The sequence below is a fragment of the Pseudomonas sp. R19M genome, from assembly GCF_050312585.1.
GTDB classification, from domain to species: Bacteria; Pseudomonadota; Gammaproteobacteria; order Pseudomonadales; family Pseudomonadaceae; genus Aquipseudomonas; species Aquipseudomonas palleroniana.
The window spans coordinates 1-54531 of record NZ_JBNPJV010000021.1 but is presented as its reverse complement, the minus strand read 5'-3'; the positions used below and the strand labels follow the sequence as shown (position 1 = coordinate 54531).

Annotated in this window: 65 protein-coding genes (1 of these 65 only partly in view); 51 read left to right on the top strand and 14 right to left on the bottom strand. The window is 58.8% G+C overall.

Annotation, left to right across the window (positions count from 1 at the left end):
* A protein-coding gene (gene metG / locus ACQRBT_RS03470; protein ID WP_060753957.1) for a methionine--tRNA ligase crosses the window boundary here: on the bottom strand, positions 1 to 964 show its start. The gene continues 1088 nt to the left of window position 1, outside the view; only the first 964 of its 2052 coding nucleotides appear in the window; it begins with the start codon at positions 962 to 964; the stop codon falls past the left edge of the window.
* A 172-nt stretch (positions 965 to 1136) separates the two neighbouring features.
* On the opposite strand from metG, the gene apbC reads away from it, so the two are divergent.
* Complete coding sequence (gene apbC, locus ACQRBT_RS03465; RefSeq protein WP_412046698.1) at positions 1137 to 2231, top strand: iron-sulfur cluster carrier protein ApbC; 1095 nt, start codon at positions 1137 to 1139, stop codon at positions 2229 to 2231.
* A gap of 503 nt (positions 2232 to 2734) precedes the next feature.
* Here apbC and fdxA read toward each other — a convergent pair.
* Together fdxA and mutS are read right to left on the bottom strand one after the other, a co-directional pair.
* Complete coding sequence (fdxA, locus tag ACQRBT_RS03460; protein WP_003208688.1) at positions 2735 to 3058, bottom strand: ferredoxin FdxA; 324 nt, start codon at positions 3056 to 3058, stop codon at positions 2735 to 2737.
* Positions 3059 to 3200: 142 nt separating this feature from the next.
* Positions 3201 to 5792 (bottom strand): DNA mismatch repair protein MutS, encoded by a 2592-nt coding sequence (gene mutS, locus ACQRBT_RS03455; RefSeq protein WP_412046697.1) that lies wholly within the window; start codon positions 5790 to 5792, stop codon positions 3201 to 3203.
* Positions 5793 to 5981: 189 nt separating this feature from the next.
* Between mutS and ACQRBT_RS03450 the strand changes: the two genes are divergently transcribed.
* The 42 genes from ACQRBT_RS03450 to recX all read left to right on the top strand — a co-directional run bounded on the left by ACQRBT_RS03450 (position 5982) and on the right by recX (position 36600).
* A complete protein-coding gene (locus ACQRBT_RS03450; RefSeq protein WP_174554046.1) occupies positions 5982 to 6725 on the top strand; it encodes a LexA family transcriptional regulator in 744 nt (247 codons plus the stop codon).
* 608 nt (positions 6726 to 7333) lie between these two features.
* Positions 7334 to 7672, top strand: a complete 339-nt coding sequence (locus tag ACQRBT_RS03445) for a phage holin family protein (protein ID WP_090366475.1) — start codon at positions 7334 to 7336, stop codon at positions 7670 to 7672.
* Between the two features lie 22 nt (positions 7673 to 7694).
* Complete coding sequence (locus ACQRBT_RS03440) at positions 7695 to 8210, top strand: hypothetical protein (RefSeq protein WP_412046696.1); 516 nt, start codon at positions 7695 to 7697, stop codon at positions 8208 to 8210.
* Positions 8211 to 8213: 3 nt separating this feature from the next.
* Positions 8214 to 8822 carry a phage baseplate assembly protein V gene (locus ACQRBT_RS03435; RefSeq protein ID WP_412046695.1) on the top strand — a complete coding sequence of 203 codons (609 nt, stop codon included), beginning with the start codon at positions 8214 to 8216 and terminating at the stop codon, positions 8820 to 8822.
* 12 nt (positions 8823 to 8834) lie between these two features.
* On the top strand, positions 8835 to 9167 hold the full coding sequence (locus ACQRBT_RS03430) for a hypothetical protein (protein WP_060753964.1): 333 nt from the start codon (positions 8835 to 8837) through the stop codon (positions 9165 to 9167).
* A complete protein-coding gene (locus ACQRBT_RS03425) occupies positions 9164 to 10159 on the top strand; it encodes a baseplate J/gp47 family protein (RefSeq protein WP_060753965.1) in 996 nt (331 codons plus the stop codon). The genes ACQRBT_RS03430 and ACQRBT_RS03425 overlap by 4 nt, the downstream gene beginning before the upstream one ends.
* On the top strand, positions 10156 to 10797 hold the full coding sequence (locus ACQRBT_RS03420) for a phage tail protein I (RefSeq protein WP_161549900.1): 642 nt from the start codon (positions 10156 to 10158) through the stop codon (positions 10795 to 10797). The genes ACQRBT_RS03425 and ACQRBT_RS03420 overlap by 4 nt, the downstream gene beginning before the upstream one ends.
* Positions 10794 to 11324: a hypothetical protein gene (locus ACQRBT_RS03415; protein WP_104995651.1), complete on the top strand. Its 531-nt coding sequence runs from the start codon at positions 10794 to 10796 to the stop codon at positions 11322 to 11324. Before ACQRBT_RS03420 ends, ACQRBT_RS03415 begins: the two co-directional genes overlap by 4 nt.
* A 49-nt stretch (positions 11325 to 11373) precedes the next feature.
* Positions 11374 to 12156: a phage tail protein gene (locus ACQRBT_RS03410; RefSeq protein ID WP_104995652.1), complete on the top strand. Its 783-nt coding sequence runs from the start codon at positions 11374 to 11376 to the stop codon at positions 12154 to 12156.
* 2 nt (positions 12157 to 12158) lie between these two features.
* Positions 12159 to 12461: a hypothetical protein gene (locus tag ACQRBT_RS03405; protein ID WP_104995653.1), complete on the top strand. Its 303-nt coding sequence runs from the start codon at positions 12159 to 12161 to the stop codon at positions 12459 to 12461.
* Positions 12462 to 12547: 86 nt separating this feature from the next.
* Entirely contained in the window at positions 12548 to 12721 is a 174-nt protein-coding gene (locus ACQRBT_RS03400; protein ID WP_162843515.1) for a hypothetical protein, read from the top strand.
* A 2-nt stretch (positions 12722 to 12723) separates the two neighbouring features.
* Positions 12724 to 13890 carry a hypothetical protein gene (locus tag ACQRBT_RS03395; RefSeq protein WP_060753969.1) on the top strand — a complete coding sequence of 389 codons (1167 nt, stop codon included), beginning with the start codon at positions 12724 to 12726 and terminating at the stop codon, positions 13888 to 13890.
* A complete protein-coding gene (locus ACQRBT_RS03390) occupies positions 13890 to 14396 on the top strand; it encodes a phage major tail tube protein (protein ID WP_060753970.1) in 507 nt (168 codons plus the stop codon). Before ACQRBT_RS03395 ends, ACQRBT_RS03390 begins: the two co-directional genes overlap by 1 nt.
* A gap of 50 nt (positions 14397 to 14446) precedes the next feature.
* The gene (locus ACQRBT_RS03385; RefSeq protein ID WP_412046694.1) at positions 14447 to 15019 is read left to right on the top strand and encodes a phage tail assembly protein; all 573 of its coding nucleotides are present in this window, start codon (positions 14447 to 14449) and stop codon (positions 15017 to 15019) included.
* The gene (locus ACQRBT_RS03380; RefSeq protein ID WP_017844653.1) at positions 15016 to 15141 is read left to right on the top strand and encodes a hypothetical protein; all 126 of its coding nucleotides are present in this window, start codon (positions 15016 to 15018) and stop codon (positions 15139 to 15141) included. The genes ACQRBT_RS03385 and ACQRBT_RS03380 overlap by 4 nt, the downstream gene beginning before the upstream one ends.
* Before the next feature lie 5 nt (positions 15142 to 15146).
* Positions 15147 to 16811, top strand: a complete 1665-nt coding sequence (locus tag ACQRBT_RS03375) for a tail tape measure protein (protein ID WP_412046693.1) — start codon at positions 15147 to 15149, stop codon at positions 16809 to 16811.
* Entirely contained in the window at positions 16811 to 17194 is a 384-nt protein-coding gene (locus ACQRBT_RS03370) for a phage tail protein (RefSeq protein WP_104995655.1), read from the top strand. Before ACQRBT_RS03375 ends, ACQRBT_RS03370 begins: the two co-directional genes overlap by 1 nt.
* Positions 17187 to 17399, top strand: coding sequence for a tail protein X (locus ACQRBT_RS03365; RefSeq protein ID WP_104995656.1), 213 nt, complete (start codon positions 17187 to 17189; stop codon positions 17397 to 17399). The genes ACQRBT_RS03370 and ACQRBT_RS03365 overlap by 8 nt, the downstream gene beginning before the upstream one ends.
* Before the next feature lie 10 nt (positions 17400 to 17409).
* Positions 17410 to 18423 (top strand): phage late control D family protein, encoded by a 1014-nt coding sequence (locus tag ACQRBT_RS03360; RefSeq protein ID WP_412046692.1) that lies wholly within the window; start codon positions 17410 to 17412, stop codon positions 18421 to 18423.
* Positions 18424 to 18503: 80 nt separating this feature from the next.
* The gene (locus ACQRBT_RS03355; protein WP_104996212.1) at positions 18504 to 18695 is read left to right on the top strand and encodes a hypothetical protein; all 192 of its coding nucleotides are present in this window, start codon (positions 18504 to 18506) and stop codon (positions 18693 to 18695) included.
* 83 nt (positions 18696 to 18778) lie between these two features.
* Entirely contained in the window at positions 18779 to 19270 is a 492-nt protein-coding gene (locus ACQRBT_RS03350; RefSeq protein ID WP_104995658.1) for a phage tail tube protein, read from the top strand.
* Between the two features lie 8 nt (positions 19271 to 19278).
* Positions 19279 to 19629, top strand: coding sequence for a phage tail assembly chaperone family protein, TAC (locus tag ACQRBT_RS03345; RefSeq protein WP_104995659.1), 351 nt, complete (start codon positions 19279 to 19281; stop codon positions 19627 to 19629).
* Between the two features lie 29 nt (positions 19630 to 19658).
* Positions 19659 to 19913 carry a hypothetical protein gene (locus tag ACQRBT_RS03340; RefSeq protein WP_104995660.1) on the top strand — a complete coding sequence of 85 codons (255 nt, stop codon included), beginning with the start codon at positions 19659 to 19661 and terminating at the stop codon, positions 19911 to 19913.
* A gap of 62 nt (positions 19914 to 19975) precedes the next feature.
* Positions 19976 to 21181: a phage tail tape measure protein gene (locus ACQRBT_RS03335; RefSeq protein ID WP_412046691.1), complete on the top strand. Its 1206-nt coding sequence runs from the start codon at positions 19976 to 19978 to the stop codon at positions 21179 to 21181.
* A 28-nt stretch (positions 21182 to 21209) separates the two neighbouring features.
* Complete coding sequence (locus tag ACQRBT_RS03330; RefSeq protein ID WP_104995662.1) at positions 21210 to 21548, top strand: phage tail protein; 339 nt, start codon at positions 21210 to 21212, stop codon at positions 21546 to 21548.
* A gap of 60 nt (positions 21549 to 21608) precedes the next feature.
* The gene (locus ACQRBT_RS03325) at positions 21609 to 22292 is read left to right on the top strand and encodes a phage minor tail protein L (protein WP_104995663.1); all 684 of its coding nucleotides are present in this window, start codon (positions 21609 to 21611) and stop codon (positions 22290 to 22292) included.
* A 2-nt stretch (positions 22293 to 22294) separates the two neighbouring features.
* Positions 22295 to 23068 carry a C40 family peptidase gene (locus ACQRBT_RS03320; RefSeq protein ID WP_161549893.1) on the top strand — a complete coding sequence of 258 codons (774 nt, stop codon included), beginning with the start codon at positions 22295 to 22297 and terminating at the stop codon, positions 23066 to 23068.
* Positions 23069 to 23101: 33 nt separating this feature from the next.
* Positions 23102 to 23734 (top strand): tail assembly protein, encoded by a 633-nt coding sequence (locus ACQRBT_RS03315; protein WP_412046690.1) that lies wholly within the window; start codon positions 23102 to 23104, stop codon positions 23732 to 23734.
* Between the two features lie 14 nt (positions 23735 to 23748).
* Entirely contained in the window at positions 23749 to 24357 is a 609-nt protein-coding gene (locus ACQRBT_RS03310; protein WP_104995666.1) for a tail assembly protein, read from the top strand.
* A 60-nt stretch (positions 24358 to 24417) separates the two neighbouring features.
* Positions 24418 to 28272: a phage tail protein gene (locus ACQRBT_RS03305; RefSeq protein WP_412046689.1), complete on the top strand. Its 3855-nt coding sequence runs from the start codon at positions 24418 to 24420 to the stop codon at positions 28270 to 28272.
* Positions 28273 to 28607: 335 nt separating this feature from the next.
* Complete coding sequence (locus tag ACQRBT_RS03300) at positions 28608 to 29315, top strand: hypothetical protein (protein WP_412046688.1); 708 nt, start codon at positions 28608 to 28610, stop codon at positions 29313 to 29315.
* 816 nt (positions 29316 to 30131) lie between these two features.
* Entirely contained in the window at positions 30132 to 31127 is a 996-nt protein-coding gene (locus ACQRBT_RS03295; protein ID WP_412046687.1) for a pyocin knob domain-containing protein, read from the top strand.
* Positions 31124 to 31480, top strand: a complete 357-nt coding sequence (locus ACQRBT_RS03290; protein WP_412046686.1) for a hypothetical protein — start codon at positions 31124 to 31126, stop codon at positions 31478 to 31480. Before ACQRBT_RS03295 ends, ACQRBT_RS03290 begins: the two co-directional genes overlap by 4 nt.
* Positions 31473 to 31685, top strand: coding sequence for a hypothetical protein (locus tag ACQRBT_RS03285; RefSeq protein WP_104995672.1), 213 nt, complete (start codon positions 31473 to 31475; stop codon positions 31683 to 31685). Before ACQRBT_RS03290 ends, ACQRBT_RS03285 begins: the two co-directional genes overlap by 8 nt.
* 152 nt (positions 31686 to 31837) lie before the next feature.
* Positions 31838 to 32845 (top strand): hypothetical protein, encoded by a 1008-nt coding sequence (locus ACQRBT_RS03280; protein ID WP_412046685.1) that lies wholly within the window; start codon positions 31838 to 31840, stop codon positions 32843 to 32845.
* Positions 32842 to 33195: a hypothetical protein gene (locus ACQRBT_RS03275; RefSeq protein ID WP_412046684.1), complete on the top strand. Its 354-nt coding sequence runs from the start codon at positions 32842 to 32844 to the stop codon at positions 33193 to 33195. The genes ACQRBT_RS03280 and ACQRBT_RS03275 overlap by 4 nt, the downstream gene beginning before the upstream one ends.
* Positions 33188 to 33379: a hypothetical protein gene (locus tag ACQRBT_RS03270; protein WP_104995675.1), complete on the top strand. Its 192-nt coding sequence runs from the start codon at positions 33188 to 33190 to the stop codon at positions 33377 to 33379. Before ACQRBT_RS03275 ends, ACQRBT_RS03270 begins: the two co-directional genes overlap by 8 nt.
* On the top strand, positions 33376 to 33927 hold the full coding sequence (locus ACQRBT_RS03265) for a glycoside hydrolase family 19 protein (protein WP_412046683.1): 552 nt from the start codon (positions 33376 to 33378) through the stop codon (positions 33925 to 33927). The genes ACQRBT_RS03270 and ACQRBT_RS03265 overlap by 4 nt, the downstream gene beginning before the upstream one ends.
* Positions 33915 to 34394, top strand: coding sequence for a lysis system i-spanin subunit Rz (locus tag ACQRBT_RS03260; RefSeq protein WP_412046682.1), 480 nt, complete (start codon positions 33915 to 33917; stop codon positions 34392 to 34394). Before ACQRBT_RS03265 ends, ACQRBT_RS03260 begins: the two co-directional genes overlap by 13 nt.
* Positions 34395 to 34475: 81 nt before the next feature.
* The gene (locus tag ACQRBT_RS03255; protein ID WP_060753978.1) at positions 34476 to 34976 is read left to right on the top strand and encodes a CinA family protein; all 501 of its coding nucleotides are present in this window, start codon (positions 34476 to 34478) and stop codon (positions 34974 to 34976) included.
* 83 nt (positions 34977 to 35059) lie between these two features.
* Entirely contained in the window at positions 35060 to 36118 is a 1059-nt protein-coding gene (recA, locus tag ACQRBT_RS03250; protein ID WP_123714828.1) for a recombinase RecA, read from the top strand.
* An 8-nt stretch (positions 36119 to 36126) separates the two neighbouring features.
* Positions 36127 to 36600 carry a recombination regulator RecX gene (gene recX / locus ACQRBT_RS03245; protein ID WP_412046681.1) on the top strand — a complete coding sequence of 158 codons (474 nt, stop codon included), beginning with the start codon at positions 36127 to 36129 and terminating at the stop codon, positions 36598 to 36600.
* 245 nt (positions 36601 to 36845) lie between these two features.
* On the opposite strand, the gene ACQRBT_RS03240 is transcribed toward recX, so the two are convergent.
* Positions 36846 to 37958 (bottom strand): TIGR00730 family Rossman fold protein, encoded by a 1113-nt coding sequence (locus ACQRBT_RS03240; RefSeq protein WP_104995678.1) that lies wholly within the window; start codon positions 37956 to 37958, stop codon positions 36846 to 36848.
* Between the two features lie 298 nt (positions 37959 to 38256).
* A complete protein-coding gene (locus tag ACQRBT_RS03235; RefSeq protein WP_090366453.1) occupies positions 38257 to 38697 on the bottom strand; it encodes a PA3611 family quorum-sensing-regulated virulence factor in 441 nt (146 codons plus the stop codon).
* A 178-nt stretch (positions 38698 to 38875) separates the two neighbouring features.
* Between ACQRBT_RS03235 and ACQRBT_RS03230 the strand changes: the two genes are divergently transcribed.
* The 3 genes from ACQRBT_RS03230 to ACQRBT_RS03220 all read left to right on the top strand — a co-directional run bounded on the left by ACQRBT_RS03230 (position 38876) and on the right by ACQRBT_RS03220 (position 40772).
* Positions 38876 to 39625, top strand: a complete 750-nt coding sequence (locus tag ACQRBT_RS03230; protein ID WP_244697736.1) for a tRNA-uridine aminocarboxypropyltransferase — start codon at positions 38876 to 38878, stop codon at positions 39623 to 39625.
* Positions 39626 to 39683: 58 nt separating this feature from the next.
* Complete coding sequence (gene erdR / locus ACQRBT_RS03225; RefSeq protein WP_060753984.1) at positions 39684 to 40334, top strand: response regulator transcription factor ErdR; 651 nt, start codon at positions 39684 to 39686, stop codon at positions 40332 to 40334.
* A gap of 69 nt (positions 40335 to 40403) precedes the next feature.
* Positions 40404 to 40772 (top strand): diacylglycerol kinase, encoded by a 369-nt coding sequence (locus ACQRBT_RS03220; RefSeq protein WP_174554045.1) that lies wholly within the window; start codon positions 40404 to 40406, stop codon positions 40770 to 40772.
* A 3-nt stretch (positions 40773 to 40775) separates the two neighbouring features.
* Here ACQRBT_RS03220 and ACQRBT_RS03215 read toward each other — a convergent pair whose 3' ends face one another.
* Positions 40776 to 41702: a LysR family transcriptional regulator gene (locus ACQRBT_RS03215; protein ID WP_060753986.1), complete on the bottom strand. Its 927-nt coding sequence runs from the start codon at positions 41700 to 41702 to the stop codon at positions 40776 to 40778.
* A gap of 125 nt (positions 41703 to 41827) precedes the next feature.
* Here ACQRBT_RS03215 and fpr point away from each other — a divergent pair, with 125 nt between their 5' ends.
* Positions 41828 to 42607, top strand: coding sequence for a ferredoxin-NADP reductase (fpr, locus tag ACQRBT_RS03210; RefSeq protein ID WP_017529767.1), 780 nt, complete (start codon positions 41828 to 41830; stop codon positions 42605 to 42607).
* A gap of 54 nt (positions 42608 to 42661) precedes the next feature.
* Here fpr and tsaA read toward each other — a convergent pair whose 3' ends face one another.
* From tsaA to ACQRBT_RS03175, 7 genes are all read right to left on the bottom strand, one after another.
* On the bottom strand, positions 42662 to 43357 hold the full coding sequence (gene tsaA, locus ACQRBT_RS03205; RefSeq protein ID WP_412046680.1) for a tRNA (N6-threonylcarbamoyladenosine(37)-N6)-methyltransferase TrmO: 696 nt from the start codon (positions 43355 to 43357) through the stop codon (positions 42662 to 42664).
* A 3-nt stretch (positions 43358 to 43360) separates the two neighbouring features.
* Positions 43361 to 43822, bottom strand: coding sequence for a DUF1456 family protein (locus ACQRBT_RS03200; protein WP_060753988.1), 462 nt, complete (start codon positions 43820 to 43822; stop codon positions 43361 to 43363).
* Between the two features lie 71 nt (positions 43823 to 43893).
* Positions 43894 to 44604, bottom strand: coding sequence for an rRNA pseudouridine synthase (locus ACQRBT_RS03195; RefSeq protein ID WP_060753989.1), 711 nt, complete (start codon positions 44602 to 44604; stop codon positions 43894 to 43896).
* A 71-nt stretch (positions 44605 to 44675) separates the two neighbouring features.
* On the bottom strand, positions 44676 to 45149 hold the full coding sequence (locus ACQRBT_RS03190; protein ID WP_060753990.1) for a GNAT family N-acetyltransferase: 474 nt from the start codon (positions 45147 to 45149) through the stop codon (positions 44676 to 44678).
* A gap of 110 nt (positions 45150 to 45259) precedes the next feature.
* Entirely contained in the window at positions 45260 to 46600 is a 1341-nt protein-coding gene (gene rimO, locus ACQRBT_RS03185; protein WP_060753991.1) for a 30S ribosomal protein S12 methylthiotransferase RimO, read from the bottom strand.
* Positions 46601 to 46781: 181 nt separating this feature from the next.
* A complete protein-coding gene (locus ACQRBT_RS03180; RefSeq protein ID WP_090366443.1) occupies positions 46782 to 47117 on the bottom strand; it encodes an addiction module antidote protein in 336 nt (111 codons plus the stop codon).
* Entirely contained in the window at positions 47114 to 47437 is a 324-nt protein-coding gene (locus ACQRBT_RS03175; protein WP_244697743.1) for a type II toxin-antitoxin system RelE/ParE family toxin, read from the bottom strand. Before ACQRBT_RS03175 ends, ACQRBT_RS03180 begins: the two co-directional genes overlap by 4 nt.
* A gap of 415 nt (positions 47438 to 47852) precedes the next feature.
* Between ACQRBT_RS03175 and ACQRBT_RS03170 the strand changes: the two genes are divergently transcribed.
* The 3 genes from ACQRBT_RS03170 (at position 47853) to ACQRBT_RS03160 (ending at position 51652) form a co-directional block, all read left to right on the top strand.
* Complete coding sequence (locus tag ACQRBT_RS03170) at positions 47853 to 49754, top strand: potassium transporter Kup (protein ID WP_060753992.1); 1902 nt, start codon at positions 47853 to 47855, stop codon at positions 49752 to 49754.
* Positions 49755 to 49979: 225 nt separating this feature from the next.
* Positions 49980 to 51086, top strand: a complete 1107-nt coding sequence (locus ACQRBT_RS03165) for an NADH:flavin oxidoreductase/NADH oxidase (protein WP_060753993.1) — start codon at positions 49980 to 49982, stop codon at positions 51084 to 51086.
* A gap of 380 nt (positions 51087 to 51466) precedes the next feature.
* On the top strand, positions 51467 to 51652 hold the full coding sequence (locus ACQRBT_RS03160; protein WP_060753994.1) for a hypothetical protein: 186 nt from the start codon (positions 51467 to 51469) through the stop codon (positions 51650 to 51652).
* A gap of 60 nt (positions 51653 to 51712) precedes the next feature.
* Here ACQRBT_RS03160 and ACQRBT_RS03155 read toward each other — a convergent pair whose 3' ends face one another.
* Positions 51713 to 53338, bottom strand: a complete 1626-nt coding sequence (locus ACQRBT_RS03155; RefSeq protein WP_060753995.1) for a glucan biosynthesis protein D — start codon at positions 53336 to 53338, stop codon at positions 51713 to 51715.
* Positions 53339 to 53663: 325 nt separating this feature from the next.
* Between ACQRBT_RS03155 and ACQRBT_RS03150 the strand changes: the two genes are divergently transcribed.
* Positions 53664 to 54371, top strand: coding sequence for a tellurite resistance TerB family protein (locus tag ACQRBT_RS03150; protein WP_412046679.1), 708 nt, complete (start codon positions 53664 to 53666; stop codon positions 54369 to 54371).
* The last annotated feature ends 160 nt before the right edge of the window (positions 54372 to 54531 follow it).

Here is a 54531-nt window from a genome sequence, read left to right as displayed (position 1 = left end):
GTACGGCAATGCCGGTCGGCTTGCGGTAGCCCGAACCTTCAAGCATCGCCGGCCAGAACAGTGCGTGGAAGTTGACGATGTCCTTGCCGATGAAGTGATACAGCTCGGCGGTGGAGTCCTTGCCCCAGAACGCGTCGAAGTCCAGCGCCGGGGTGCGGTCGCACAGGTTCTTGAAGCTGGCCATGTAGCCGATCGGCGCATCCAGCCATACATAGAAGTACTTGCCAGGTTCGCCCGGGATCTCGAAACCGAAGTACGGCGCATCGCGGGAGATGTCCCACTGTTGCAGGCCGCTGTCGAGCCACTCGGACAGTTTGTTGGCCACGGCGTCCTGCAGGGTGCCGCTGCGGGTCCAGGCTTGCAGCATCTGCTGGAAATCCGGGAGCTTGAAGAAGAAGTGCTGGGAGTCCTTCAGTACCGGGGTGGCGCCGGAGATGGCCGACTTCGGATCTTTCAGGTCGGTGGGTGCGTAGGTGGCACCGCATTTCTCACAGTTGTCGCCGTATTGGTCTTCGGAGCCGCATTTAGGGCAGGTGCCCTTGATGAAGCGGTCGGCCAGGAACATTTTCTTTTCCGGGTCGAAATACTGGGTGACCGAACGCTGGTCGATGTGCCCGGCATCCTTGAGCCGCAGGTAGATCTGGCTCGACAGCTCGCGGTTTTCTTCGGAGTGGGTCGAGTGGAAGTTGTCGAAATCCACCAGGAACTCGGCAAAGTCGGCGCTGTGTTCAGCCTGCACATTGGCGATCAGTTGTTCTGGCGTGATCCCTTCTTTTTCGGCGCGCAACATGATGGCCGAACCGTGGGCGTCGTCCGCGCAGACATAAATGCATTGATTGCCGCGATGCTTCTGGAAGCGCACCCACATATCGGTCTGGATGTACTCAAGCATATGGCCGAGATGGATGGAACCATTGGCATAGGGCAGGGCGCTGGTGACGAGGATCTTGCGTGGCTCGGACATGGGGCTCGGCTACTTGATGAAACGGAGGTCGGCCACTATAAAGCGCCGGGAAATATATTTCACCCCGTGGCGTTGTTTCAAAATCATCCCGGCGTTCGAAACGCATGCCGTTGGGCGACGGGAACGGTTAGGATAGCCGCCTGTTTCAGTCAGTCTTTTTCGGGAGTAGCCCATGAGCGCCGTCAATCGCGCAGCGGTGGAAGCCGTTCTTCGCCAGTACACCGACCCCTATTTGAACCAGGACCCGGTCAGTGCCGGTTGTGTGCGGGCCATCGAGGTTCAGGGCGACCAGGTGTCGGTCCAGCTGGAGTTGGGCTATGCCGCCGGCCTGTTCAAAAGCGGCTGGGCGCAGATGTTGCAAATGGCCATCGAGGGCCTCGACGGCGTCGGTTCCGCCAAGGTCGACATCCAGTGCGTGATTGCCCCGCACAAGGCCCAGGCACAAATTCCGGGGCTGGCCAACGTCAAGAACGTGGTGGCGGTGGCCTCCGGCAAGGGCGGCGTGGGTAAATCGACCACGGCGGCCAACCTGGCCCTGGCCCTGGCCCGCGAAGGCGCGCGGGTGGGCATTCTCGATGCGGATATCTACGGCCCGAGCCAGGGTGTGATGTTCGGTATCGCCGAAGGTACGCGCCCCAAAGTGAAGGATCAGAAGTGGTTTGTGCCTATCGAGTCCTTGGGCGTGGAAGTGATGTCCATGGCTTTTCTCACCGATGACAACACGCCGATGGTCTGGCGCGGGCCGATGGTGTCCGGTGCGCTGCTGCAATTGGTCACCCAGACCGCCTGGGGCGACCTGGATTACCTGGTGATCGACATGCCGCCGGGTACCGGTGACATCCAGCTGACCCTGGCGCAGAAGGTCCCGGTGGCCGGCTCGGTGATCGTGACCACGCCCCAGGACCTGGCGCTGCTCGACGCGAAGAAAGGTGTGGAGATGTTCCGCAAGGTCAACATCCCGGTACTCGGTGTCGTGGAAAACATGGCGGTGCACATCTGTTCCAACTGCGGGCATGCCGAGCACCTGTTTGGTGAAGGCGGAGGCGAGAAGCTGGCGACCCAGTACGGTGTCGAATTGCTGGCCTCGTTGCCCCTGTCGATGCTGATTCGTGAGCAGGCCGATGGTGGCAAGCCTACTGTGATGGCTGAGCCGGACAGCCAGATCGCCATGATCTATCAAGAGCTGGCGCGCCATGTGGGCGCACGGATTGTCTTGCAGGAGGCCGTCGCGCCAGCAATGCCGACGATTACCGTCAGCGAAGACTGAGCGGGTAGCAGGGAAAGAAGCCTCGACACTGTCGGGGCTTTTTCTTGCCTGCGAGATAGACAATGAGGCGCGCTCGCGCTTTTACGCAATTGCGGGTGTAAGCATTCGCTTACTTTTTCGTAAGTGTTTGGTTTTTTTGCCCTGCACGGGCGCCTCGAATCGTCGAGAGATTTTTCTAATTGTTTGAAATATAAGAATTATTTATCGAGTTTTGGTGGTGGTCGTTGGCGCAGTGGCTGGACGCATCCCGTTGAACTTCCTTTGGAACTCTCTAACATCAGCCCCGTGTCCACGGATTGACACGGCCATCAAGGAACGATGGTTTAAAGGAACGTCGCAGGATGCGATTCATCAGGATGATGAAAAGGAATACAGGGACTAGGGAAAAAATGTGGGCGGGTCAAACCGCCCCTTTTTTTTGCCTGTAGAAAAGCAACGGCTCACCCAGAAACGCAAAAAGGCCCGCAAGGGGCCTTTTTGGGTGGGGCGACGCGACGACGCTATCAGCGTTCGAGGTCTGCAATCTTGCCTTTTTTACCATCCCACTCCGCTGCATCCGGCATCGGGTCTTTGCGTTCGGTGATGTTCGGCCAGATTTCCGCCAGCTCGACGTTCAGCTGAATGAATTCCTGCATCTCTGCCGGGACTTCGTCCTCGGAGAAAATCGCGACGGCCGGGCATTCCGGTTCACACAGGGCGCAGTCGATGCACTCATCCGGGTGGATGACCAGGAAGTTCGGGCCTTCGTAAAAGCAGTCCACCGGACACACTTCTACGCAGTCGGTGTACTTGCACTTGATGCAGTTGTCGGTGACGACGAAGGTCATTTCTAATTTTCTCCTCAGGCGGCGGCAGCGAAACCCTTTGTGGCAGGGCTCGCGAGGTTCGGGAGCGATAGTCTGCAGGCCAGGCTAAGAGCCTGCAGCATCCCAAACCGCGCGAGAGTCTACCAGCTTGCAAGCGTCTGCGTTATATCCGAGTCTTCAGTGCATATAACATTTCGAGCGCTTTTCGCGGCGTCAAGTCGTCCACATCAAGTTTAGCCAACTCATCCAGCACCGGATGAGGCAGGCTGGCGAACATATCGCTCTGATGCGGCGCACTGGGCTTGCGGGGCGCCTTGGCCGGGTTTGCTACCACGGTTTCGTGGGGCAGGGCCGTGGTTTCAAGGCGGCTGAGGTGTTCACGGGCGCGGGTGATCACATCGTTGGGCACGCCAGCCAACTGGGCCACAGCCAGGCCGTAACTCTGGCTGGCCGGGCCTGGCAGCACATGGTGCAGGAACACGATGCGCTCGTTGTGCTCAGTGGCGTTGAGGTGCACGTTGGCGACCAGCGGCTCGCTTTCCGGCAATACGGTCAGTTCGAAGTAGTGGGTGGCGAACAGCGTATAGGCACGCAGGTGCGCCAGGCGTTCAGCCGCCGCCCACGCCAGGGACAGGCCGTCGAAAGTGCTGGTGCCGCGACCGACTTCGTCCATCAGCACCAGGCTGCGCTCGGTGGCGTTGTGCAGAATATTGGCGGTTTCGCTCATTTCCACCATAAAGGTCGAGCGGCCACCGGCCAGGTCGTCGCTGGAACCGATCCGCGTGAAAATGCGGTCCACCAGCGACAGCTCGCAACTGGCTGCCGGTACAAAACTGCCGATGTGCGCCAGCAACACAATCAATGCGGTCTGGCGCATGTAGGTGGATTTACCGCCCATGTTCGGACCGGTGATCACCAGCATGCGGGTATTGTCGTCCAGCGACAGGTCATTGGCCACGAACGGGGTGGTCAACACTTGTTCCACCACCGGGTGACGTCCCTGGACGATCCGCATGCACGGCTCGCTGACGAAGCGCGGGCAATTCAGGTCAAGGTTCAGTGCGCGTTCGGCCAGGTTGCTCAACACATCCAGTTCGGCCAGGGCGGCGGCGGTGTCTTGCAGCGGTGCCAGACGGCTGATCAGGTCTTCGAGCAAGGCTTCATAGAGCATCTTTTCCCGAGCCAGGGCACGGCTTTTGGCCGACAGGGCCTTGTCTTCAAACTCTTTGAGCTCCGGCGTGATAAAGCGCTCGGCACCCTTGAGGGTCTGGCGCCGCTGATAGTCGATCGGGGCCGACTCGGCCTGCTTGCTCGGCAGCTCGATAAAGTAGCCGTGCACGCGGTTGTAGCCGACCTTCAGGTTGGCCAGGCCCGTACGGGCTTTTTCACGGGCTTCCAGATCAATCAGGAACTGCCCGGCGTTCTCGCTCAGCGACTGCAGCTCGTCCAGCTCTGTGTCGTAACCGGTTTTGAGCACGCCGCCGTCACGGATGATCGCCGGCGGATTATCGATAATGGCTTTTTCCAGCAGGGCCGCGAGATCCGGATAAGTGCCTGCGGTGACGGCAAGTTGTTGCAGATGCGGCGTGTCCAGTTCGGTCATCGCCACTTGCAGTTGCGGCAACGCGCCGAGGGCATCGCGCAGGCGCGCGAGGTCACGGGGCCGCGCGTTGCGCAGGCCGATGCGCGCCAGGATGCGCTCGATATCGCCGATTTCCTTCAGTTGCGGCTGCAGCTTTTCAAAGCGATAGCCATCCAGCAGGCAAGTAATGGAGGACTGACGGGCTTGCAGCACGCCGAGGTCGCGCAGCGGACGGTTCAACCAGCGCGTCAGCAAACGGCTGCCCATCGCGGTCTGGCAACGGTCCACGACTGATTGCAACGTGTTGTCGCGCCCACCGGCCAGGTTGGTATCCAGCTCCAGGTTTCGACGGCTGGCGCCATCCAGCACCACGGTGTCGTCCAGGCGCTCATGACGCAGGCTGCGCAAATGGGGCAGGGCGGTGCGCTGGGTTTCCTTGGCATAGCTGAGCAAGCAACCGGCGGCGCCGATCGCCAGGGTCAGGGTCTCGCAGCCGAAGCCTTTGAGGTCTTGCACCGAGAACTGCTGGCACAGACTTTTCAGCGCCGAATCGCGTTCGAAATCCCACGGCGCACGACGTTTGGTCCCACGGCGTTTTTCTGCAGGCAAATCCTTCGGCCAATCATCCGGGATCAACAGCTCCACCGGATTGATGCGCTCCAACTCCGCCAGCAGGTTTTCCCAACCCTTGATCTCCTGCACGCTGAAGTTGCCGCTGGTGATATCCAAAACGGAAAGACCGAACAAGCGCTCATCGCCCAGCACCGCCGCGATCAGGTTGTCGCGCCGCTCATCCAGCAACGCCTCATCACTCACCGTTCCCGGCGTGATGATCCGCACCACTTGGCGCTCGACTGGGCCTTTGCTGGTCGCCGGATCGCCGATCTGCTCACAGATCACCACCGATTCGCCCAGCTTCACCAATTTGACCAGGTAACCTTCCAACGAATGGTAAGGAATCCCACACATCGGAATCGACTGCCCCGCCGACTGCCCGCGTGCGGTCAGGGTGATGTCCAGCAGCTTGGCGGCCTTCTTTGCGTCTTCATAGAAGATCTCGTAGAAGTCGCCCATGCGATAGAACATCAACTGATCAGGGTGCTGGTTCTTCAGGCGCCAGTACTGCTGCATCATCGGGGTGTGGGAGGACAGATCGGAAGTGTTCTTACTCATCAGATAGTTGGCAAATTCGTTGAAAGTGGTGGGGCAAAGATGGGGCACTGGCCCGGCTGATTTTGCAATGGCCGCAAGGTTAACACGCGAGGTTGGCGCTTCGCAGGTCATAAGTGGGCAGACAAAAGGCATGGCAAATGCATAAAATATGCAAATTAGCATTTGCCAACCCTCAAAACTCCCGTCAATATCCGCGCTATGCAAAAACGCAACGTTTCTATCGTCTTAAGAGAGCTGCTGGACCGCGACCGGATCTCCCCCACGGAGCTTCACCGGCGTACCGGCGTGCCTCAATCCACGTTGTCTCGGATCCTCAGCGGCAAGATCGTTGACCCGTCTGACAAGCACATTTCCCGCATCGCCGAGTACTTTCGCGTGGGCACCGATTACCTGCGCGGGCGCGCGGCAGTGGGTGCGCAGCGGGATGAAGGGCGCGACCCGATGCATTCGGAACTCAAGGACATAAGCCTGTGGGATGACGACACGCCCGTTAATGATGACGAGGTGTCGATCCCCTTTCTGCGCGAGGTTGAATTGGCTGCTGGATCAGGAAGATTCGTCATCGAGGAAAGCGAGAAGGCCAGCCTGCGTTTCGGCAAGCGCAGCCTGCGACATAACGGTGTGCAGTTCGACCAGGCCAAGTGTGTGACGGTGCGTGGCAACAGCATGTTGCCGGTGCTGCGCGACGGCGCCACGGTAGGGGTGAATGCGGGCAAGAGCGGCATTGGCGATATCGTCGATGGCGATCTGTATGCCATCAATCACAATGGCCAGTTGCGCGTGAAGCAGCTCTACCGCCTGCCTTCCGGAATTCGCCTGCGCAGTTTCAACCGTGATGAGCACCCGGACGAGGACTACAGCTTCCAGGATATCCAGGATGAGCAGATCAGCATCCTCGGCCATGTGTTCTGGTGGGGCATGTACGCCCGTTAACCCTCATGCGTAAGACACAGCCCGCCATTGTGCGGGCTTTTTTTCGCCCATAGAAAATCGCCAAACCCTTTGTCCACAAGGCCGAAAATGCACATGCGCATTTCCAGTGCAAAAATAAATGCATTTACGCATTGACTGTATATGCATACATGCATATTCTTTATCTCAAGCCAGCCAACAAGGCTTGGTGGAGGCAGCAAGGATGCTGCCAGGGAAGACAAGGAAGGCACGCAACATCGGCAAGGACGCCATCGAAGCGATGGCAGGGATGCCAGGCAACACCGGCAAGGATGCCGACGCTCTTTAGTTTCAACCGGCTTTCTTGACAGGAAGCACAAAACAGGCAGCGATGAACCGGCCTAATAACGGTTCAGAGGGTTGGCAACTGACCCGGGTGTGCAGCGTAAAGCACCAAAAGCAGTTATCCGGCAGACAGGGATCGTGGTCGGAAAAACATTGAGGAAAGAACCGTACCGCGCCAGTAGCGCCGAAAGTTCGAGGACATCATTACTGAAAAGCCCGGGCGACCGGGCTTTTTGGAATGCCTACCTATCGAAGCATGTGTAAATGAAAAACGGACTATCTAGTGCTCAGCCAGGAGGCGTGACATGACAAATGAACAGCAAGCGTTAGCGGAAATGCCTATCTGGCTGGTCATCGTATTGGCAGTGATCGGCGGGGTATCCGGCGAAATGTGGCGTGCAGACAAGGAGGGCGCCCGTGGTTGGTCGCTGATCCGCCGGCTCGCCCTGCGCTCTGGAGCCTGCATGGTGTGCGGGGTTTCGGCGCTGATGCTGTGCTACGCCGCCGGCATGTCGATCTGGACCGCCGGCGCCATTGGGTGCTTGACCGCCATGGCCGGTGCCGATGTTGCCATCGGCCTTTATGAACGGTGGGCAGCCAAGCGCATCGGGGTCAATGAAAGTTCTCGCCAGGACCCGCAGTAACCGCTGCAAGGACGCTACTTAAATGACGCTTATTGAAAAGCCATCTCAACTGCCCCAGGCCATCGGCGAGGCGCTGCACGCTGCGTTCCCGAATTTGAAGGTCGGCAGTCATCAGGACTTCCAGGGCACAGGGGGCGAAACCGGCGTGATGATCACGGTCGAGGGCAACGGCCCGGGCATCCGCTCCCGCGAAGGGCGCAAGGCGCACGCCTTGGCGATTTCGCTCAAGACCATGGTCGCGCCAGGCGCCTTGCCGTTTGACGCCTGCGACCTTGCCAGCCAGCTCATGGATTTGGTGCTGGATAACCGCTGGAACCTGCCCCAACCACAGTGTGATCTGCCGACGACTATCGTCGCTGCTCCCACGTTGCGGGCTGGCGCAGGGATGGACTATGACACCTGGACGGTTTCTTTCACCCAAACCCTCTATATCGGGCCTGTGTTGCTCAACGATCCCACAGGCCAGCCGCTGTTTGCCTGCACCTGGGACGTCACGAACATTGACGACCCCGCTCAATACAAACCCCTGTCGGAGTAGCCCATGTTCGACGCGCTGTTACGCATGCAACTGGGGCCGATTGTCGAGCGCCTGGCGGAAATGGAAGCCCAGCTCGAAGACCTTTATCGTCGCGCCGAAAGCTTCTGTCGCATCGGCGTGTGCCAGGAGGTCGACGCTGCCAGTCATACCTGCAAGGTCAGCCACGGTGAGTTGCTCACTCCGGCGATCCGCTTTTTCAACCCCAGTGCCGGCGCGCAGACCGAGACCCGCATCCCGTCCGTGGGCGAACAATGCCTGTTGTTCAACTATGGCGGCGGTGAAGGTGGCGGGCAGTCCGTGGCCTTGTTCGGTTTGAACAGTGATCGCTTCCCGCCGGTTTCGAGCCTGGCGACATTGACCCGGCGGCGCCATCAAGACGGCACCCAAAGCGATTACGACGACGCCAGCCACACCTTCAACTGGGTCAACGGCCCCACCATGTTCAGCGGTTCGCGCGAGCACGTCGACGTCAAGGTCGGCGCTGCCGGCCTGACCCTCAACGCCCAAGGCATCATCCTGCAAATCGGTGGTACCCGCCTGGTGCTGGATGCCGGCGGCGCGCACTTCAGCGGCCCGTTGGTGGACCATCAAGGTCGGGTCATCAGCCCGTGATAAGGACATCCCATGATCGGCATCGATCGCAACACCGGGGCAGCCGTCGATGACTGGCTGCAATTCGTGCAGCGCGCCACCCGAGCGCTGACCACCCCCCTGGGCACTCGTCAGAAGCGCCCGCTGTACGGCTCGATGATCCCGCAACTGCTGGGCCAGAACCTTGGCGATGACTTGCTGATCCTCGCGCAAAGCCATGCTGCCCAGGCGTTCTACAACACCCAGAACGGCATTGGCGACTTTCAACCCCAGGTCATCGTCGCCACCCGCCAGGGCGCCGGCCTGCTACTGCGGTTCGCCGGCACCTGGAAAAACCGCCAACAAACCTTCGAGGTCGTGACATGAGCATGCTGATCCCAGGCCAGAATCAACTGGCGGAGCCGGCCATCATTGCGGTGGATGAGTTCGAACCGCTGCTGGCCGAATTCAAGGCGTTTGTCGTCGACTACGTCGCCACCCGAGCGCCGCAAAGCGCGGCCAAACTCAAGGTCAGCCTCGACAACGAAAGCGAGCTGCTGACCCTGGCCCTGGAAGCGTTTTGCGTGCGCCTGCAGACTCACGAACGCAAATACAACGCCCGCATCAAGCAGATGCTGGCGTGGTGGGCTACCGGCAGTAACCTGGATGCCCGCCTGGCCGACATGGGCCTGGAACGCCAAGTGCTCGACCCGGGCGACCCCGCGGCTTTCCCGCCGGTGCCGCCGACTCTGGAAAGCGACGACGACGCTCGACTGCGCTACTACCTGGCACCCCACGCTCCTGCGGCGGGCTCGCGGATGCAGTATCGCCGCGAGGTCTTCACCCTGGGTGAACGCCCTGCGGTGAAGGTACAAAGTGCGACACCGGGCGTGGTGACCGTCAGCTACACCTTCGACCCGGACGGCTATGCCGCCCAGGTCAAGGACGGCAACGCCCGCCGCACCGCGCCGGGCGAAGTGATGGTCACGGTGCTTTCGCGGGAAGGTGACGGCACGCCATCCACCGATTTGCTCGACGGTGTGCGACGCCATTTCGCACGGCCCGATGTGCGACCGGAGACAGACCTGGTCAGCGTGCAGGGGGCACAGATTCAACCCTACAAAATTCGTGTGGTGGCCAAGATCAATGCAGGCCCTGACTCCGGGCTCACCCAAGTCGCCGCCCAGAAACTGCTGCAAACCTATGCCGACTCCTGCCATCGCCTGGAAGGGCGAGTGGACCCGAGCTGGATCGACTACGCGATCCACAGTGCGGGCGCGGCGCAACTGCAAATCCTCGAACCCTTGCAGCCGATTATCAGCACCGCGTTCCAGGCCCCGTATTGCACGGGCGTTGAGGTGGAGGTGCGCACGCTATGAGTGAGGAACCCAAAGCAAGCCTGTTGCCGGCCAACAGTTCACCGCTGGAAAAAGCCTTGGACCTGGGGTTCGGGCAGTTGCTCGACCGGGTCATGCCGCCGTTTCCGGCGTTGATGAACCCGCTGCAAACCCCCACCCAATTCCTGCCCTACCTGGCGGCCGACCGTGGCGTCAGTGAGTGGGATGCCGACGCCAGCGAAACCGAAAAACGCCTCACCGTGGCCCTGTCCTGGCAGATCCAACGCCAGGCGGGCACGCCCAAGGCCTTGAGCTACGCGGTGGAGTCGCTGGGTTTCACCCCCAACATCAGCGCCTGGTATCAACAGCGCCCGCTGGGTGTGCCTTACACCTTCGACGTCCAGGCGATCATCGGGCGCACTTGGTCCAGCGGTGACCATAACCGGCTGATCCGCCGCATCAATGCGGCGCAGAGTGAGCGGGATCGGGCGACGATCACAGTTGTTCATGAGACCGAAGGTCAGCTCGCGCTCACGCAGGTACTCGATGCCCCATTGAGCGACGGTGAGTTGTATCTGGACGGCGCACTGCCGGAATTGGCGCTGGTTGCTCGAATTAACAGTGCAGGGGTCGCCCAGCACTACACCATTAACGACTACGACCTCAGGGCGCAGCCATGACAGATGACATTACGCGCCTGGTGCGCTTCACCTCCAAAGGTTTGGATGAAGTGCTGCAGGCAAAGAACCAGGGCCTGAAAGGCGAAATCACCCACATCGGCGCCGGCACCGGCCGCTACAACCCGGACGGCACGGAAGTGGCCTTGCGGGACGAGCGTCAGCGGGTTGCCATCGTCGATTACGAAGACCTCGGCGACCGCCAACTCAGGATGGCCGCGCTGTTCGATGGCGAGGCCGAGTATGAAATTGGCGAGTTCGGTTTCTACCTCGCCAGCGGGACGTTGCTGGCGGTGTATTCCGTCGCGGGGAAGTTGCTGACGTATAAGGCGGCGGCGGCGCGGGTGCTGCAAAAGTTCACGCTGGATATTTCGCCGTTGCCGGCGGATAGCGTGACGATTGTGGTGGGCAGTGAAAACCTGAATGTGTTGCTGGCCGAAGAGATCGCGATTTTGGCGGCGGCTTCGGTGGACAACATGTCGCGACATGTGGACTTGATGTTCAGGGTTATGCATCTCGAAGCGAAGTAAGAGTGCTTGCAAAAGTGCTGGAAAGACGAAAATTGACAGGGAGTTGATGATGGGAATTGAAGCGACGATTACGAAAGTTGTGGATGCTTGTAACAAACTCACGGATACCGTGACTAATCAGATTGGCAAAATCGATGCGCGTGTTGAGGTCGCATCGGCTCAATTCACGGCATGGCGCAATAGTGTACAGGCCAAGGATATCAATGGCCGTGCGTCTTATACGCAAACGATCGATCTTACGGGGTTGTCCACCAATATCTTTTATCCGGTCTGGTGGCGTATGCCCGGTAACGAAAAAGGGATGTCGGAGATTATTATCTCGAGAAACTACGCTTTGGACGCCAACCTCAATCCGTTCAATAACAATTTCGAGTCACATGTTGCAGGTCTGAACCTTCAGATAGAAGGCTGTGGGATCCCATGGAACGGGGACGCAAATTTCCTGACTATCAAACGAATCTCTCAGACTTATCGGGAGACCGTACGCCGTGCCCAATTCGGGATGCTGTCTTACGTTCGTCCGGTTACCGGGCTGAAGCCAATCTGGCTTAACCAGACCGTAGGTGCATTGGTCTCTTCTCCCCAGGAGTCTGGCTGCTACTTGCGTGGCGGGCTGACGTATATCGTCACCAAAAGCTTTGAAGAGCCTGTGAAGTTCAGTCGTTCAGATGCCGAAGTTGAACTGAGCCAAGCAGTGACGCCTGAGTATGAAATTTCCTGGAAGGTCAAACCTTTCGCCATCACTGCACCCGAGCTCGGAGAAACCTACCCGGAAAGCAGGTTGGCTTACACACTGGATAATGATCTGCGCTACGCGGTGAAGGGAGCATAAACATGGTTGGGTCTATTAAAAAACTGCTGCTTGCCTCCGGTGAAACGCTCATTAATGTTCCGGCGGATCGCCCAACCTTGGTAGCGCTGGGGCTTGACGAAACCCGAGCAGAGGAACTGTGTCAGCAAGCTGAAAACAGCGCGAAATTGGACGGTGTCATCTCTGCACGTCGTACATTGTACGAGACTGAAGCAGACCCCCTTTTCCTTGAGTGGCAATACGACGAAACCCCCGAAAAAGAAAAGGCTTGGCGTGACAAGGTGGCCGAAATCAAGGCCCTTTATCCATTGCCCGAACGTATCTGAACGCACCGCTAAAGCGGTTTTTTTACGCCCGCCCAAAGCCCCTCTCCGCAGGGGCTTTGGCGTTTCTCACCCGGAGAATTCCACCTATGCACAACCGACAAACCTACACCGTCCTCATCCCATTCCCCACCGGAGGTGGCCATTGGTCCACCGTCGGCGAGGAGCTGGAACTGCTCGACGTCGAAGCATCTGCCCTGCGCACCGCCGGCCGCCTGGAACTGACCAGCGTCCTTAACTCCACCCCCAAGAAGGCTGACTAATCATGGCTGAGGTTTTGAACTTCGAGCATAACGGCATCACCGTGAATGCCACCGAATCCCCCGAGGCCATGGGTGGCCTGGGCGATAACGTTATCGGTCTGGTCGGCACCGCGCCGAACGCCCATGCGTCGATCCCGAAAAACGCCCCGTTCCGTATCAACAGCTTTACCACTCAGGCGCTGCTGGACCCTACCGGTACTGAATCGGGCACGTTGTTTCACGCGGTGTACCAGATCCTCAAGGTGGTGAAGGTGCCGGTCTATGTGGTGATCGTGGAGGAGGGCGCAACCCCGGCCGACACCGTCAACAATGTGATCGGCGGCAACGACCCCATCACCGGGCGCAAGCTGGGTCTGGCGGCCCTGAGTAGCGTGCCGGAAGACCTGACCATCATCGGCGCGCCTGGCTTTACCGGCACCAAGGCCGTGGCTGGCGAGTTCGCCGCCTTCGGCAAACGCATCAAGGCCCGCGTGGTGCTGGATGGCAAGGACGCGTCCGTCGCCGACCAAGTGACCTACAGTGGCGAACTGGGCGGTGCCGACCTCGGCTTCGACCGTTGCCTGCTGGTACACAACATGCCGTCGGTGTACTCCAAGGCCGCGAAGAAAAATGTGTTCCTGTCGCCATCGTCCCTGGCCATTGCCGCATTGGCCAAGGTCAAGCAATGGGAAAGCCCTGGTAATCAGGTGACCTTCGCCGAAGACGTTTCCCGCGTGGTCGAGTACAACATCCTCGATACCTCCACCGAAGGCGACCTGCTCAACCGTTACGGCGTGAGCTACTACGCCCGCACTATCCTCGGCGGTTTCTCGCTGCTGGGTAACCGTTCCATTACCGGCAAGTTCATCAGCTACGTCGGCCTGGAAGATGCCATCAGCCGCAAGCTGGTCAAGGCCGGTCAGAAAGCCATGGCCAAGAACCTCACCAAGTCCTTCATGGACCAGGAGGTCAAGCGCATCAACGACTGGCTGCAGACCCTGGTCGCCGACGAAACCATCCCTGGCGGCAGCGTTTACCTGCACCCGGAACTCAACAGTGTCGAGAAGTACAAGAACGGCACCTGGTTCATCGTCATCGACTACGGCCGCTACGCGCCGAACGAACACATGATTTATCAACTCAACGCCCGCGATGAAATCATCGAGCAGTTCCTGGAGGACGTTCTCTAATGTTTACCAACCGTGTAAGACAGGCCATTGCGGCCACCCTTCAAGGCCTGCCGTTGTCCGCGACGGTCAACTCCTTCACGCCGCCGAAGATTGATTTCGATATGGAGCCCATGACCGGCGGGCGATTCATCGCCGAGGAAATGGCCAAGAGCGCCAAAGTGCTCAACGCCACGTTGGAGCTGCAAGGTGCAGGCCCGGAAGTCATGCTGGCCCTGGGTGTGCGCCTGGGCGACGACATTCTGCTGAACGTGCGCGAAGCCGGCCAGGATCAGGATGGCAAGACTTACTTCACCTATCACACCGTCGGCGGCAAGCTGAAAAGCCTGGCCGAGACTGCGCTGAAAATGGGCGAGAAGCCCACCACTACCCTGGAACTGTCCTGCCGCACCTACAACCGCCTGGAAAACGGTATCCCGGTGATCGACATCGACGTACGCACCCAGAAGTTCGTGCTCAACGGCGTCGATATTCTCGGCGACGCCCGCCGCGCCGTGCTGATGCCTTAAACCCAAAGGGGCGGGCCTGCTCGCCCCCTACTTCACCAAGGAATAGCCCCATGGCCTGGATGCCACCCTTGCACCTGCTGCTCTCGCCGATCACTGCCGACACCGGCGCGACGATCGAGCAGATTCAACTCAAGCCACTGTTCTACGCCGCGCAAAAAGACGCGCTGGCCCGGGCCGGTGATGACGAGGACGATCAGTTCTTCGAACTGGCGAAACTCGCCACCGGCCTGTCGGAAAAAGAACTGGACCAACTCAAGCGTCCGGACTACGTAAGCATTGCGCAGTACGTACACGAAATGTCGACGCAGCCTGCGTCGTTCTTCTTGAAAACCCCCGAAAAAACCAGCCACGACCAGCCCGTCCAGCTGCTGTTGCCACTCGATGCCGCAGGTCGCGCCCTGACTGAGCTGCCGCTGGAAATGCCGGCGCTGCGCGCCACCAAGGTGATGAAAAAACTCGCCACCAACAAAGAGCGCGCCGAGTTCATCACCGCTCATTGCACCGGCCTGATGATCCCGGATCTTGCCAACCTGACCGTGCCCGACTGGACGGAATTGCAGGAGCGCATCGACGATTTTTTAAATCAACCGGCGGACTTCTTTCGGAGCGCGACATCGAAGTGATCCTCGATGTGGTGCCGCTGATCTACTCGGTCAATGAGGCGGAGATCCTCGACTGGGACGCCGGCAAAGCATTGCGCCGCTACGACATCGCGATCACCCGCCTTGGCGTCAAACAGGAGTAAGCGGGATGCAAGAGACTCAATCTGGGATGAGGCTCGCCCAGGAAGACAAACGCTGGCTGCTTGACGACGCGGACCTTGGCAGTGTGCTGGCACCGTTTTCCGCCAGCCTTGCAGCGCCAGCAAGCCTGGATGCGGCAGCGCGGCCACAACAGGATCCGCAGTCGGTGCTCGCCTCGGCGCTGGTGACCGTCAGCGTGGATATCAACGCTTTGACGTTGGAGCAAGTGCAGCTGCGCGAGGCGTTGCAAACGCTCACCAGCACGTTGTTCATTACCGGTAATACGCTGGCAACCAAAACGGTTGAGGTCAGTAGCGAGCCTGCCAAAAGTCAGCCGAAAGAACCCGCTCCGGCTTCGACCTCCTGGGTGGACAAAGGCCTACAAGGCGCAACGGATGCCGGTAAGTTTGTCGGCAAAGAACTGCTCACCAGCTTGTGGGATAAAGCCAAGGAACGGGTTTCGGACAAGGCGCTTGATGCCGTGGCTGACAAGTTTCCAACCGCTGCCAAGTGGCTCAAGAAGGACGATAAGGGCAAGGGCAGCAACGCAGGCAAGGAGTGCTGCTGTACGGGCGCTCTGCCTGCCGGGATCCGCGGCCCGCTGGATTCAGCGACCGCTCAGTTGCCTGAACGTGTCGGCGAAACCGCCAGGGACAAAGACAGCGGCAAAGGCAAGCCAAGCGCCAAGGCTAATGCGAAGGGGCCACGCGGCAAGCGTTACAAGACTCGTCAGGCTACCTCAAGGTCGATCAAGACCAGCGTCGTCAGAAAGCGGGCCGATCTCAAGTCGCAACTTACTGGTCTCTCAGCGCCGGTCTCACAGCCGCTCAATGTCATGGGCCAGCCGTTGCGTGCGTTCGACAGCAAACTGGCGAGCCAGGGCTCGACCCGTCTGTCGGGCAACACATTTGCCTCCTACGCAGCGCCCTCGACGGCACGCGCCACAGCTCGTCGCGCAGCCAGCGGCCAGGTCACCGGCCTGTTGGACGCATTAGCCAAACCGGAATCGGCCACAGCCGGTCGCCTCGGCCCGCTGAAGGTTGTCGATACCGCCATCGATGGGGCCCAGGGCATACGCAACGGTGGCGCTAAAGCCATCGGCGCCGGCCTCGGTACTGCCGGTGGCGCATTGCTGGGAGCGTCTGCCGGTTCCGCCATCGGCACCCTGACGCGTCTCGAGTCGGCCGCCGCCCGCCGCCTTGGCCCACTGAAGTATGTCGACACCGCCATCGACGTGGTCCAGGGCGTGCGCAACGGTGACGCTAAAGCCGTCGGCGCCGGGCTCAGTACTGCCGGTGGCGCCTGGGCGGGAGCGTCTGCCGGTGCGGCCATCGGCACGATGATTTTCCCCGGTGTCGGAACGGCGGTCGGCGGTGCGATTGGAGGCTTGCTGGGCAGTGAAGCGGGGAGTTGGCTGGGGGATAAATTGTTTGGGCCAAGTGATCGCTTGCCTGCGCCCGGCGTGGTGAGCAAGGAGCTCAACGCGGCGCGTACGGATAACGTGCAGGTCAGTATTGCCCCGAGCATTCAGATCACCGGCGTAAACCCCGCCGATGCCCAGCAGGTCGTCAACCAGGTGATCCAGGCTCTGCAGTTCCAATGCATGCCGATGGTCACCGACTCCCTCGGTGTCCGACGCAACGCGGCATTGACTGATCCAGGAGGTGATTGATGCGACAGCAGATGGTACTCGGCGACTTTATTTTCGGTCTGTCTCGAGGGTTCGCCTATTCGTCGTTGGTTCGTACCAGCGACGGTGGCTGGAGTGACCTGGCGATTATCGCCAGCAAGTCCCAGTCGCGGCAGAGCGGCCAGAAGTTGGAAAAACTCACATTCAGCGGCACAGCCATGTACGCCATCGGCATGCAGCGCCTGGACGAGTTGCGTGCGCTGCAGAACAGGCGGACGCCGTTGCCGCTGGTAGATGGTATTGGCCGTAACTGGGGCCTGTGGCGGATCAATTCGCTGATGGAAACCCAGGGCAATGTGATTGACGACGGCACCGCTCTGGTCATGACCTGGAGCCTGGAACTGGAGGAATTCGTCAATGCGTAGAGTACGAAGTATCGCCGGGGATTCGGTCAACCTGCTGCTCTATCGTGAGTTGGGGCGTTGTGATGATGCGGCGGAAGAAACGTTGTGGCGGCTGAATCCCGAGCTTGCCGAACATGGGCCGGTATTGCCGGCCGGTGTCTGGATCATCGTGCCGGAAATGCAGGTACGGCTGCGCGCTGTACGGCCTGTTCTGGCTTGGGATTAAGGAGGCAGGCATGGCACAGGAATTTACCCCGATTATCGAGTTTTACGGTGCCAATGCGGCGCTGCTCAATCAACGCCTCATGTATTGGAAACACACCGACACCACGGGTATCGAGAGCGACCGGCTGGAGCTGACCCTCAACATCGAAGGCTTGGAGGGCCTGCCCAGCTTGAGCGGCAAGATTGGCTTGCGCGTCGGTTATCGGGAGACGGGGTTGGTGGAAAAGGGCGAGTTCGTCGTTACCCAGCGAACCCCGGTGCTGTTTCCCATGTGCTTGAAGATCGTGGCCACGGCTGCGCCCTTCAGCATGGTGGATGAAAGTGGCTATCGCCAGCGTCGATCCGCCAGCTATGGGCCCACGACCTTGGGTGCGCTGTTCCGTCAGTTGGTCAGCCGCCACGGGTTTTCGCCGCGAGTGGCGCCGGCGCTGGAGGGCATTGCGATTGCCCATATCGATCAGTCCAACGAAAGCGATATGGCCTTCATCACACGTCTCGCCAAGCGCTACAGCGCCATCAGCAAGCCATTCAACGAACTCTATGTGCTGGCCGAGGCCGGGCAGGTCAAGACGTTGTCTGGCCGTGAAATGCTGCCGCAGGTAACGCTCTCTGTGACGCAGGACAACCGCCCCGGCAACCAGTCGTTCATCACCGCGACGCTCGACGAAAAGTCCCGCGCCAAGTATGCGGGCAGCCGCGTCAGTTGGTGGGATGCCGCCAGTGGCAAGCAGCAGGTGGTTCAGGTCGGCGTTGCTCCGTTCAAGACCTTGCGACAACGCTGTCAGAACGAAGCCGAAGCCCGTGCCGTGGCCGAAGGCGAGCTGCGCCGTGTGGGGCGCGAAGACTTGAAAATGCAGATCGACTGTCCGGGCAACCCCTTGTTGGCTGCCGAAGGGCTTTTGGTACTGGATGAATCCTGGCCCTCGTACATGCAGGGGCGGTGGTCGATTGCCAAGGTGGTCCATGTCGGCGATCCGGTGGCGGGGTATCGCAGTTCGATCTCGGCTGTCGGGTTGTCGTCTTGATGGTCGGAGTTGCACGTTGTTGATGAATGCCTCCCTCGCTTGCAATACCTAACTGATTTGAAACAGGAATCCAGATGCCGATGAACGACGAAGATTTGGCTGCGATCAACCGCTTGATCGCCGCCCTGCAAACCCAAACCGATGGCCAGGTGGCGCTCAATGCTGCCTTGCGGCTGTTGGCTCAGAGCAACCAGGCGCTGGTCGACCTGATCAAGAGCCGCGAACCGGACCCGAATGCTCCGCCTTATCTGGATGGCAAACCGGCGCCCTGATTGAGCCTCGACCACCGTCATACAACTGTTGCACCCCCACAACCCGCATTGGCGGGTTTTTTATTGTTCATGGAGAACACTCGATGTCGATTCTTACCCAAGGTACCCAGATTTTTGCCCTCGTCCCGCCGGTCTCCGGCACCGGGCCTTACACCGTGCTGGAAATCGAGCACGCCACTTCGTTCGAACCCGGCGGCGCGCCCGCTGAGCAGATCGAAGACACCAGCCTCAACGCCGAAGAGCGCAGCTACAAAAAAGGCTTGCGCACCCCAGGCACCGCGAGCCTGGGCCTGAACGCCGATCCCACCAACGCCAGCCATATTCGCCTGCACCAATTGTCCGAAGCCAAGGGCGACACCGGCGTCAAATGGGCTGTCGGTTGGTCCGACGGCAAGGACGTGCTGCCTACCGTGAATACCAAGGGTGACGGCTTTGAGCTGCCGGCGACGCGCACCTGGTTCACCTTCGACGGCTACGTGTCGGACTTCCCGTTCAACTTCGCGCTGAACGCCGTGGTCACCACCACCGTCACCATCCAACGCACCGGCGGCAGCGCCTGGATCAAGAAAGCCTGAGAGACGCCATGAACCTCAAACAACTCAAAGCCAAGGGCGGCATCGTCGATGGCGTGCCGGTCAAGAAAGAAGTCAGCTGGACGCACCTGGACAGCAAGAGCGGCAAGGAAGTGACAGACACGTTTACCCTGCACATTCGCCGTCAGTCCTTTGGTGTGATCGAGCGCCTGTTTACTCAAGGTGAGTCCGAGCAGAGCCGCAATGCCAGTTACCTCGCCGCGTCGGTATCGCTGGGCAGCGACGGCACTGAAACGCTGAGCTACGACGATGCCTACAGCCTTGAGCCGTCGTTGGGGTTCGTGATCCTCAACGCAGTCAATGAGGTGAATGGCACGGGTGGCGCGTCGGCAAAGAACTGACGGCCGCCGATGAGTTCTGGCACGAGCTGGTGCTGAACGGAGTGGGCGGCCGCACGATTGTCGAAGCCAAGGAACGCATGACCTACCAAGAAGCCCTGGCCTGGGGGCGCTATATCGACCGATATGGCTCCCTGCATGCCGGTAGGCGGCTGGAGGCGGGCAGCGCGTTGGTGGCGCTGCAGACCCACCGGCTGGGCGGCGGCACGGCCGAGTTGATTGACTTCATGCCCCATGAGTTGCGTCGGGGCCTGTCACTCGAACGTGCGATGAACGAGTGGCGTTAAGGACGACGCCATTTTCCTTGAAACCCGCCGAGGCGGGTTTTATCCATGACCCGGAGAAACCTATGGCAACTGCTTACCAGGGTAATCTGACGCTCAACCTCGGCAGCCTGGAGCAGGCCCTGGCGAAGGCGTCACGGATTACCGAACAAAGCATGCGCGAGATGCAGCAGAAGATCGAAGACGCCGGTAAAAAGGTCAGCGCTTCTGCCGCAGCGGCGTTGCAGGTCACTTCCGGCCAGTTCAAGGACTTTCAAAAGTCTTATGACCCGGCTACGGATGCGGCGCAAAGATTTATCCAGAAAAATGCGCAACTGGTGGAGGTGCTCAAGCAGAGCCAGGGTGCGCAGAATAGTTTTGTCGGCTCGTTGGATACGCAAACTTATACCGAGCGGGCGGGGCTGAAGTTTCCAGGGGGCGGGCCGTATGGCGATCTGCCTGCCTCTGGGGCGGGTGATGATTCGGCAGGTTTTGCTTTCCTGGATGATGACAAGTCACGGCAAATCCAAGGTCATTTCGCCCTCTTGACCACGCTGGTGGATGATTGGAGCACAGGCGCTCAAAGCGCGTTCAAGGACTACGTAAGCAGCTCGGGAACGGCTGCAGAACAATCGAAAGCCATGTTCACCGGCGCTTTCAAGCAGATGGACGATGCAGTTGCGACGTTTGTCACCACTGGCAAGTTCAACTTCTCCGAGTTCGCTAAGTCGGTGCTCAAGGACATGGCGACGATGGCGGCGAAAACCGCTGGGTCGAGTGTGTTGAGTTCACTGTTAGGTTTCGCTGGTTCAGCACTGCAGAGCTTCTTTACGCCAGGTGCCGGAGCGGCAGGTGCCAGCACCGCAGTTGGACCAGGTGGCTATACCAACGCACTCAAGCTGTCGTCGGACTTCAGCTACTCGCCGCCAAAAACATATCCGTTTGCCAGCGGCGGTGCGTTCACCAATTCCGTAACCAGCAGTCCGACCTTAGCGCCGATGGCCCTGTTCGGCGAAGCCGGCCCCGAAGCCATCATGCCTTTGAGTCGCGGTTCCGATGGTTCGCTTGGCGTACGCGCATTGGGCTCGGGCCAATCGGGCAGCACCAGCAGTAACCAGGTGGTCATCCAGCAAACCATCAATGTCGCCGACGGCCAGGGTTCAGGCGCGGATACCAACGCCCAGAACGTTGCGCGTGCCTACGCGGGCTCCGCCCGTCAGGGCGCCGCCGAGCAGATCGCGCGTGACCTGAAACCGGGCGGGCAAATCTGGTCGGCCATCAACGGCCGCTGACAACCAAAGGCATATGCCTGGAGAACACATGAGTACAGAAACCTTCACCTGGGAGCCCAAAGTCGAGCCTGTCGGCAGCGTTGAATTTCGCCTTAAATCGGCCAAGTTTGGCGACGGCTATCAGCAAACAGCGGCTGACGGAATCAACAACAAGACCGAGTCTTGGCCACTGACGTTCGTCGGCGACGAGGCGCGGATCAGGGCGATTGCGACGTTCCTTGACCGTCATGCCGGTGCCAGGGCGTTCAGTTGGACCGCGCCGTTGGCCTCGCCTGGGCTGTATCGCTGCAAAGGGTATCAACCGACACCGCTGGGCGCCGGGATCTACTCCCTGACAGCGACGTTCGAGCAGGCCTTCCACCCCTAGCGTCTCAAGCGACGCTCGACACCCCGCGATCCGCGGGGTTTTCTTTGCCCGGAGATTTATATGTCCATCACCGCAGATATCCAGACCCTGGAGCCCGGGGCCTGGGTGGAGCTTTTCGAGCTCGATGCCACCGCCCTTGGCGCCGAGTTGTACCGCTTTCACGGTTATCCCCAGGAGTCATCGATCTTCTGGCAGGGCCACGAGTATTCACCCTGGCCGATCCAGGCCGAAGGCTTTGAAATGTCGGGGCAGGGTACACAACCCACGCCAACGCTGGCCGTGGGCAACGTTGGCGGTTTCATTACGGCGCTGGTGTTGTATTTCGAGGATCTCGTGGGGGCGCGGCTGATTCGCCATCGCACCCTGGGCAAGTATCTCGACGGCCAGCCCGAAGCAGACCCCGAAGAGGAGTTGCCGCCGGACATCTGGTACGTCGAGCGCAAGGTCGCGGAAAGCAATGAGACCGTGAAGTTCGAGCTGGCCAGTGCGCTGGACTTCAACGGTGTACAACTGCCGCGCCGGCAGATCGTCGCCAACGTGTGTTGGTGGCTCAGCTGCGGCGGCTATCGTGGCCCCTATTGCGGCTACAACGGCGGGCCGGTGGCGGATACCAATGACGTGATCGTCACGGATGCGGCCAAGGATAAGTGCGGTGGGCGGTTGACCAGTTGCAAGCTGCGTTTCGGCGAGAACAATCCACTGCCTTACGGTTCCTTTCCGGCAGCGGGCCTGTTGCGGAGTTGAACATGAACAAGATCAACCTGGCGGCGATCTCCCGGCATGCCGTGGCCGACTACCCGCATGAGTGCTGCGGCCTGCTGATTCGTGAAGGGCGCAAGCGTGTGTATGTGCCGTGTCGCAACACGGCGAGTACCCCGAGCGAACACTTTCGACTCGCGCCCGAAGACTATGCCGCCGCCGAAGAGCGCGGCGAAATCCTCGCAGTAGTGCACAGCCATCCGGATTGCCCGGCGACGCCCAGTGAAGCGGACCGCGTGGCGTGCGAAGCCTCCGGGTTGCCTTGGCACATTGTCGAAGTACGCGCCGGTGACGATGGGCAGGTCCGCATCGGGGAGTGGGCCAGTTGTACACCGAACGGTTACCAGGCACCCCTGATCGGTCGTGCTTTTGCCCACGGTGTGCATGACTGCCTGAGCATCATCCTTGACTACTACCGCCGCGAGTTGGGCATCGAGCTGGGTGACTATCAGCGCGAGGACGGCTGGTGGGACAAAGGCGGCAATCTCTATCTGGACAACCTGCCTGCCGCCGGCTTTATCCAGGTCAGTCAGTTGCAGCAAGGTGACATTGTGCTGATGCAGATTCGCTCGCCGGTACCGAACCACGCCGCGATCTACCTGGCTGACGGTGTGCTGCAAAGCGAACCCGAACATTACCCGGCGCCAGGCTCGATCCTGCATCACCTCTATGGTCGCGACAGCAAGCGCGACACCTATGGTGGCTATTGGGGCGAGGTAACGGTCAGCATTTGGCGCCATCGTCAGCGGTTAAAACACTAATCACAGGGGCGTTTCATTCGCCTGGAGGATGCCATGCATCAAGAAAAAGTCAGGACGGTGCGCCTCTACGGCAGCCTGGGCGCCAGTTTCGGGCGCGTGCATCGATTGGCGGTCAGAAACGCATCGGAGGCCATTCATGCGTTGTGCATTCTGGTGCCGGGGTTTGAGCGTTTCCTGATGGAGTCCAAGGATCTGGGGGTGACTTATTCGATCTTCCTGGGCCGGGAAAATATCGGTCCCGATCGTCTCAAGGCACCTTCCGGCGCGTTGGATATCCGCATCGCACCCGTGCTGATGGGCAGCAAGCGCGCGGGGTCGATGCAGACCATTATCGGGGTCGCGTTGATTGTGGCCGCGTCCTACTTCTCGGGCGGCCTTGCGGCGTCCAATGGTACTTCGACATTGATCGGTGCTACGTCCACCACCGGCTGGACCTTCGCCGCGAACATCGGCATTTCCATGGCCATGGGCGGCGCCATGCAGTTGATGTCCCCGATGCCCAAGGGCCTGGGCACCATGGATCGCCCGGAAAACCGGCCCAGTTACAGCTTCAACGGCCCCGTGAATACCAGCATCCAAGGCAGCCCCGTGGGTTTGTTGTATGGCGAGCTGACGGTGGGCAGTGCGGTCGTGAGTGCTGGGATCTATGCGCAGGATCAGCTATGACCAGGAGAGCAATCATGGCCGCTACAGTCGAACAACACACGATGCGAACGGTCTTGTTATCAGGTTCGCTCGCCAGGCTTTTCGGTCGAGAGCATCGCGTGACCACCTCCGGCGGTTTCAGGGATGTGATGGGCTATTTCAAGCAGTTTCCCGGCTTTGAACGCTACATGCTGCAGAGCGCGGACAAAGGGCTGCGTTTCGCCGTATTCAATGGCAAGCGCAACATCGCAGAGGATGATATCCAGAAGCCGCTCGGCAAGGACGTGATCCGTATCGCTCCTGTGTTGACCGGCTCAAAGCGTGCCGGTGGGTTGCAGACCATCATTGGTGCCGTGCTGATCGCCGTGGCGTATTACAACCCGTTTGGTTTTATCACCGGTCCCGCCGCCAGCATGATGATGATGGCAGGCGCGTCCATGGCGATGGGCGGCGTCATGCAAATGTTGTCGCCGCCGCCCAAAGGGCTTTCAGCCCAGGACAGTCCCGACAACCGCCCGAGCTACAGCTTCAACGGCCCGGTCAACACCAACGCTCAGGGCAATCCGGTTGGCCTGCTCTATGGGCAGTTGATCGTTGGGAGCTGCGTGATCAGCGCCGGGATCTACGCCCAAGATCAACTCTAACGTTCTTCCTCTTCAACCAGCCCGCCACTGTGCGGGCTTTATTTCGCCTGAAGGAAAGCCATGACTGACTTCACTCTCGCTGGCAGCAAAGGCGGCGCTTCCAAGCCCCGTCCCTCCGTGGAGGCGCCAGACAGCCTGCAAAGTACGGCCTATGCCCGTATCCTCGATCTCGTCAGCGAAGGCGAGATTGTCGGTTTGAAAAACGATAAGCGCTCGGTGTTCCTCGACGAGACGCCACTGGCCAACGCCGATGGCAGCCTCAACTTCAGTGGCGTGACCCTCGATACGCGCAACGGTAGCCAGGACCAGACTCATATCCCGGGTTTCCCCGCGGTGGAGAACGAAAGCCCGGTATCCATTGAGCTGCGCAGCGACCAGCCCTGGACCAAGTCCTATTCCAACCTGCAACTGTCGGCGGTGCGTGTGCGCCTGGCGGTCACGCGGCTTTCGCAGACCAACACCAGTAACGGCGATACCAACGGCTACACCGTGCAGTACGCTATCGATCTGTCCACCGATGGCGGCGCCTTCGTGCAGGTGCTGGCGGCGGCGTTCAGCGGCAAGACCACCACCAAATACGAGCGCTCCCACCGCGTTGACCTGCCGCCCGCCAAGAGTGGTTGGACCCTGCGCGTGCGTCGAATCACGCCGAACTCCACCAGCGGTGCGATTGCCGATACCACCACTGTGGAATCCTCCACCGAAGTGATTGACGCCAAACTGCGCTACCCGGGCTCGGCGCTGATCGGCCTGCAATTTGATGCCGCACAATTTCAATCGATCCCGTCACGCTCTTTCGAACTGCGCGGCCGGATCATCAAGGTGCCGAGCAACTATGATCCACAAACCCGCGTATATGCCGGTGTGTGGGACGGCACCTTCAAATCCGCCTGGACCGACAACCCGGCCTGGATCTACTACGACCTGCTGCTGCACCAGCGTTATGGCCTCGGCCACCTGCTCAACGCCGGCCAAGTGGATAAATGGGAGCTGTACCGCATCGGCCAGTACTGCGACCAACCGGTGTCCGACGGCAAGGGCGGTACCGAACCGCGTTTCACCTGCAACCTGTACCTGTCAGTGCGTGCCGATGCATTGAAGGTCCTGCAGGACTTGGCGACTACGTTCCGAGGCATGTCCTATTGGGGCGCAGGCTCGGTCATGGCGGTGGCGGACATGCCGGAAGACCCGGTCTACACCTATTCCAATGCTAACGTGATCGGCGGTCAGTTCATCTACGGTGGTTCAGCGAAAAAGACCCGCTACACCGTGGCACTGGTCAGCTGGAACGACCCGACGGATTTCTATCGGCAGAAAGTGCAATACGTCGACGACGCCGACGGCATCGCCCGTTATGGCATCCAGCAAACCGAAATCAGCGCCACCGGTTGCACGTCGCAGGCCCAGGCCCAGCGCATCGGCAAATGGGCGTTGCTGACCAATCGCCTGGAAACCGAGAGCGTGACGTTCTCGGTCGGCCTCGACGGCACATTGGCCCGCCCTGGGCAGATCATCCGCGTGGCTGACAACGATCGCGCCGGCCGCCGCATTGGTGGGCGCCTGCGTGATGCGACGCTCGACACCTTGACCCTGGATGCCGAAGTCACAGCGGCTGCAGGCGATACCATCACTCTGGTGATGCCCAACGGCAAGGCGGTTTCCCGAGTGGTCAAAGCCGTCAGCGCCAGCAGCGCGGATGAGCAACAGGTCGTGCTGCAAACCCGGCTCGACGCTCTGCCTCCGGCCCAATCGATCTGGGCAATCGACTCCGCGACCCTGGCGTTGCAACAGTTTCGCGTGCTGTCGATTTCCGAAGATTTTTCGGATAACGAAATCAAATACAGCCTCAGCGCGGTCAAGCACGTGCCGAGCAAATTCACCGCCATCGACAACGGCGCCAAAATCGACAGCCCGCCGATCACGGTGATTCCGCCCAGCGTGCAAGCGGCGCCCACGGGGGTGAAGGTCAGTAACGACCATTTTGTCGAGCAGGGCAGTGCGGTCAACGTGATGAACATCGAATGGCAGCGCCCTGCCAATGCCATCGCCTTCGAAGTTTACTGGCGTAAAAACGACGGCGAGTGGATCTACGCCGGTCGCACCGGCGGCACCTCGATTGAAGTTTCCGGCATTTACGCCGGGCGTTATGTGGCCAAGGTGCGTGCGATCAACGCGCTGGATATTGGCTCGTTGTACAGCGAGTCGATCGAGACCGTGCTCAACGGCAAAACCACCTTGCCGCCAACCGTCGCAGCGTTGACCACCGAGTCGTTGGTGTTTGCGATCAAGGTGAAGTGGCAGATTCCGCAAGACGTGAGTACGGCGGATTTGCAGCGCACGGAGATCTGGTACGGGAAGACTGCGGATCTGGCGTTGGCGACCAAGTTGGGGGATTACGCGTATCCGCAGACGGATCTGACGTTGATGGGGTTGGGCGCGGGTACTTCGCTGTTTTTCTGGGCTCGGTTGGTGGATCGCAGCGGGAATATTGGGGCTTGGTTTCCGACGGGCTCCGCAGTGCAAGGGCAGGCCAGTTCGGACCCTTCACCTATCCTAGGCTTGATTGCCGGACAGGTTGGCGAAACTGAACTGGGCAAACATCTCTTTGATCGCATTGAGCTGATCGATGGTTCTGGTGCTGGCTCGGTCAACAAACGCTTGGAAGCGACCCGCAAAGAGTTGGAAGGTCTGGTAGATCAAGTAACGGGTGCGCTGCTTTATGACCCGGAAAAAGTGTATGCCAGTGGTGATTTTGTGCGCCTGAACAATCACTTGTATCAGGCGCTCCAGGCGGTGCCCGCGAGTAATCCGCCACCCAGCTCGACCTATTGGTTAGACATCGGTTCATTGGCGCAGAACAGTCATGCGTTGGCGCTTCAAATTCGTCAAAACCAGGCAACGATCGAAACGGTAGATGGCAAAGTTACCTCCCAAGCTCAACAACTAAACAGCGTGAAAAGTAAGGTTGATGACCCAGTCATGGGGATTGAGGCCACTGCTTCAGTGCTCGGCGGCTTGAAGAGCCAGGTCACCACTCTGGGTGGAAAAATCATCAGCACATCGGAAAAGACCGATGGGGTATATGCCCAGGTCAATCCGAAGATGGCGGGTGATGATATCGGTAGTTTTGCCGGTGATGAGGGCTCTCTCGCGGGAGCGTGGTCTGTCATGTCGGCGATTGTCGAAGGTGACATTGCCCAGGCGATCAAGACGGACGCGTTGGAGGTCAAGGTCAATCAGAACCGGGCCGCCATTACCAACGTGGATTCAGCCTCGGCATCGCGTGATGACGCATTAGCCCAACGAGTGACGCGACTGGACGCAAGGGTTAACAGTAACTCTGCCGCCGTTGATGTTCAGTTAAGTACGTTGGCGAATGCAGACAAAGCGCTCGCTAAGAGTATTGATACAGTCCAGGTTAAAGTCGATCAGCAATCGGTAAATATTCAGACTAATGCTACTGCCATCGCCGACACAAAAGGAAAACTCGCTGCCAACTGGTCTGTCCGAATGCAGGTGACTGCTAACGGTAAGTATAAGTATGCGGGGATCGGGCTTGGCCTGGAAGCTGGAGAGTCTGGGTTGCTGGAAAGCCAGTTTATTGTCGCTGCGGATAAGTTTGTGATCCTCGGCGGAGATGGTGAGGTTAGTCCGTTTGCGGTAGAGGGAAATAATACGTATATCAATTCGGCGTTTATAAAAGATGGCTCGATTAATATGTTGAAGATTGGTGATGGGCTGCAGTCGTCGAATTACAGTATGGAGAAAAAAACTGGTTGGAGGCTGAGTAGAGATGGAGGATTCGAAATTAATGGAAACGTTGAAGGTGGGGGGTACCTGAGAATTACCAACCAATTGCTCGAGATTTTCTATAGCAATGATAAACCCTGCTTGCGTGCAGGTATTTGGTCTTGACGTGCTCTAGTTTTTATGGAGGTCAAAGGCTGCGATATTGAGGGGTAATTAATGCCTAATGGAATAGAGTTGTTAGCGCCAGATGGTCGTGTGCTGATGGATGGAACAGGTCGCTATCCGCGAGTGATTGATGTAATTGACCTTTCAGTGGTGTCCACTCCTGGCAGTCGTATTTATTCGTCAGTTGATTCAACTACGCTCAACTATATCTTGTATCAGGGGGGAGGTAGAGCAAGGGTTGTCAGCGTGTTAGGTAGCACTGTTGCCTGGAATTACGCTAATATAAATATCTACCGTGTTTTCTCAGGAAAGCCCCAATTGGTCGTGGTGTCGGGATGAGTGTTGGCATTGAGGCGTTTAATGAAAAGGGCTTCAAGATATTTGGCACGGACTATGTAAACCTCGTTCATTACGGTACGACTACGCTGACCGTGGCTGGTGGTGCATATATTATTATCGCCAATACGGTTGTCTATTGGGATGCCTATGCGGCAGTACCTAACGATGGTTCAACGGTACGTTTTTATCGTGCGAGTTTTCCAGTTGTAGAGCAAGGAGGTTTGGTTCGGGCACCAGTAACCAATATTGGTCAAAAGATTGAGTGCTATAGCTTTGGTCCCGTAAAGACGTTGGCGAAAAATACTCAAGGTGTTGAAGTGTGCGCCCCGGATGGGACGGTAACATTCAATTCAGGATTGCCTTTCTTGAAGTTGGTTGGTATGCATAAAGATCCACGGGGAGGTCTGCTAGGTATAAGTGGTGCGTACAGTTATGCTGAGCAGTCTACCGGGCTGACTGCAGCGAAAGTTGCTTGGTCGGTTGGGAGTCCACGTTATATTTGCCGGCAGCAAATGTTCAGTAATGGGAGAACCGATACATTCGAATATATCTTGGCCTGCCGAGTGGAAGATAACGGGCGTTATACGAATTATGCGACGCAGTATGGTCCGACCTATTCGAAGTCAGGATGGGTTGGGAATGCTAATCATGTTCCGCCAACGGGTGATATTCGTATTCTGGTTGCGGATGTTTCTGGACTTTAATTGATGATATTGATTTTTTATTTTGATTGTTTGCTTAAGTGTTTGTGTTTTAATTCAAGTTGGGAGTTTTTATGTCTAGAAAAAAATTAACTTGGGCTATTCGCCTAATGGGTTGGGAGGCGACACCCAGCGCAGCGCCAACGTAAAAATCAACGCCATGACGCAGGAGCTCTACAGCCGCGTCGAAGCACTCGGTCCCGCCGCAACCGCCACGCTGACCACGGGGCCTGACGACCACACAGGAATTGGTATGCCGGTCAGTCAGCCTATGCTTGTTTACAAATTCGATCGAATAATTCGACAGCTTTGAATATGAAGGTTCAGCTGCAAAATTTAGGCGACCTTTATGGCAAAGAACGAACGGTACGTGTTTTAGTATTCCTGTTTGAAAGTTCCCAATTGATAGGTATTACAATGCTTGATGTGCTTGGTGATAAATGGCCGGTTTTTCAGTGTTGAGTATTTCTAATGCTTTGGAATTGATAGGTAGCGAGCCCAGGAGTTGTTCTGAGTGTCGCGCTAACTTGTGCAGGTGACGCTACTACGACGCGTAGGTTTAAGGTCCATCTTACTACTCTGGATTAGCTGCTGTCGGCCAAGTCAATAGCAGCGGGTAGGCGGGACAAAACTTCCGGAAAAGTTATGACCGTTAAGTTGCAAAAGGACGGACAGCTTTATGAGTTGATTGTGGAACTCTCTGCGGGGAAGTCGTAGGTTCCGTCCCTGTGTCGCTACCTGCATTTTGAGCGAGTGAGTGACGTTTTTTCATGCCCGCCGTAGTGCGGTTTTTTTTTGCTTGATTTTTAGGGGCCTCAAATGGCACGACAAGAAATTGATCTAGGTACGCGGCCCAGCGGTGTGGGCGGCGACACTCCGCGTAGTGCGATGATAAAGCTCAATGCAATGACGGACGAGTTGTATAAGGGTGACGCATTGGCAAAGGCTAGTGGCTGGGGAGGAACTACCCCCATCGCCATGCAACCCACTGAAAGTGCCGATAACCTACCTGTTGTGAATGGGGTGTTCATGTTCGGCAATGGTGGTGTCTCGCTGCCATACCCCTACGTATTCATCATTCAAGTACTCTCGGGGTCGGGTGGCTATGTAAGGCAAATCGCCTATAGCCTTTTGGAGAACGTGACCTGGGAGCGCCAGTTCCTGCAGGGGGCAGCAGCGGGAAAGGCCTGGACGCAAGTCATCAAGGCAGGTGATTTTGGTGTAGGTGGTACGGTGAAGTTGTTGAGCACCAGTGCCGACAGCATACAAGCTACCGGCGAGTACTACGGCAATAACATTCCCGGGCCCAACGGCCCTAATAGTTATGGCTTTTTGTCGCACAAATATTTGTCGGCCGTGTATTCCTCCCAAGAGTGGGTCAACCCGGACACCACCAATACGGTGTTCAGGCGAGTCAATGCCAACGGCACTTGGACGCCATGGGTATGCCTGTACACAGGCGCCAATGCCGAAGGCGACCCTGTATCGGGTATCGGCCTGATGAGCAAAACAGTGGTCGGCGGCTGGAATATCAGTAAGTACATCAACGGCCAGATCTGCATTCAGGGCGTCAGTCCGGTCAGCGCGGTATTGCCGCCTAATCAGCCAACTGTGGTGACGGTTTCGTTGCCGGTGGCAATCGTACTAGGCAGTGGCAGTGTCTATGTGAATCCGCAGCCACAAATGACTTATGAACATTTCGGCGCGCTGAACTGCTATGTCAATGGGACCAGTGCGGTGGACATCATCATTAGAAATGGCTCGACAGCTCAAAGTTTTCAGAATGCCGTGACCGTATGGGGTGCGTGGAAATGATCAAGATCAAACTGTTTCCTTTCCTGACGGATGAGCCGCTGAAGGTTTCTGTGCGTGATGAAGTCATCACGATCAATGGCCAGGCTTTTGATCTTGCAGTCATTCCTGAAGGGTACCGGCTTCCGGCCAGTGCCATGGGCAGTGATTGCTTTGTTGATGACATAGCACGAATCAATGGCGATCTGGAGCTGACGCTTAAATTGCCGGTCAAGTGGGATGATCCGTCATCGCTGCGCAATCCCGCTGAACCCACGATCATTGAGGTGAGCACTGATGGGGCGGTTAAAGTTCCCACGTCGCCCATCTCTGATGTGCAGTCAACACTGCCTCTGGAGGAGGTGAGCCATGATTGATATCAGCAAGCTGGAAAAAATAAAGAGCGCTCAGGATCAGGCGGACGATCTGGCCCTGGAGCAGGCCCGTAGCTATCTGCGGGAAAGTGACTGGTACGCGCTCGCCCAGCTGGAAGAGGACACACCCATTCCAGTGGATGTCCAGGAGGCTCGAAATGCGGCTCGTGCCACGCTCTACAGGCTTGGAGAGAAGCGGCAACCGTGAGACTTGGCAGTATTCTTCGTACCCGCCTTGGAGCGGGTTTTTTGTTGCCCGACTATGGAGAGTCCAATGGCACGACAGGAAATAAACACCGGAACGGCACCCACTGGTGTGGGGGGGACACGCCTCGCAGTGCCAGTATCAAGATCAATGCAATGACTCAGGAGCTGTACGCCCGCCAGGCTCAATTGGGCACGGCTGCAAACCGCGATGCGGTCACTGACAGTGCCGACTTCACTCCTGGCCGGGTTTCAATGATGGGCCATGCGGGATGGGGTGGCACGCCCATTTCCAAGAGCTCAACTGACGATGCTAACGACTTGCCAAAAGTCAGTGGGCTGTTTGAGTTCGGTAACGGTGGGGGCAACTTGCCAAACCCCTATGTGCAGATCCTGCAAGTTGCCAACTCAGGTGGATATATTTGGCAAACCGCGAAGGCCATGCTGGATGAGTCGATTTTCATACGCGGTCGGCGCGGCGATGGTGCATGGTCACCCTGGCGCAGTGACATTACTTCGTCCTTGTTCGCTATTGGCTACGGGGCCGGCGCGGTGCCAGGGGAGGTGATGGGCCTCTCATCCGCGCAGACGGCTTCGCCAAATAAAGCCAATACAGGGTTGTACAGTTACTACCAACATCCGGACGGCGTTCCGGGGTTTGGTGCCATAAGCGTGCTTTCCCAGGCGTGGGGGCATGACCCCCAATGGCGAGCGCAGTTGTCGATGGCGGTATCCGCGGACGGTATTCATTTTCGCCAGTTCAGTGTCAACCCTGGGTCTGCCGCACCCAATTGGCGCAGCATTCTTCATAACGGCAACGCGATTTCCGGCGTGCTCAATGCTGGCCCTTCGGGTGCTTTGCCGATTAATTCCGGGCTCATCGAGCGTGGTGGTGCGCTCGACAACTGGTATTTCCGTTTTGCTGGTGGCCTGCAAATTTGTCAGCAGCGGTTTACTGGCTACACGGCTGGTGTCACACGCAACGTCGCATGGCTGGCGGGTTTCGCGGATACGCCTGTGGCGGTGTTTCACAACATCTACCCGACGATTGACTGGGATATGACGGCCAGGTGCTACGGCAATGTGGGTTCCTATTTCTTTATGTCCGACCGGACGCTGAACAATATCGTGACAGTGACAGCAATCGGGAGATGGCACGCATGATTATTCACCACGTTCCTTTTCGGCCTATTGGCACCGCGATTCCGACTACGGCCTTCGTCGAGGGTGAAATACTGATCCTGAATGACGAAAGGGTTGATCTTTCACTGATTCCTGACGGAATGACCCTACCCATGTCCGCAATTGGACATGAGCTATTCGCAGGGCCCGTGATCCGTCACAAAGGTGAGATCGAGCTAACCTTGAAACTGGCCGTCAACGCGGGTGCACCGGCTTACATGTGGCAGGCGGGCAGACTCCAGGTATCGGCCGGGCCTGTTCCTTTTCCAGTTGAGCCCATTGATCCATTCACCTACCAAGCCAAACCCCTGGAGCGCATGAGCGATGTTTGATCTGTCGAAGCTGGAAAAAAATCAGACACCTCAAGACCTCCAGGTACAGGCGGACTCGCGTGAGGCCCTCGCTTATCTCGCTTCTACCGACTGGTACAGCTTGCGATTCCTTGAGGAGAACACGCCTGTGCCCGAGGCGGTTCTGGAGGCCAGGGCGGTGGCCCGTGGCAAGGTCATCTCATGAAGCTAGATCAACTCCAGCAAGTCTTCCCACGCGCTCGCTCTCTAGCGGGCGTTTTCATATCCGCGCTCAATTCTGCAATGTCGAATCGGCAAATCAACACCCCCCAGCGAGCCGCTGCTTTCCTCGCTCAAATCGGTCACGAGTCCGGCGAGTTGCACTACGTTCGGGAGTTGGGCAGCGATCAATACCTGAGCAAATACGACACCGGCCCCCTGGCCTCCCGCCTGGGCAACACTCCCGAGGCGGATGGTGATGGCCAGAAGTATCGCGGGAGGGGGCTGATCCAGATCACGGGGCGCCGTAATTATCTGGCCTGTAGCCAAGCGCTATTCGGTGATGATCGCCTGCTGCAACAACCGCAGCTGCTGGAACAGCCGCGATGGGCTTGTGAGTCGGCCGCCTGGTTCTGGCAAAGCAATGGTCTCAACGAACTGGCCGACAAAGGTCAATTCACCACGATCACGCGGCGTATCAATGGCGGTCTTAATGGCCTGGATGACCGTTTGCAGCTGTGGGCGCGGGCGAAGGCGGTGTTATGCGTTTCCTAGGTGCACTGCGCTTGATCGGCGTGTGTCTGCTCATTGCACTTGTGTGGCAGGTTCAGTCTTGGCGATATGGTACTCAGCTTGAGCTGCAATCGGTTGCTCATGTTCAGGCGCTGAGCCAGCAACGGCAGATTGCGCAGGACCAACGGCTGGCTTTGGAGCAACAACTCAACGCCAACGACCAACAACACACCCGGGAATTAAGCGATGCCCAACGCAACCAGACTGCTTTGCGTGACCGCCTGGCCACTGCTGATATGCGGTTGTCAGTCCTTCTCGACGCCAGCGACCCCGCCAACGGTTGCGCAATGCCGGCCACCGCCACCTCCGGCGGCGTGGTTCATGCAGCCCCGCGAGCCCGACTTGACCCAGCGCATGCTCAAAGAATTATCGGCATCACCGACGACGGTGATAACGCCCTGATTGCCTTGCGTGCCTGTCAGGCGTATGTGCAGGCCGTCGCCCGGTAGTTTCTTGATGCACGCTGTAACTTGCATGGCCGATGGGCTCCTGTAGGGTAGGCGAACCCCCGCCCATCCCTGGAGACGACCGTGAAGGAAATCACTCAACTGGCTGCTGAACTGGGTCGCCGCTTGCAGTTGCTCAATGCCCACGTCACCACCGCCGAGTCCTGCACCGGTGGCGGCATCGCCGAAGCCATCACCCGGATACCGGGCAGTTCGGCCTGGTTCGAGGCGGGTTACGTCACCTATTCCAATCGACAGAAGACCCGGCAGTTGAATGTGCCGGAAGCACTGTTCCGCAAGGTTGGCGCGGTCAGCCAGGAAGTGGTGGAGGCGATGGTCCGGGGTGCCCAGGAAAAAAGCCTGGCGCGCTTTGCGGTGGCGGTCAGCGGGGTGGCGGGGCCGGATGGCGGCTCGCCGGACAAGCCGGTGGGCACGGTATGGCTGGCGTTCGGTGTGGGCGACGAAGTAACGAGCGAGCTGGCGCACTTCCCCGGTAACCGGGATGAGGTCCGCCGACAAACGGTAAAGGCCGCGCTGGAGGGCTTGATGCGACGAGCTGCAGCAGAAATAGAAAATCAGGGGTAGGCGATCTCGGATCTTTGTGGAACAATACTGTCTACTTATACAGGTGTTGGCCGCCAGGCCTTATTGATTACGTGAGGACTTTAATGGACGACAACAAGAAGAAAGCCTTGGCTGCGGCCCTGGGTCAGATCGAACGTCAATTCGGCAAGGGTGCCGTAATGCGTATGGGCGATCACGACCGTCAGGCGATCCCGGCTATTTCCACTGGCTCTCTGGGTCTGGACATCGCGCTCGGCATTGGCGGTCTGCCAAAAGGTCGTATCGTTGAAATCTACGGTCCTGAATCTTCCGGTAAAACCACCCTGACCCTGTCGGTGATTGCCCAGGCGCAAAAAATGGGCGCTACCTGCGCGTTCGTCGACGCCGAGCACGCCCTGGACCCTGAATACGCCGGCAAACTGGGCGTCAACGTTGACGACCTGCTGGTTTCCCAGCCGGACACCGGTGAGCAGGCCCTGGAAATCACCGACATGCTGGTGCGCTCCAACGCCATCGACGTGATTGTGGTCGACTCCGTGGCGGCCCTGGTACCCAAGGCTGAAATCGAAGGCGAAATGGGCGACATGCACGTGGGTCTGCAAGCCCGCCTGATGTCCCAGGCGCTGCGTAAAATCACCGGTAACATCAAGAACGCGAACTGCCTGGTGATCTTCATCAACCAGATCCGTATGAAGATCGGCGTGATGTTCGGCAGCCCGGAAACCACCACCGGTGGTAACGCGCTGAAGTTCTACGCTTCGGTCCGTCTGGATATCCGTCGTACTGGCGCGGTGAAGGAAGGTGACGAGGTTGTCGGTAGCGAAACCCGCGTTAAAGTCGTGAAGAACAAAGTGGCTCCGCCATTCCGTCAGGCTGAGTTCCAGATTCTCTACGGCAAGGGTATCTACCTGAACGGCGAGATGATCGACCTGGGCGTGCTGCACGGCTTCGTCGAGAAGTCCGGTGCCTGGTATGCCTACAACGGCAGCAAGATCGGTCAGGGTAAGGCCAACTCGGCCAAGTTCCTGGCGGATAACCCGGATATCGCCGCCACGCTTGAGAAGCAGATCCGCGACAAGCTGCTTACCGCAGCGCCTGACGTGAAAGCTGCCGCCAACCGCGAACCGGTTGACGAGATGGAAGAAGCCGACACTGACATCTGAAGCAAACGATGACTGTTGTACTGGATACACTCGTCGCCGTTCGGCGCACTGCAATGGACCTGCTCGCTCGCCGCGAGCATGGTCGAGTCGAGCTGACGCGTAAACTGCGTCAGCGCGGCGCAGAGCCTGAGATGATCGAAACCGCCCTTGACCGTTTGACGGAAGAGGGGCTGCTTTCCGAATCCCGTTACCTAGAAAGCTTTATTTCCTATCGAGCCCGTTCTGGTTACGGCCCTGCGCGAATTCGCGAAGAGTTGGGCCAGCGTGGCCTGCAACGTGCTGATATTGACCTCGCCCTGCGTGAGTGCGGTATCAGTTGGCAGGCGCAGTTGGAAGACACCTGGCGGCGTAAGTTCTCCGGGCATCTGCCGGTGGATGCCAAAGAGCGTGCGAAGCAGGGGCGTTTCCTGAGTTATCGCGGGTTTCCGATGGAAATGATCAGCCGCTTATTAAGCGGCCGAGATATGGACGAGCTGTTGTAGTGAGCGGGCTTGCCCCGCGCTGGGCTGCGCAGCAGCCCCAACAAGGACGCCACGGTATTTCAGGAAAAACGAGGTGCCTGGATTTGGGGCGGCTTCGCCACCCAGCGCGGGGCAAGCCCGCTCACTACACATGACCCGTTCTCATCTCACCGGTTAAAGGCTGCAGGGCTGCACAGTAGTTGCTATACCAAGAACACCAAAAAGGCCCACTATGAAAATAGTGGGCCTTTTTTTTTGCTCAAAAATCAAGCCGTCTCCGGCTCCACCCGCTGTTGGGTCTTACCCTGGGCCTGTGCCCAGTTCTCCGGCAAGTTGATGTAGTCCACCAACTCCCGCAGCCGGCCTTGATCCCGTCCATTGAAGTTGAACACCAGCCGTGTCAAATGGCTGAACCTCGGCTCGTCGTGGTCTTCGCCCGTGTAGGCAAGCTGCTGGAACTCACCACTCAGTCGCAGGCTGGCAAACTCGCTCTGCAAATGGGCCAGTGCACGATCACTCAGCGGATGATTCATGCGCACCACAAACTCGCGTTTCAGCCAGCGCGTGGAGTGGAAGTTAGCATAGAACCGGTTGATCTCTTCCACTGCTTCTTCGGCGCTGTACACCAGGCGCACCAATTTAAGGTCGGTGGGCAGGATGTAGCGATTGGCTTCCAGCTGGCTGCGGATAAAGTCCAGGGCGCCTTGCCAGAACCCGCCCCCCGGTGCATCCAGCAGCACCACCGGTACCAGTGGGCTCTTGCCGGTCTGGATCAGCGTCAATACTTCCAGCGCTTCGTCCAAGGTGCCGAAGCCTCCCGGACAGAGCACCAGCGCGTCCGCTTCCTTGACGAAGAACAGCTTGCGGGTGAAGAAGAAGTGGAATGACAACAGGTTCTCGGTGCCATCGATGGTGGGGTTGGCGTGCTGTTCAAACGGCAGGGTGATATTGAAGCCGAGGCTGTGTTCCAGGCCTGCGCCTTCGTGCGCTGCCGCCATGATGCCGCCGCCGCCGCCGGTGATCACCATCAAGTCTGACTGTGCCAGCATCGCGCCGACTTCCCGCGCCAAGGCATACAGCGGGCTTTCGACGGGAGTGCGGGCCGAGCCGAACACGGTTACCTTGCGCCGGTCCTTGAATTGTTCCAGTACACGGAAGGCGTTATCCAGCTCACGGATCGCCTGCAGGGTGATTTTGGCGTTCCAGCGGTTACGATCGTCTTGAGCCATGCGCAAAACAGTGAGAATCATGTCGCGATAAAGGGGGATATTCGGGCTGTTGGCGGCTATCAGCTGGAGCTGCGCGTCGACCTGCTGTGTGAGGTCAGTCCCGTGTTCTTCAAAATGGCGAAGCAGGCGATCATTCGATTCGTAAGGCATTCAACTTCTCCTTTTCTTGCAGGGCCTGGGTAGTCGACGAACGCATCGTCGGTGGCCACGACACTGCATGTGTCATGGCGTGCCGCAGTAAGGCAGGCCTCTTTTGCCCTGAAAATGTTACAGAACAGCAGGTGAAACGGCTGTGAGCGACAATAAGGGGATGGCTTGATCATGTGCCGAAAAACCCTTGGCTGGCAACCGCTTATTGGTCATTCAGCATGAAGTTTAGCGGGGGCGGGAACGCAAGCTGGGGCAAGAGCGCACCGCTGGACAGCAGCGCGCGGGGAACGAGCAAAGGTTACTTTTTCTTCTTGGCCGCAGCCGGTGCCGGGCAATCGGATTCTACGAACTTGACCGACGCCACTGGGCGATTGGTCTTGTTCTCGGTGATTTCATAACGCATCACCGCACCCTTGGCCATCAGTTCGCGGTAGCCCTGGTTCAGGCATACGCTTTGCCCCAACTGGAAATAGACGGCTTTCGGATTATCACGCATTTGCTGCGCTCGATCAGGCTGCACGCTCAGGTGGTCGATCAGTTGCATGCCTTCAACGGTGTAGGCCACTTCCAGGGTTTTTTCATCGATTTCCCGGGGCAGGTCCTTGTTGCTCTCGGCCGCGACGCTTTGCAGCTTCCTGTTCATTTGGGCCTCCAGCAGCGAGGCCGCATGGGCGCCTGCGGGTATGACCAACGCAAGGGCGACGGATGGGGCGACAAGACGCAGCATGGAACGCAGCATGAAACTCTCCTGATTCGGTTACTGGTGCATAGACCAGCCACTGCGCTGTGCGTTCAGTGGCGCGCAATTATAGGTGACCCCTTGCCACTACAGCCAGGCGTATCGCTGGTAAACTGCTGCCACTTAAGCCTTCATCGAGTTCTCCTGTGTCGATTTATCCCTCCTTGCGGCGTATTCCATGAGCCACGCCGTCTCCCGCCTGCGTTCCGAGCGTCTGGCACGTGCTGTCAGGCCATTCCTCAATCGGGGTTCGCGTGCTGAGCGATGCCCAGGTTGCCGGGTTATTCCCCAGTATTGCCTATGCGCCTGGCGACCCCAGGTGCAGGCCCGGTCGGCGATGTGCCTGCTGATGCACGATGTGGAGCCAATGAAACCGAGTAACACTGGCTGGTTGATTGCCGATGTGATCGCTGACACCACTGCGTTCGCCTGGTCACGCACCGAAGTCGATCCCCAATTGCTCACGTTGCTGGCTGATCCGCAATGGCAACCGTATATCGTGTTTCCCGGCGAGTTCGTCGCGCCTGAACGGGTTGTCAGCGAAGTGAGGGTGGAGGAGGGCAAGCGTCCACTCTTTATCTTGCTGGATGGCACTTGGAGTGAGGCGCGTAAGATGTTTCGCAAAAGTCCGTACCTGGAGCACTTGCCGGTGCTGAGCCTTGCACCGGAACAGCTGTCGCGGTACAAGCTGCGTCGCTCCAAGCGCGATGATCATTTCTGTACCGCAGAAGTCGCGGCGCTGTGCCTGGAGTTGGCTGCCGATCAGGCGGCGAGCGAAGTGCTGGATGCTTACCTCGATGTATTCAGCACTCATTACCTGGCTGCCAAGTTCCAGATGCCCCTGGACCTGGGGGATAGCGTCCATAGGCGCCTGACGCCCTACATTGCGACGGTATCACCAGACGACGTTTGCATGATGGCACCGTAGCCGAATCCCCCGCTAAAATGCCTCCTCGGGCACCCCAAAAAACAGGATCATTTAATCAATGGCCACATACGAAATCCTGATAGCCGATGACCATCCGCTGTTTCGCAGTGCACTGCATCAGGCCGTAACCCTGGGCCTTGGCCCCGATGTCCGGTTGGTCGAGGTGGCCAGCATCGCCGAACTGGAGGTCCGCCTCACCGAAAAATCCGATTGGGACCTGGTGCTGCTCGACCTGAACATGCCCGGTGCCTATGGTTTTTCGGGTTTGGTATTGCTGCGTGGGCAATACCCGCAGATCCCGGTGGTCATGGTGTCCGCCCAGGAAGAGGCCGACGTGGTGGTGCGTTCCAAGGAGTTTGGTGCCAGCGGTTTCATTCCCAAGTCCAGTGCCATGGAGGATATCCAGAACGCCGTGCGCAAGGTGCTTGATGGCGATGTGTCCTGGCCGCCGCAGGCATTCGAAGAGGTCAACGTATCCGACGAAGCCAAAGCCGCCCGTGACGGTTTGGCCAGCCTGACCCCCCAGCAGTTCCGGGTGCTGACCATGGTGTGCGAAGGCTTGTTGAACAAGCAGATTGCGTACGAGTTGAGTGTGTCGGAAGCGACCATCAAGGCTCATGTCACCGCGATCTTTCGCAAGTTGGGCGTGCGTACGCGCACCCAGGCCGCGTTACTCTTGCAACAACTTGAGTCAATTTCACAGCATTAAGCTGCAACGCATTCACGCTTTTTTGACTTTGCGTGATCTAGTTTCCCCACTTCTTTGGTTCAGTTGCCTATCTCTATGTCGCCTTTCAAGGGTCAAACCGGTATCAAACGTATCTTCAACGCAGGGGGCTATTCCCTGGATGGCCTGCGTGCAGCTTTCACCGGCGAGGCGGCGTTTCGCCAACTGGTGTTGCTGAACGTCATCCTGATTCCGTTGAGCTTTTTCCTGCATGTCAGCCGGGTTGAACGCGCCTTGCTGATCGCCGTGTGCCTGCTGGCGTTGATCGTCGAATTGCTCAACTCGGCGGTAGAGGCCGCCATTGACCGCATTTCCCTGGACCGTCACCCCTTGTCGAAAAACGCCAAGGACATGGGCAGCGCCGCGCAACTGGTGGCGCTGACCATGATTACCCTGGTATGGGCCGTGATCCTGATCTGAGGATCAGGCAATGTTCGGCAGTACGATTTCGTCGCTGCGCTGAACGCCGGCGGTGAAAGCGCGGCATAGTTCCAAGAACTCGCGCATGGCGGAGGTCTGGTATTTCTGTTTATGCCAGATGAAGTAGAACTGCCGGGCCAGGTCCAGGTCCGGGGTTTCAACCGGCACCAGGCTGCCACGGCGGAATGCATCCCTCAGCGCAAGCCGGGAGATGCAGCCGATGCCCAGCCCGGACTCCACCGCGCGCTTGATCGCCTCGGTATGTTCCAGTTCCAGGCGGATATTCAGCGCGCTGCGGTGATGGCGCATGGCTTGGTCAAACGTCAGGCGCGTGCCCGAACCTTGTTCACGCAAGATCCACGCCTCATGGGTCAATTCTTCCATGCTCGCCACGCCGCGCTTGGCCAGGGGATGTTGCGGTGCGCAGAACACCACCAGCTCATCTTCTACCCAGGTTTGCACCTCGATGTCCGGGTGGCTGCAGTCGCCTTCGATTAGACCCAGGTCAATTTCGTAGTGCGCCACCTGGTGCACGATATGTGCAGTGTTCTGCACATGCAGCTTCACCTGGCTCTCCGGGTGCTGTTGCATGAAACTGCCGATCAGCAGCGTGGCCAGGTAGTTGCCGATGGTCAGGGTGGCGCCGACCGCCAGCGAGCCGAAGCCGGACTTGCCGTTGAGCAGGTCTTCGATCTCTTTGGCCTGGTCTAGAAGCGCGACGGCCTGGGGCAACAGTTGATGCCCGAGGGCGTTGAGACTCAGGCGCTTGCCGGCGCGGTCGAACAGTTGGCAACTGGATTGACGCTCCAGCTCGGTGATCGAGGTGCTGGCGGCGGATTGAGATAAGGCCAGAAGGCCAGCAGCGCGCGAGACGCTTTCCTGCTGGGCGACGGCGACGAAAACTTGCAGTTGACGGAGAGTAAATCGCATATCGATATAACCGATAACCCTTATCTTAATAATCCAGTTAACAGATATTGTCGCCGCCATTAGAATACGCTGCAATTGCGCACCTATATTTCTGGCGCAGACCCATTTCCAGGAGTCCCCCGTACATGAGCAACATGAACCACGAGCGTGTCCTCAGTGTTCATCACTGGAACGACACTCTGTTCAGCTTCAAGTGCACCCGCGATCCGGGCCTGCGCTTCGAGAACGGTCAGTTCGTGATGATCGGCCTGCAACAGCCCAACGGCCGCCCGCTCATGCGTGCTTACTCCATCGCCAGCCCTAACTGGGAAGAGCATCTGGAATTCTTCAGCATCAAGGTGCCCGATGGCCCGCTGACTTCCCAATTGCAGCACTTGAAGGAAGGCGACGAGATCATCATCAGCAAAAAACCGACAGGCACCCTGGTGCTCGACGATTTGAAGCCGGGCAAACACCTGTACCTGCTCAGCACCGGTACTGGCCTGGCTCCGTTCATGAGCGTGATCCAGGACCCGGAAACCTACGAGCGTTTCGAAAAGGTGATCCTGTGCCACGGCGTGCGTTACGTCAACGAAGTCGCCTACCGCGAATTCATCACCGAGCACCTGCCGCAGAACGAGTTCTTCGGTGAGGCGCTGCGTGACAAGTTGATCTACTACCCGACCGTGACCCGCGAGCCGTTCGAAAACGAAGGCCGCCTGACCGACCTGATGCGCAGCGGCAAGCTGTTCCGCGATATCGGCCTGCCGCCGATCAACCCTGAAGATGACCGCGCCATGTTGTGCGGTAGCCCAAGCATGTTGGACGAAACCAGCGAAGTGCTGAACAGCTTCGGCCTGAAGGTTTCGCCACGCATGCGTGAGCCGGGCGATTATCTGATTGAGCGTGCGTTCGTCGAGAAGTAAGCGCTGTCAAAATGTGGGAGGGGGGCAAGCCCCCTCCCATATCGGGTTTGCGGTTTATCCAGCGGTAAGCACTTCCAGCACGCAAATCACTCCGGCCTCGGGATAGTGCCAACGCACATCCACATCCCAGAACTGCGCACCATACTCACGCTCAGGCCCAGGCGTCTGATAGGCCGGCCGCGGGTCCTGTGCCAGGCATTGCTCGATCAATTCCACCAACGGCTCATCCAGCCTGTGCGCATGGCCTTGTGCCTGATGCAGGGCGGTCTTCAGCCATTGCACCGGGATTAGCAGCGGCGCTCTGCTGGCGATGCTGTTGGTGGCGCTGCCGATAATGTCGGCGTAGGGCACATAGGGCTTGATATCCAGTACTGGCGTGCCATCGAGCAGGTCAATTCCGGAAATCCACAGCCGACCCGGTTCCACCTTGTCCAGCTTCACCACCGATTGGCCGATGCCGTTCGGTCGGTGAGTCGCGCGGGTCGCAAACACGCCCATGGACGTATTGCCCCCCAGGCGCGGTGGGCGCACTTTCAGGCGTGGCTTGTCTTCCAGGGCCTGATGAAACAGGAACAGCAGCCACACATGGCTGACCTGTTCCAGGCCCTGCACCGCCTCACCGCCGTCAAACGGCGCCACCAGTTCCAGCACGCCACGCGCGGCAGGCGCCAGTTGTGGCTGGCGCGGGATGGCGAATTTCTCCTTGAAGCAGGAGCGCACAAAGCCGATGGGGGAGACGTTGTAACCCATGGTTCAGGGGCGAACGCGCATGGTCAGGCCCTTGAGGAAGTTACGCAGCAACTGATCGCCGCACGGGCGATAGTTGGTGTGGCCGAACTTGCGGAACAGTGCGCTCAGTTCCGGTTTGGACACTGGGAACTCGGCGGCCTTGAGGATCGCGTGCATGTCGTCTTCCTTCAGTTCGAAGGCCACACGCAGTTTCTTGAGGATGATGTTGTTGGTCACCGGGGTTTCGATCGGTTGCGGCGGACGACTTTCGTCCTTGCCGCGCTTGAAGATCACCAGGCCATCGAGGAAGTGAGCCATGACTTCGTCCGGGCAGAACACAAAGCCTTCTTCCTCATCCTTCTTGAGGTAGGTCAGCAAATCGTCCTTGGTCACGTCCATGCCGCCGAGCTTGATGATTTCGACCATCTTGTTGTCGCTGATGTCGAGCATGTAGCGCACGCTGCGCAGTACGTCGTTGTGAATCATGGTAGGCAATCCTGGTATTCAACTGAGGACACCGCCGCCATGGGGCGATGTCGATAAAAAGGAGCGGTGGCTTAGAACTTCTCTTTGGCGGACAGGTAGCGCCATTGGCCCACCGGCACTTTGCCGATGGACACGCCGCCGATGCGGATGCGCCGGATGGCGATGACTTTCAAGCCGACCGCTTCGCAGAACAAGGCAATCACGCCCGGTTGCGGGTTTTTCATCGCAAAACGCAGGCGGTTTTCGTTCTGCCAGCTGGCTTTGACCGCCGGCAGTTCCTTGCCTTTGTAAGTCAGGCCGTGGTTCAGGCGGTTCAGGCCATGGGCAACCATGTCGCCTTCGACCTCCACCACATATTCCTGCTCGATCTTGGCGGCGTCGGCGGTCAACTTGCGCAGAATTTTCCAGTCCTGGGTAAACACCAGCAGGCCGCTGGCGTTGGCTTGCAGATCGGCGCTGGCGGTCAGGCGCAGGAAGTGTCCCTTGAGCGGGCGCTTGCCGAAACGGTGTTCGTCCGACAAGGTTTCGGCGCTGATCGAGGCCATGGCGGTCTCGGCATCCACGCCGGCAGGCGCGTGCAGCAGGAGGGTCACCGGCTCTGGCGCGGTGGCCTTGGCCTCGGGGTCGAGCTCGACTTTTTGGGTGGTGACCTTGAACTGCGGTTCGTCGATCACTTCACCGTCCACCGAGACCCAGCCGCCTTCGATAAACAGCTCAGCCTCCCGACGGGAGCAGCCAACCAGTTCGATCAGACGTTTGGAGAGGCGTATGGGGTCAGTCATGACAAGGGCCGTAACAAAAGGGGGCAGCTATTGTACCTGTGTGGGCGCGGTTAATCCCGGCTCCATTTCATTTAGCCGGGTTGGGCTCGTTGCTGAACCTGGCGCAAACGCATGTGCAGCAGAGGATACGGCTGGCCCAGGCCATCCTGCTCTGCGCGTCCGATCACCTCGAACCCTTGTTTGAAGTAGAAGCCCAGGGCCTGCGGGTTCTGTTCGTTGACGTCCAATTCATCGGCATTCAGGTGTTCGATCGCGTATCGCAACAGTTGGCGGCCCAGGCCCTGGCCACGGTGCTGGGGGGCGATAAACAACATCTCGACCTTGCCGCCCGCTACCCCGGCAAACCCGGTGATGCGTTGGTTCCGGTCTTTGGTGCAGATCAGCATGACCGAGTCCAGGTAACGCGTCAGCACCAGTTCCTTAAGCAATACGATGTAACTGTCCGGCAGGAAATCGTGGGTCGCCCGCACCGAGTCTTCCCAGAGCTGCGCCAGGTGCGTGTAGTCGCTGCTTTTGGGTGTATGGATAACTGAATGCTGACGCATGCCCGCTGCCCCTTGCCGATGATCGGCGACGATGGGCAAACGATAGACCTAAAAAAGCCCCGCATCTTGTCCAGAGGCAGGGCTTTTTTAAAATATTTCAAAGGCGCTGATCAGTCGCGCTTTTCAGCCCACAAATCGTATTCGTCGGCATCGGTCACGGTGCACCAGACCTTGTCGCCTGGCTTCAAGCCGCTGGCATCGTCGATGAACACGTTACCGTCGATCTCCGGCGCATCGAAGAAGCAGCGGCCCACCGCGCCTTGCTCGTCGACTTCGTCGATCAGCACTTCGATTTCCTTGCCGATGCGCAGTTGCAGGCGCGCCGAGCTGATGGCCTGCTGGTGCGCCATGAAACGCTCCCAACGGTCCTGCTTGACGTCATCCGGCACCACGGCCAGGTCCAGCAGGTTGGCCGGGGCACCTTCGACCGGCGAGTACTGGAAGCATCCGACGCGGTCCAGCTGCGCCTCAGTCAACCAGTCCAGCAGGTACTGGAAGTCCTCTTCGGTTTCGCCAGGGAAGCCGACGATGAAGGTGGAGCGGATGATCAATTCCGGGCAGATCTCGCGCCAGTTCTTGATGCGCGCCAGGGTCTTGTCTTCGAAGGCCGGACGTTTCATGGCCTTGAGCACTTTCGGGCTGGCGTGCTGGAACGGGATGTCCAGGTACGGCAGGATCTTGCCGGCGGCCATCAACGGGATCAGTTCGTCGACGTGCGGGTACGGGTAAACGTAGTGCAGGCGCACCCACACGCCCAGGCTGCTGAGGGCTTCGCACAGTTCGGTCATGCGGGTTTTCACCGGTGCGCCGTTCCAGAAACCGGTGCGGTACTTCACGTCGACACCGTAGGCGCTGGTGTCCTGGGAGATGACCAGCAGCTCTTTCACGCCGGATTTGACCAGGCGCTGGGCTTCGTCGAGGACGTCACCCACCGGGCGGCTGACCAGCTTGCCGCGCATCGAGGGGATGATGCAGAAGCTGCAGCTATGGTTGCAGCCCTCGGAAATCTTCAGGTACGCATAGTGGCGCGGGGTCAGCTTGATGCCTTGCGGCGGCACCAGGTCGATCAGCGGGTTGTGGTCCTGCTTGGGCGGCACCACTTCGTGCACGGCATTGACCACCTGCTCGTACTGCTGCGGGCCGGTCACGGCCAACACGCTTGGGTGCACGTTGCGGATGTTGCCTTCTTCCACGCCCATGCAGCCGGTCACGATGACCTTGCCGTTTTCCTTGATGGCTTCGCCGATCACTTCCAGGGATTCGGCCTTGGCCGAGTCGATGAAACCGCAGGTGTTGACCACCACTACGTCGGCGTCCTGATAAGTGGACACCACGTCATAGCCTTCCATGCGCAGTTGCGTCAGGATGCGCTCGGAGTCTACGAGCGCCTTCGGGCAACCCAGGGAAACAAAGCCGACCTTGGGATTGGCCGTCGCGGGAGTGGTGGACATGTCTAACCTCGGTATTGAATGACGCCGCCAGTCGGGCACGACAAGGCGGTAGACGGGCGCTTGGCGCGCCTCTGATCAAAAAGTGCGCAATTCTAGCGACGGGCAACGCACTTGACCAGCTTTATACAGGGAAATACGACGAGTGCTGTATTGGGGAATCCGTACAGCCCTTAGCATGCTCTTAAGCCCGGGCGTCATGCTCTGCGCGGTGTGAAACAACTTTAGACATGCCCACACCTAAAGCTTGAAGCACCTTCAAGAGCGTGGAGAGCTTTGGGTCGCCACCGATAGCGATGGATCTATAGAGATTGGCTCTATTGAGCCCCGTATTCTGCGACAAGCTGAGCATCCCACCACGAGCCTCCGCCACTCGACGAATTGCGACAAGGAAGGCGTCCTCACCCCCGGCCTCATCGATTTCCTCAAGTGCTACAGATAGATACTCGAGAGCAAAGGCTTCGTCGTTTCGGAGCATTTCGAGAACGCTGTCTTCATGAGAGCGAGTACGAATGGTCATTTTTGCTGCACCTTGTAAGATTTCCAGAGAGCCTTGGCCTGATCGATATCGTTTTGCTGTCTGGTCTTGGAACCACCGCCCAACAGAAAAACAATCTTCCGATCCTCAATTGCGTAATACACACGAAACCCTGGTCCGAAATCGAGCTTCATCTCAAAAACTCCATCACCCACGGGCTCGGTAATGCCAAAGTGGCCAAGGGACGCTCGGTCCACTCTGGTGGTGATTCTCGCTTTTGAACGCGTGTCTTGCACGGTGTCTAGCCAAGCTTGATAGATATCCACGCCATTGGCTGACAGTACGTGTTTCACTTCGTACATGAGGAATGTACCTTAAAAGAGACAGGTCGATGATTGAATTTTTTGTATCGACGGCGCGTGCCATGCGGGATCACGATTTATTGATCAGGTACGTTGGTCAAAAAGTTTTCGCTTAGACCACTGAGGCAGCACTACTGAGCCGGGCCGAAAATATACGGCTGGCCGTTAAGGTGATCAATGCAGGCAAAAAGGCTTCAAACTGCAGTGACGTCTATGTAAAGACCGCATAAAAAGACACTCGAATCACTTGAGCAGGGAAATACGACGAGTGCTGCGCTATGCTTCGCGCCGTTGCGCACGGGTAAAACCCCGAGGTCAATAAAACGTCTGTTACGAGAAGTAAATCAGCGCATGCTAGGGTCAGCTCAGATGCGCTGGTTATATAAGACCTCAGGTCAAAGGGCAGGAGTGGTTGATGGGTCAGGCAAGTAGTCAGGCAGCAGGTGCCGAGCATTCCAACGCAAAGCCGATTGGCATGCTGGTGGCGGCGGTCGGGGTGGTTTACGGCGATATCGGTACCAGCCCGCTCTATACCCTTAAAGAAGTGTTCACAGGTGGTTACGGGGTTCAGGTCAACCATGACGGGGTCTTCGGCATTCTCGCGCTGATCTTCTGGTCACTGATCTGGGTGGTGTCGATCAAATATGTACTGTTCATTCTGCGTGCCGATAACCAGGGCGAGGGCGGCATCATGGCCCTGACGGCGCTGGCGCGGCGGGCGGCGTCGCCGTACCCCAAACTGCGTTCGGTGCTGGTGATCCTCGGCTTGATCGGCGCTGCGCTGTTCTACGGCGACAGCATGATCACCCCGGCGATCTCGGTATTGTCGGCGGTCGAGGGTCTGGAGCTGGCCTTTGACGGTCTCGAACGCTGGGTGGTGCCGCTGTCGCTGGTGGTGCTGGTCGGGCTGTTCCTGATCCAGAAGCACGGCACCGACCGCATCGGCAAGCTCTTCGGGCCGGTGATGGTGGTGTGGTTCCTGGTGTTGGCCGGGCTTGGCATCCACGGCATTTTGCAACACCCGGAAGTGCTCAATGCACTGAACCCGGCGTGGGGCGTGCGTTTCTTCTTGTCCCATCCCGGCATGGGCGTGGCGATTCTCGGCGCCGTGGTACTGGCGCTGACCGGTGCCGAAGCCCTGTATGCCGACATGGGCCACTTCGGGCGCAAGCCGATCGCCCGTGCCTGGTTTGCCCTGGTACTGCCGGCGCTGGTGCTCAACTACTTCGGCCAAGGTGCTTTGCTGCTGGAAAACCCCGAGGCGGCGCGTAACCCGTTCTACCTGCTGGCACCGGACTGGGCATTGATCCCGCTGGTCGCGCTGTCGACGCTGGCCACGGTGATTGCGTCCCAGGCCGTGATTTCCGGGGCGTTTTCCCTGACCCGCCAGGCGATCCAGCTGGGTTACATCCCGCGCATGCACATCCAGCACACCTCCAGCGCCGAGCAAGGCCAGATCTACATCGGCGCGGTGAACTGGTCGCTGATGGTCGGCGTGATCCTGCTGGTGCTGGGTTTTGAATCCTCCAACGCCTTGGCTTCGGCTTACGGGGTGGCGGTGACGGGCACGATGCTGATCACCAGCATCCTGGTATCGGCGGTGATGCTGTTGCTGTGGAAATGGCCACCGGTGCTGGCGATTCCGGTCCTGATCGGTTTCCTGCTGGTGGACGGCCTGTTCTTCGCCGCCAACGTACCCAAGATCGTCCAGGGCGGCGCCTTCCCGGTGTTGGCGGGGATTGTGCTGTTTATCCTGATGACCACCTGGAAGCGCGGCAAGGAACTGCTGATGGACCGCCTTGAGGAAGGCGGGCTGCCGCTGCCGATTTTTATCAGCAGCATCCGCGTGCAGCCGCCGCATCGCGTGCAGGGCACGGCTGTGTTCCTTACCGCGCGGCCTGACGCCGTGCCCCATGCGCTGTTGCACAACCTGTTGCATAACCAGGTGCTGCATGAGCAGGTGGTGATGCTGACGGTGGTCTACGAAGATATCCCGCGCGTGCCCGCTTCACGGCGCTTCGAAGTGGACGCCTACGGGGAAGGGTTCTTCCGGGTGATCCTGCATTTCGGCTTTACCGATGAGCCGGATGTGCCCGAAGCCTTGAAACTGTGCCATCTGGACGACCTGGATTTCAGCCCGATGCGCACCACCTACTTCCTCAGCCGCGAGACGGTGATCGCCTCGCGTATCAAGGGCATGGCGCGGTGGCGCGAAAGCTTGTTTGCCTTCATGCTGAAGAATGCCAACGGCAACCTGCGCTTCTTCAAGCTGCCGGTAAACCGGGTGATCGAGCTGGGCACCCAGGTCGAGATGTAAGTTTTTGCAGCACGGGAGCCGGCAATCGGCTCCCGCTTTGTTTCTGAACCCTGTGCAATCCATCGTTGTCGACTAGGCTCTAAGCACTGTTATGCAGGAGCGCGCTTGCCCACGAAAAACGTCAACGTTAACGCGTTTATCCTGGATGAGCGCGGCGCCCGTGAGGCTTTCGCGAGCAAGCGCGCTCCTGCAAAAAGTGCCCAAAAAGTCCAGAAGAGGTGCGCCATGAGTCAGCTGCTCGAACCTTACACACTGCGCCAATTGACCCTGCTCAATCGTATTGCGGTGTCGCCGATGTGCCAGTATTCCAGCGAAAACGGCCTGGCCAATGACTGGCACCTGGTGCACCTCGGCAGCCGTGCCGTGGGGGGCGCCGGCCTGATATTTACCGAAGCCACCGCCGTCACTGCCGATGGCCGCATCACTGCCCAGGACCTGGGCCTGTGGAACGACGAACAGATCGAACCCCTGCAGCGCATTACGCGGTTTATTGCGGCCCAGGGGGCAGTGGCCGGTATTCAGCTGGCCCATGCCGGGCGCAAGGCAAGCACCCATCGGCCGTGGATCGGCAAACACGGCAGTGTCACGCCGCAAGAAGGCGGCTGGGTGCCGGTGGGGCCGTCGCCGATCGCCTTTGATCCCAACCATACCCAACCCAAGCCGCTGGACGAGGGGCAGATCCAGCAGGTGATTGCCGATTTTGTCGCTGCCGCCAAGCGCGCCTTGACCGCCGGGTTCGAAGTGGTGGAAATCCACGCCGCCCACGGCTACCTGCTGCACCAATTCCTGTCGCCCCTGAGCAATCAGCGTCAGGACCGCTATGGCGGTTCCTTTGAAAACCGCATCCGGCTGGTGCTGGAGGTGACCGAGGCCGTCCGCGCCGTGTGGCCCCAGGAGTTGCCGTTGTTTGTGCGGGTGTCGGCCACCGACTGGGTGGAAGATGGCTGGAACCCCGATGAAACCGTGGAGCTGGCGCGCCGCCTCAAAGACCTCGGCGTGGACTTGATCGACGTGTCTTCCGGCGGCACCGCCGCCAATGCCGAGATTCCCACCGGCCCGGGCTACCAGACCCGTTTTGCCGAGCGAGTGCGCAAAGAGTCCGGTATTGCCACCGGCACAGTCGGCATGATCACGGAGCCGGCCCAGGCCGAACACATCCTGCGTACCTGCCAGGCGGACATCATTTTCCTCGCTCGTGAACTGCTGCGTGACCCTTATTGGCCGTTGCATGCCGACGATGATCTGGGCGGGCGCAAAGCCATCTGGCCGGCGCAGTACCAACGGGCGACGCATCGCGACCAGCCGATACACGAGTCGGATCTCAGAGACTGATCACCTGCACACGCAGCCAAAACCCACCCTGGCACGGTGGGTTTTTTCTTGCCTGCGTTTAACTGGCATGTCGATCCTGGAGCGCTGAAAAGGGACTTCTCAATGTAGGTCGAAGGCGTATTAAAAGGTCCGCGCAGGCTTATGAACGCCCGCTGTATCGTCCTCTTCGTGAGAATGCCCTGTAGGTGTTTGTTACCGAAGAAAAATTTTAAGTGAATACTCTAAAAAAATCCCACGCATGGCGAGATAGTTTCTACGCTTAGGGTAAGCCCGATTTCTGGCCCAGCGAATCAGGCTGTGAGTCCTTGAAGACATTGCGTTTCACGGCAGGCGGGTAATGGGCATGAGGAATATTTGATCGATTTCAGGAGAAGCAGTCCATGGCCAAGTCCTATGGTGTAGCGGGTGTGGTGGTGTCTTTTCTGACCCGCAGGGTGTTCTTGCGTAGCCGAAGGTTGAGTTCGGATGAGGCCGAATTACTGGCGCAGTACCGCGCCTTGACCGAGAGCGATCAAGTGGCGATGCGGTATCTGATCGGGGCGATGAAGAGTGTTTCGCGGTTCTGAACCACCCGCTTGATAATGTGGGAGGCGCGATGCCCCTCCCACATTATGGCAACCGGTGCGTCAGGTGTACTTGCGCTGTTCCGGTGCCGGCGGGAAGTATTGATACAGCCAGGTTTCACTCAGGGTACGGTCCTGCGTGCGGATAAACAGCCGCAATTCCACGGGCTCGACGCTGTCGCTGGTGGGGTACCAATCGAACAGAATGCGATAGCCCTTGATGTTGTCGAGCACCAGCACGCTGAAATCCTTCACCTGGCCATGGGAGCAGGTCACCACCGGCTCAATCCCGGTGCCGGCCGGCAGGCGGTCCAGGCCGCCGCCCTTGAAGTCCACGGCAAACCGGCGCGCCCACACTTCAGGGTAGTGCTCGCCCGGTGCCCAACCTTCGGTAAAGCCTCCCATGCCTGAGCGTGTGGCGTCGACCTGCGCCAACGGTGTGCTGACCGGCGGCAATGCGCTCCAGTAAAGCTTGTAGCCATAGTTGAGCGAATCGCCGGCGGCCACGGGCTTTTTTGGGGTCCAGAAGGCCACGATGTTGTCCAGGGTTTCGCCGGTGGTGGGGATTTCCAACAGGTCAATGGAGCCTTCACCCCAAGCGGTCGTCGGTTCGACCCACAGGCTTGGACGCTTGCTGTACCAGTCGACGGTGTCCTGGTAACTGGCAAACTCATGGTCGGTCTGGACCAGGCCGAAACCTTTCGGATCGGTATCGGCAAAGGCGTTGAACTGCAGTTTGGCCGGGTTGTTCAGCGGGCGGCAGATCCACTCACCGTTGCCGCGCCACATCGCCAGGCGGTCCGAGTCGTGGATTTGCGGGTGAATGGTGTCGCACATACGACGCTCGTGAGTACCGCAACTGAACATGCTGGTCATCGGTGCGATGCCCAGCTGTTCGATGGCGGTGCGCGCATTGATATGCGCATCGATGGCCATCACCACTTGGTTGGCCTGGCAGTCGATATCAAAGCGGTAAGCCCCGGTGGCGCTCGGCGAGTCGAGCAGGGCGTAGACCACAAAGCGCGTGGCGTCCTTGTCCGGCGTTTCAAACCAGAACTGCGTGAAGTCAGGGAATTCCTCGCGTTTTTTCGCGTAGGTATCTATCGCCAGGCCGCGTGCGGAAAGGCCGTATTGGCCAGTGGAGTCCACGGCTCTGAAGTAGCTGGCGCCGAGAAACGACAGCACGTCATGCCGATCCAGTTCCGGCGCCTTGAACAGCTTGAACCCGGAGAAACCCAGGTCGCCGGTCAACTGCTGGGTGTCCACGGTGGTTTTGGCATAGTTGAACAGCGAAGGGCGGAAATGCACCTCGCGCGCCTCACGGGTCTTGGGGTCGACGCTGTGCATGCGCACGGGCGTCTTGAAACCCATGCCGACGTGGAAGAACTGCACGTCCAGTTGGCCGTTCAATTCCTTCCACAGCGAATGGTTGCCGTCGTAGCCGATGGCGTTGAAATTCTGCGGTGTCATGTTCGCCAGGGTCGGCGGCAGCACCTGCTTGGTGTCCTTGTATGCGGTCCCGGCGAGTTGTTTGGCCTGGGCCTTCAGCGACTCAAAATCGAAGGCCACGGCCTTGCCATCGGCGGCGCGGTTGCCGGCCCAAGCCTGTGCGGCCAACAGGCCGCTGGCCGACAAACCGGTGTAAGCCGCAATGGCCATGGATGCTTTGAGCAAATTCCTGCGGTGCATAGAGACAACCTGTCGTGAGCAAATCCCGCGCCGGCCTTGGCGCGTGCTGGATTAAAAATAACGGTTCGGACATGCCTTCGGCCAAACGCTACGGACAATAAACAGACGCTGGATAGCTTAAGCGGTTCGATGAGCCAGGAAAATTGATTGATGGCGGCATGATGGCTTTGCATGTGAAACAAAGCATTTCCGCCGCCCCGCTGTCGTTATCTCTGGCTGTACATCGGCGTTACATCTGGAAGCACTCTAGATCGGGGTTTTTTGGCACTTAGTTTTACGCTGGGGGCCTATTGGTCCTACGAACCCAAGTGTCTGGAGGTTGCGAATGAATACCCGTGGATTACTCGATCAGTTGCTCAAGTCTGGCCAGGATATGTTGCAGAACAAAGCTGGTGGCCAACGTAAACAGGACGATAAAAGTGCCCTGGGCGGCTTGCTTGGCGGGGGTGGCCTGGGCAGCCTGCTCGGCGGTGCGGGCGGCGGCGCCCTGGCGGCGGGAGCCATGGGCCTGTTGCTGGGCAACAAAAAAGCTCGCAAGTTCGGTGGCAAGGCCTTGACCTACGGCGGGTTGGCGGCACTCGGCGTGATTGCCTACAAGGCCTACGGCAACTGGCAGGCGCAACAGGCCGGTGCAGCACAAGGCGAACCGCAAACCATCGACCGCCTGCCGCCGGCCCAGGTCGAGCAGCACAGCCAGGGCATCCTCAAGGCACTCGTGGCGGCCGCCAAGGCCGACGGGCATGTCGATGAGCGCGAGCGGGCGCTGATCGAAGGGGAGTTCACCAAGCTGGACAACGACCTCGAGCTACAACGCTGGCTGCACGCCGAGCTCAACAAACCGCTCGATCCGACCGACGTCGCCCGCGCTGCCGCCACGCCGGAAATGGCCGCCGAGATGTACATCGCCAGCGTGATGCTGGTCGACGAAGAAAACTTCATGGAAAAAGCCTACCTCGACGAACTGGCCCGCCAGCTCAAACTTGAACCCGGCCTGAAAGCTGAGCTGGAAAAGCAAGTGCGGTTGAACGCATAACCCCAGGTAGCACGCAAAACCCATGTGGGAGGGGGCTTGCCCTAATGCTAGTCAGTTAAGAAAACCTGCCGCGACCAAACTCTGTAGTGAGCGGGCTTGCCCCGCGCTGGGGGGCGCAGCCGCCCCAAACCCTGGCACCTCGGTCCTCCTGAAATACCGC

Bases quoted from the DNA above. Each gene is read 5' to 3' on its own strand.
- ACQRBT_RS03390 (WP_060753970.1), top strand. From the start codon at position 13,890: ATGTTTACCAACCGTGTAAGACAGGCCATTGCGGCCACCCTTCAAGGC.
- recX (WP_412046681.1), top strand. From the start codon at position 36,127: ATGACTGTTGTACTGGATACACTCGTCGCCGTTCGGCGCACTGCAATG.
- ACQRBT_RS03155 (WP_060753995.1), bottom strand. From the start codon at position 53,338: ATGCACCGCAGGAATTTGCTCAAAGCATCCATGGCCATTGCGGCTTAC.
- ACQRBT_RS03400 (WP_162843515.1), top strand. From the start codon at position 12,548: ATGCACAACCGACAAACCTACACCGTCCTCATCCCATTCCCCACCGGA.
- tsaA (WP_412046680.1), bottom strand. From the start codon at position 43,357: ATGGGTTACAACGTCTCCCCCATCGGCTTTGTGCGCTCCTGCTTCAAG.
- ACQRBT_RS03440 (WP_412046696.1), top strand. From the start codon at position 7,695: ATGACGCTTATTGAAAAGCCATCTCAACTGCCCCAGGCCATCGGCGAG.
- apbC (WP_412046698.1), top strand. From the start codon at position 1,137: ATGAGCGCCGTCAATCGCGCAGCGGTGGAAGCCGTTCTTCGCCAGTAC.
- ACQRBT_RS03395 (WP_060753969.1), top strand. From the start codon at position 12,724: ATGGCTGAGGTTTTGAACTTCGAGCATAACGGCATCACCGTGAATGCC.
- ACQRBT_RS03265 (WP_412046683.1), top strand. From the start codon at position 33,376: ATGAAGCTAGATCAACTCCAGCAAGTCTTCCCACGCGCTCGCTCTCTA.
- ACQRBT_RS03290 (WP_412046686.1), top strand. From the start codon at position 31,124: ATGATCAAGATCAAACTGTTTCCTTTCCTGACGGATGAGCCGCTGAAG.
- rimO (WP_060753991.1), bottom strand. From the start codon at position 46,600: ATGTCCACCACTCCCGCGACGGCCAATCCCAAGGTCGGCTTTGTTTCC.
- ACQRBT_RS03280 (WP_412046685.1), top strand. From the start codon at position 31,838: ATGACTCAGGAGCTGTACGCCCGCCAGGCTCAATTGGGCACGGCTGCA.
- ACQRBT_RS03260 (WP_412046682.1), top strand. From the start codon at position 33,915: ATGCGTTTCCTAGGTGCACTGCGCTTGATCGGCGTGTGTCTGCTCATT.
- ACQRBT_RS03360 (WP_412046692.1), top strand. From the start codon at position 17,410: ATGGCACAGGAATTTACCCCGATTATCGAGTTTTACGGTGCCAATGCG.
- ACQRBT_RS03215 (WP_060753986.1), bottom strand. From the start codon at position 41,702: ATGCGATTTACTCTCCGTCAACTGCAAGTTTTCGTCGCCGTCGCCCAG.
- ACQRBT_RS03385 (WP_412046694.1), top strand. From the start codon at position 14,447: ATGGCCTGGATGCCACCCTTGCACCTGCTGCTCTCGCCGATCACTGCC.
- ACQRBT_RS03410 (WP_104995652.1), top strand. From the start codon at position 11,374: ATGGGAATTGAAGCGACGATTACGAAAGTTGTGGATGCTTGTAACAAA.
- ACQRBT_RS03370 (WP_104995655.1), top strand. From the start codon at position 16,811: ATGCGACAGCAGATGGTACTCGGCGACTTTATTTTCGGTCTGTCTCGA.
- ACQRBT_RS03195 (WP_060753989.1), bottom strand. From the start codon at position 44,604: ATGACTGACCCCATACGCCTCTCCAAACGTCTGATCGAACTGGTTGGC.
- ACQRBT_RS03180 (WP_090366443.1), bottom strand. From the start codon at position 47,117: ATGACCATTCGTACTCGCTCTCATGAAGACAGCGTTCTCGAAATGCTC.
- ACQRBT_RS03285 (WP_104995672.1), top strand. From the start codon at position 31,473: ATGATTGATATCAGCAAGCTGGAAAAAATAAAGAGCGCTCAGGATCAG.
- recA (WP_123714828.1), top strand. From the start codon at position 35,060: ATGGACGACAACAAGAAGAAAGCCTTGGCTGCGGCCCTGGGTCAGATC.
- ACQRBT_RS03240 (WP_104995678.1), bottom strand. From the start codon at position 37,958: ATGCCTTACGAATCGAATGATCGCCTGCTTCGCCATTTTGAAGAACAC.
- ACQRBT_RS03320 (WP_161549893.1), top strand. From the start codon at position 22,295: ATGAACAAGATCAACCTGGCGGCGATCTCCCGGCATGCCGTGGCCGAC.
- ACQRBT_RS03345 (WP_104995659.1), top strand. From the start codon at position 19,279: ATGAACCTCAAACAACTCAAAGCCAAGGGCGGCATCGTCGATGGCGTG.
- ACQRBT_RS03325 (WP_104995663.1), top strand. From the start codon at position 21,609: ATGTCCATCACCGCAGATATCCAGACCCTGGAGCCCGGGGCCTGGGTG.
- fdxA (WP_003208688.1), bottom strand. From the start codon at position 3,058: ATGACCTTCGTCGTCACCGACAACTGCATCAAGTGCAAGTACACCGAC.
- mutS (WP_412046697.1), bottom strand. From the start codon at position 5,792: ATGAGTAAGAACACTTCCGATCTGTCCTCCCACACCCCGATGATGCAG.
- ACQRBT_RS03235 (WP_090366453.1), bottom strand. From the start codon at position 38,697: ATGCTGCGTTCCATGCTGCGTCTTGTCGCCCCATCCGTCGCCCTTGCG.
- ACQRBT_RS03330 (WP_104995662.1), top strand. From the start codon at position 21,210: ATGAGTACAGAAACCTTCACCTGGGAGCCCAAAGTCGAGCCTGTCGGC.
- ACQRBT_RS03305 (WP_412046689.1), top strand. From the start codon at position 24,418: ATGACTGACTTCACTCTCGCTGGCAGCAAAGGCGGCGCTTCCAAGCCC.
- ACQRBT_RS03300 (WP_412046688.1), top strand. From the start codon at position 28,608: ATGAGTGTTGGCATTGAGGCGTTTAATGAAAAGGGCTTCAAGATATTT.
- ACQRBT_RS03170 (WP_060753992.1), top strand. From the start codon at position 47,853: ATGGGTCAGGCAAGTAGTCAGGCAGCAGGTGCCGAGCATTCCAACGCA.
- ACQRBT_RS03365 (WP_104995656.1), top strand. From the start codon at position 17,187: ATGCGTAGAGTACGAAGTATCGCCGGGGATTCGGTCAACCTGCTGCTC.
- ACQRBT_RS03200 (WP_060753988.1), bottom strand. From the start codon at position 43,822: ATGATTCACAACGACGTACTGCGCAGCGTGCGCTACATGCTCGACATC.
- ACQRBT_RS03335 (WP_412046691.1), top strand. From the start codon at position 19,976: ATGGCAACTGCTTACCAGGGTAATCTGACGCTCAACCTCGGCAGCCTG.
- ACQRBT_RS03425 (WP_060753965.1), top strand. From the start codon at position 9,164: ATGAGCATGCTGATCCCAGGCCAGAATCAACTGGCGGAGCCGGCCATC.
- ACQRBT_RS03160 (WP_060753994.1), top strand. From the start codon at position 51,467: ATGGCCAAGTCCTATGGTGTAGCGGGTGTGGTGGTGTCTTTTCTGACC.
- ACQRBT_RS03375 (WP_412046693.1), top strand. From the start codon at position 15,147: ATGCAAGAGACTCAATCTGGGATGAGGCTCGCCCAGGAAGACAAACGC.
- ACQRBT_RS03175 (WP_244697743.1), bottom strand. From the start codon at position 47,437: ATGTACGAAGTGAAACACGTACTGTCAGCCAATGGCGTGGATATCTAT.
- ACQRBT_RS03445 (WP_090366475.1), top strand. From the start codon at position 7,334: ATGACAAATGAACAGCAAGCGTTAGCGGAAATGCCTATCTGGCTGGTC.
- ACQRBT_RS03295 (WP_412046687.1), top strand. From the start codon at position 30,132: ATGGCACGACAAGAAATTGATCTAGGTACGCGGCCCAGCGGTGTGGGC.
- ACQRBT_RS03355 (WP_104996212.1), top strand. From the start codon at position 18,504: ATGAACGACGAAGATTTGGCTGCGATCAACCGCTTGATCGCCGCCCTG.
- ACQRBT_RS03150 (WP_412046679.1), top strand. From the start codon at position 53,664: ATGAATACCCGTGGATTACTCGATCAGTTGCTCAAGTCTGGCCAGGAT.
- ACQRBT_RS03310 (WP_104995666.1), top strand. From the start codon at position 23,749: ATGGCCGCTACAGTCGAACAACACACGATGCGAACGGTCTTGTTATCA.
- ACQRBT_RS03270 (WP_104995675.1), top strand. From the start codon at position 33,188: ATGTTTGATCTGTCGAAGCTGGAAAAAAATCAGACACCTCAAGACCTC.
- ACQRBT_RS03435 (WP_412046695.1), top strand. From the start codon at position 8,214: ATGTTCGACGCGCTGTTACGCATGCAACTGGGGCCGATTGTCGAGCGC.
- erdR (WP_060753984.1), top strand. From the start codon at position 39,684: ATGGCCACATACGAAATCCTGATAGCCGATGACCATCCGCTGTTTCGC.
- ACQRBT_RS03315 (WP_412046690.1), top strand. From the start codon at position 23,102: ATGCATCAAGAAAAAGTCAGGACGGTGCGCCTCTACGGCAGCCTGGGC.
- fpr (WP_017529767.1), top strand. From the start codon at position 41,828: ATGAGCAACATGAACCACGAGCGTGTCCTCAGTGTTCATCACTGGAAC.
- ACQRBT_RS03350 (WP_104995658.1), top strand. From the start codon at position 18,779: ATGTCGATTCTTACCCAAGGTACCCAGATTTTTGCCCTCGTCCCGCCG.
- ACQRBT_RS03430 (WP_060753964.1), top strand. From the start codon at position 8,835: ATGATCGGCATCGATCGCAACACCGGGGCAGCCGTCGATGACTGGCTG.
- ACQRBT_RS03420 (WP_161549900.1), top strand. From the start codon at position 10,156: ATGAGTGAGGAACCCAAAGCAAGCCTGTTGCCGGCCAACAGTTCACCG.
- ACQRBT_RS03230 (WP_244697736.1), top strand. From the start codon at position 38,876: ATGAGCCACGCCGTCTCCCGCCTGCGTTCCGAGCGTCTGGCACGTGCT.
- ACQRBT_RS03415 (WP_104995651.1), top strand. From the start codon at position 10,794: ATGACAGATGACATTACGCGCCTGGTGCGCTTCACCTCCAAAGGTTTG.
- ACQRBT_RS03165 (WP_060753993.1), top strand. From the start codon at position 49,980: ATGAGTCAGCTGCTCGAACCTTACACACTGCGCCAATTGACCCTGCTC.
- ACQRBT_RS03275 (WP_412046684.1), top strand. From the start codon at position 32,842: ATGATTATTCACCACGTTCCTTTTCGGCCTATTGGCACCGCGATTCCG.
- ACQRBT_RS03405 (WP_104995653.1), top strand. From the start codon at position 12,159: ATGGTTGGGTCTATTAAAAAACTGCTGCTTGCCTCCGGTGAAACGCTC.
- ACQRBT_RS03190 (WP_060753990.1), bottom strand. From the start codon at position 45,149: ATGCGTCAGCATTCAGTTATCCATACACCCAAAAGCAGCGACTACACG.